This window comes from Rhodospirillales bacterium (assembly GCA_016712595.1).
GTDB lineage: Bacteria > Pseudomonadota > Alphaproteobacteria > Rhodospirillales > Defluviicoccaceae > Defluviicoccus.
In genome coordinates this window covers 1291826-1349318 of the sequence record JADJQT010000001.1, presented here as the reverse complement: position 1 = coordinate 1349318, position 57493 = coordinate 1291826, and the positions used below count along the sequence as shown (strand labels likewise).

Sequence of the window (57493 nt, the reverse complement as noted above, 5' to 3'; positions counted from 1 at the left end):
GCCTTGCTGATGTCCGTCGCATGGGCCACGAGAGTCTGCGACACGTTGGCGTTCTGCAGAACCCTCCCCAGATTGTTGGCGTCGTCGTACAGCGCCCGGATACCCGTGTCGCCGAACACCCGCGTCCCTTCATCGATGGCGGAGTAGGCGATGGTGGTTCGTACAATGCCCGAATAATCGTGTTTTTCTAACGCTGCACCGGGCGTCGTCGCATAGTTGCCGAATCCAGCAGCGAAGGTATCATCGTACATCACAGGCCAGAAGTATTGGGCAGCGGTCTTCCAGTCGGTTCCAACTCCTGCCGTTTTGTCGGCGTACACTCGCATGACGAGCGTCGCCATGCTGTGCGCTGCGATCCCGTCTGAACCTTCGACAAGATCGACAGTATCACCTAAAGACAGCTTCTCCTTGGGCGTAGCTTGCAGTAACCTGTTTGCCTCGAGACAATCGTCTTCGACATAAACCCTCCTCCACCCGGCAACGCTCTTTGCCCCCGGGGTAAGGTTGCCATAGACGAGTTGTTTAAGGTCCGCGTTATACCGTGCGTCACCGGGGTTTCGCGTATAGTCTTCGGTGTGGAGGGCCGCCGCTTCGAACGCCATATTGTCGAAAAGCAGGCCCGATTTGCCGTATACAGCGCCGACAAGTCCAGCGAGTCCGCCGCCAAGAGAATGTCCTGTGGTCGAAATGTTGACAGTACGCGGATCGACGGTCGCGCCCCCGTTCAAGGCTGAAGCGACCGAATTATAAAATTGAAACGCAAGAGCGGCCTGCGTGCCTTCCGGGCTTCCGAACCCCACCCCGTAACCGTTCCACAAGTCGATATTCGCATTGCCCCAAGCGATTTCCTCGTCCGTCCCGCGATAGGAAATCACCGTCTCGCCGTTGTAGCTGTAGGCGATGCCGTAGAAGCCCGCAGTTACGCCAGGATCGCCAGGACGAAACTCACTTTGTTGAGTTACGATGGCGTTTCCTATACGCGTCCCAACGACGGTATTGCCTTCACCAAACTTTATTCCTTCATTGTAGCCACGATTATAGGAATCCATTGCCAGAATGGCTTTGAATAGGGTGCTATCCATTATTCATCCCTCCGTGTTGAAAACGCGCCTGCGCTGAGGCTATTAGCTAGTGGAAGCGTAGAGTTTATGGTGTTGAATCGCTGGCCATCGAACATCTGGCCATAGTATTGAGACAGCCAAGGCAATTTGTTCTGGATTCCCCATGTCACGGGATCGTTAACCATTTCGATCGTGATTTCTTTAAGCTTAACGCCTCTTCCAAATAGTTCTTCGAAGTGATCCGCCTTCACGAAAAATTCTTCTTTAATACACGTGCCGTTCTCGTCCTTTTCGCGGCACCAATCCGTTTCGATGACGCGCTCGACCGTCTTGGGATCGCTGATGTCCTTGAAAGTAACCAACATTGGGTATTGCTTTGGTGTCAGCGTGGCCTTGGCGTCCTTCAGGTTGCTGAAGTATTTGATGCCATCGGGCGTCGTGCCGCCGCTGGTCCAGCCAAAGGCGCTGAACACGGTCAAATAGTCGTCATAGCTGATCAGCGCGAACAGCACTCCTCGCTGCCCCAGATCGACGGCGACCGCTTCGCCTTTCGACTGCACAGAAGGCAGGCTCTCCGGCGTCAGGGCGATCCCCCTGCGCACCGTGACCTCCCGCACCGCCGACCCTGTTTTGAGTCCTTCCGGCGTCTCCACTGCCACCGTCATCCGGTACCGCCAGGTCCCGGATGGAAACATTTGGCTGCAGGCCACGCTGGTTGCAGCTAAAATACCGGCAAACATGAGTGCAATCGTCAAAAACTTATGCGCCATGAAACGTACAACCTCGCAATGAATGCCTATAATCTCCCAATGATAAGGAGCATAAAACCATAAAACAGTATTTGCCGTAAATAAAAATCCACAGTCTCAGTGTATGTTCCGTGCGTAAACCGATTTATTTGGCTTCTGTTTCTGCTTCTGTCTTGTGCTACGACACGTTATAGAGGCTATGCTTATCGATCCGCATCTTGCGAGGTAAAAAGGCCAGGCCCGTGCCGGACCGGAGCGTATGTTTACTGATCGCTTCGGCGAGGCGGGCATCGTCGTCCGCACTCTTCTCTCCCTTTCCACGGGCTCCGGCCTCTCATGCCAGCCATGACTGAAGTCGTCCGGGCGTCCGGTCTGTCGCACAGCAATGGCCAGCCGCACCAGCCTCCACCTGCGGGCCGAACCTTTTGCAAGCGCCTATAATAAGCAAAATTTATGGTCGGTCAGAGGTCCCGATCAAAGTCTTTGTCGCGGTTCCTTCCCCGCGGCCTGCGGGGCCGGGGCGGTTTTGGCGTCGGGGTGATCGGCGGCTTCGGACCGTCGGATGAGGCGCTGTCCTCGCCGCCGTAATTCCCGCGGTGCGTGGCGGCGTGCTCGAAGTCGCCCTCTAAGTTCACGTCCGTGATGACCCGGCGTTTGGACGCCCGGTAGTCGGCGAGCGTCCGGTGCGGGTTTGGGGCCTTGTCCGCCTCTCCTGAACCCTCAACGCGTCCCCGCTCTGCCGCGTGTTCAAAATCACCCTGTAGATTGACGTCCGTCACCACGCGCCGCCCGGTGACGCGGCGCAAGCGGCGTTCCTTTTCCGCGCTTCCCGGAGCCTTCGAGGCTTCGCCCCCGGCGGCTGCCGGGCCTGCTGCGGCACGGGAAAACTCTGCCTTGAGATCGATCGCCTGGGCGGCCGATTTTCGCGCAGCGGCGCGCTCCGCCAGTTCGCGGGCAAGCGTTGAGGTGTAGGGGTTCGTCACCCGCCGCGCTTTCTTCGGCGTGTCCGTCTTCGCCTTCACAGGGGGCATCCGGTGGTCGTGACGGCGACGCTCCTCGATCCGCCGCTGTTTCAGCATGGCGGTTTCAAGCGAGCGGCATTCCCGCTGCTCGATCTGGTCGAGTGCCCGCAAGTTCCGGTTTACGTCCGCCGCCTGCACCTGTTGAGCGCGGCGCAGCGCGAGCCGCTCCTGACCCTGGCGGTCGAGGAGCTGCTTCCTTTCCGCCAGGAACGCCTCGAACCGCTTGCGGTCGCGGTACTTGTGCAGCTTCCTGGTCATCAGCGCGACGCCGGTGATACGCCCGAGAAACGCGGCAAGGCCTGTGGGCCGATGCTGCGCCCGCTCGATCTTCCGCCGTTTCATCTCGTCGAGATAAGCGGCACGCAGTGCGGAGCGCTGCTGCTTCTGCTGAGCCGAAAGCTCGACCCGCTCCCGCGCCTGCCGGACCTTCAGCTCGGCGGCGTCTTTTTCAACACCACGGAGGCGCTGCGCCTGCTGCGCTTTCAGCTTGTCCAGCTCGTCGGTTTTGGCCTTCGCCTTGTTGAAGTCCTCGATGGCCCGGCGGTGCTGCGCGATCATGGCCTGCGCCTCCTCGACCGACGGCAGGCTCTCCGGCGGGAATTCCGTTTCGAGGAAGGCACGGATGTCTTTCGTGCGGACGGTCTTGTCGTCGATCAGTTTGGGAAGGGCGTTCACTTCCCCGTACACATCGACCAGCACGTAAGGGCGCTTGCCGGTGGCCAGCACATAGCCCAACTCCTCCAGCGCCCGGACGAACGCCTTGGGACTATCGGACGCCCGCCAGGCCTGCGTCACGTGCAGCATCCGCTCTTCTTTGGAGAGGCCCGTCGCGGCTTCCTGCGCCCGCTCGTAGAGGCTCTGCTGCCCGCCCTTCTGCTTATCACCACGATCCCGGAAATATCCGTCCGGGAGCCGCAGGCCATGGTCGCGGGCGAACTCTCGCGTGACCATCATCAGCTTTTCATGGTCGAAGGCGAGGTGCCGGGCCGTGCCTTTTTCGGCGTCGATCCGCGACCAGACGACGTGGCAGTGCTGCCGCCCGTGCTTCTCGTGAAAGATCACGGCGCGCGGCTGCCCGGCGAGGCCAAGACGCTCCTCAACGCGGCCCACATAATCGAGATACTGCTCGCGGGTCAGGCGTCCCTGCGCCGGGTCCGGGTTGATGGACAGGCTGTAGAGGTAATTGCGGCAGCGCGTGAGGCCGTGCGCCACCGCCTCCCATTCGGCGAACGCGCCGTGCAGGTCGCGGGCGACGGACCCGCGCACCTGCGCCACCTCCAGCGTCTCGTTGTCGTGGGCGTTCAGGAGGTGGGTGGCGAGGTCCTGTCCCAAAGCGCGCTGGCTGCCGAAGGGGATCATGGACGCCGCCCCATCAGCGCAAGCAGCGCGGCGCGGATTTGCGCGAGGTCGTCCAAGGCCGATTTGAGATCGGGCGGGCATTCGCTTGCATCTGCAAGCGACATGTCGTGTAGCCGGTCGGCGATCCTGCCCGCGTCCTGGAGCAGCCGGGCAAGAATCAAGCGCTCGTCTTGTGCGCGGCGAGATTTGCTGCCCAGGACGCCTTTGGTGATGAACGCATTCATGCTCAGGCCGGAGTCTTCGAAGCGCCGATAGAACTCCTCCCGCAGCGCCTTGGGCGGGCGGTAGGAGATCGGCGCGTCGCGCCTATGGGCGGTCTTCTCCGGCATGACAGTGGTTATCGTTCATCGGCTTTGCCGCCTGCCTCGCCCGGTCCTCGCGGCGGGGCATAACGGGGGACCGGGGCCTCCCCGGTCGATGGGTTCCAAGGGAGAGCCGACATCTCCATTGGCCGAAGCCGGTGTCGGAACACCGGTCCGGGGTCCAGGGCGCGGACAGCAGCCCGGTCGATGGGGGTCCAGGGGGAGAGCGAAGTCTCCTCCCTGGCTGCATCGGCCATGCCGATGCAGGCGATGGGGGCGCGCCGCCCGCATCGCTCAGCCGGGCCTGCGGTCGATCCGCGGCACGGCTGATCAATCCCCCGGCGCAAAGCATCCATCAAGGATGGTTTCGCCCTGGGGATTGCCCGAGGGGGGTCCGCGGGGGAGTGGGAAACTCCCCCCGCAAGGTGCGCGTGGTACTACCCACGCACACCTTGTACAAAACTGTACCGCGGGCCTTAAGCCCATAGATTCATTATGGGGAAGCGATGGTAAACGCAGCCTGAATTTTACGCTGCATTTGTGTTGTATTGTTTGTAATGGAGATTTGAACGCCTGCCAAGAGGACGAGGCTGCCGCGAGGAATCCGGTGCGCAAGTCCTGTCACGATCCACGCCAGTTACACCCTTCATGGAAAGGATATGGACATGGCGCGGATCGGTGAGTTTGTGGCCACGGACAACGGCTACAAAGGACAGGTGCGGACGATGGAGATGCGATTCGACGTGCAGCTCGTTCGCATTGCGGACGCGAAAGCGGAAGGCCCTCATTACCAGGCGGTCTCGGCCAACGGCGCGGATATCGGCGCGGCGTGGGACCGCAAGAGTCAGAGCGGGGGCGAACCTTACCTCCGGGTCAATCTGGATGACCCCTCGATGCCCCGGAAAATCCAGGCCAACCTCGTCAATGAGGCCGAAGGTAAAATGGGCCTGATGTGGCAGCGCCCGAACCGGCAGGTAAGCCGGGACCGGGAGGACGCGTTAGAAAACGAAGCCTCCCGGTAAGGTATTTCGAGGTCCCAGACGGGACGTAAGGACGGCGGGAGCGGCGAAAGTCGCGCCCGCCGATCTTTTGTGCGCTACCGCTCCCGGTCCCGGTCGCGGTCCTTGGTCATCCGGGTGACGGCGCGAGGCTTCTTTCGGGCCGGTTCCTGTCCGCGGCGTTTCAGCTCCAGTCCCTGCGCTCTCGCCTGCTGCAGTTCCTTCCTCATCAACAGCCGGGCCATCGCCGGGTCGCGGCCATAAACTCCGGCGAGTTCCGACGCCAGCCGTCCCTGCCGGTCGCGGGCCAGATGATCGCATTTTCCTGAGGCAAAAAGGACGCGCATGGCGGGCCTTGCACCTTGCGCGGCCGTCAAGTGCAGCGCCGCGGCTCCGGTTTCCCGGTCCCTTGCATTGACGGATGCTCCGTCCTCGATCGCGCGCTTCATCGTTTCCGCATCGGCATTGCGTGCGGCGTGCAGGAGCGCGTCATCCTTGCTCCCGTCCTTGCTCGTGGGCTTGCCGGGGGGTGGCATCTCACACCCGCTCGAAGACGTGGATGCTGGCCGCCATCCGGGCGGCAATCGCGGCCCGCAGGTCGTTGACCTGCCAGCCGCTCTCGCCCAATTCGGGGGGATAATCGTGCCGCAGCAGGATCAGGCGGCCGGGCGGCGTGTCGCTCCACAAGTCTGCCTCTGCCGCCAGCACCCAGTAATGATTGCGCCCGTAGGGCAGGTCTTTCAGGAAAAACAGCAGGCTGTCCTCGGGCGTCAGGACCGACCACCCCACGGCCTCGCGGTGCGCCTTGTGGCGGCCGTGCGCCTCGTCCTCGTAGAGGTCGGCGCTCTCGCGGACGAGCACGGTCCCGTCCTCGGGGCGGAGCTGAAGCCGCAGAAGGGTGGCGAAGGTCGCGCCGTCGGTCGCGGTCACGGCCCGGTAGGTTCCCTCCAGCGAAGGCGGCGGGCGGACCGGCTCGGCGTCGAACTCCTGCCGCAGGAACTGCGATAGCCGGACGCAGGCCTGCCACGCGAAATCGTCCTCCTTCAGTTCTTTGCGCGACAACGCATCGATCTCGGGATGGGTGAGGAACGCGACGATCGCCTCCAGATTTTGCTCGGAGGGAATGCGGGTGCGGGCCGGGTCCTTCTTGCTCACGCCCTCGACGAACTGGCGCAGCACTTCCGCGCCCATGGCCACGTTCGTATAGGCCTCGATGTCGCCGGACAGCTCCAGCCAGGTGAGACTCGAACGGCTGCGCCCGCGCGTGAAGGCGCGGTAGGCGCGGAGAGCCGCCCGCAGCTTTTCGATGCGAAGATCGTCACCGGACAGGAAAGCCGCCGGGCTTACCGCCTCATTCATCAGGGCTCCCGGCCCTTGTCCTTTTCACGGTTGAAGGCGCGGGCAAGCTGCGTGACGCGGCGCGGCTTCTTGCCGTCCCGCTCGCCCCCTTCCTTGCGCTCTGCGACCCTGCGGGCCTCATCCTCGCTCTGCCCTTGGCGGACCTGATCGTCCACGGCTCTTCTGATCACGCCCCTGGGCCTGTAGTGCAGGCCTGGCGCTTCCGTCCTGCCTTGTTGCTTCTCCTGTTCCCGGGGCGGCGCAGCCGGAGGTGCCTTTCCATCGCGCGCGTCTTCAAAGGCGCGCTTCAGGTCCGGCGCGTTCCCGAACGGCTCGTCCTTGTCTGGCATGGCATCTTCCCTGCCGGTTGCCGCCACGGCCACGGCCGTTGCCTTGGCTCAGGTATAGATGGGCCTTCCGGCCGCGACGGTGATCCCGATCACGCGGGAAGAAATTGCGCGCTGATATACTTGTGGAACCTCCCAATCGGGTATCCACAGGGGTCGGAAGGGCGGCTTGGCAGGCGAGTTCGTCGAACACTTCCCGCGCGGCATCGGCGATCCGGACGGCGATATTCCGGCGCTGATGCGCTGGGCGCGGGCGAGCGACATCCCGGACAAATACGCCTACCGCGACGGGCACATCTTTCTGGGACGCGCCGCCGACGGGCGGCTCGTCGGCATCGACGACAACCGCCATCATGCGGTGATCGCCGGAAGCCGCGCCGGAAAGAACCTCACGGTCATCTGGCCGAACCTGTGCCTTTACCCCGGAAGCTGCATCTGCCTCGATCCCAAGGGCGAGAACGCGGCCCTCACGGCGGCGCGGCGTGGCAAGGGCTCGGCGTACTGCGAGGGAATGGGCCAGCGGGTCTACATCCTCGATCCGTTCGGCACCGTGCCCAATCACAGCACTGCCAGCTTCAATCCTCTCGACATTGTCGAGGTCGAAACGGAAGCCGGGCGCAGGCTGGCCACCGACAACGCCGCGATGCTCGCGGACGCCATCGTCATGCGCGGTAACGAAAAGGACCCGCATTGGGACGAGTCCGCCCGCCAGTTGATCTCCGCCCTCATCCTGCATGTGGCGACGACGGAGCCTCCGGCCCGTCGCAACCTCGTGCGGGTTTACGAGCTGCTGACGCAGGGCGATACCTGCGCCGCGGAAGAGCTGAGCAGCGAGGATGAAAAGCTCTCCGATCCGCTGCTCGCGCTGCTGGCCCGCATGGAAGACAACGAAGCGTTCGGCGGGGCGATCTCCGGCATGGCGGTGCGCCTGGCCAGCATGGGCGCGACCGAGCGCGGCAGTGTGCTCAGTACCGCCAGTCGCAACACGCGCTTTTTAGAGAGCCCGCCGATGCAGGACGTGCTGAAGAGTACGTCCGAAGGGCTGAAGCTCGAAGCGCTTAAATCCGCGCCGGAAGGCATGACGATTTACCTCTGCCTTCCCGCCTCGCGGATGGCCACGCACCAGCGCTGGATGCGGATCATGATCGCGCTCTCGCTCGCCGCGATGGAGCGCGAGCGGACACCCGCCCGCCACCCCGTGCTGTTCCTGTTAGACGAGATGCCCACGCTCGGGGCGATGGATGCGATTTCGACAGCCGCGGGGCTGATGGCCGGGTACGGGGTCAAGCTGCTGTTCGTGATGCAGGACCTCAGCCAGCTCCAGCATTTGTACGAGAAGACCTGGGAGACGTTTCTCGGGAACGCCGGGTGCCTGCAGTTTTTCGGCAACACGGACATAACGACGCTGGATCATATCGGCCGCAGGCTCGGGCAGACCAAGGTGATCGAGGTCAGCGAGTCCGAGACCACGGGGCAGCGCGGCTCCAGCGCGAGCTATTCTTCCAAGGTGGTCGAACTCCTGCAGCCAGCCGAAGCGCGCTACCTCTTCTCGCGCGAGAGGGGAAACCAGCTTGTCCTGATCGCCGACGAACTGCCGTGGGCGCTGGAGCGCGTCCCGCATCTCGATCCGTTTTTCCACGGCAAGCGCGACTGGGCGCAAGGTTACGGCGATGCCCCGCCAACGCTCGAAAACTTACGCCGCCGCACCGTCGAAGAGCCGAAGAAGCGGGGGTGGTTCCGGTGATCGTCAAGGCCTGGCGCGCCAGCAAGTTCGTCCTATTCTGCGCGGTCTTTATCGCTCCCGCGTTCCTGGGGTGCCTGTGGCTGCTGCTGAGCGATCTCGGCGGGCCGCTCGCGCCGCGCGGCGGCCTCTTCTGGATGTTCAGCGCGATCGCCGCGCCGTGGATATTGCTGGGCGCGAGCATCATCCTGCTCGTCAACGCCGGGGTTCGGTATGTCCTGCACCGGGCGGTGCGTGAGCACCGGCGGACCGAACGCGTTCTCGGGATCAGCCTGCCCGCTCCCGGATTCATCCGGGAGTATGTGCTGGTCGGCGGCGTCTCGCTGGTTCTTTCGCTGCTCATCATCGCCCCGCGCTACCTGCCCTCGGGGGTCTTGATCCACGAGTCCGAAGAGGTCGCCAACGTGCACGTCCCCGGCTCGGACCGCTGGGAAAACGGCAAGTTCGTCAGCGACACCGCGCCGGGGCGGGTCCTGCACTGCACTTACATCACCTTCAGGGGCCTGCGCTGGTACAACGGACCGGCAGACCGGCAATTTCCGGTCTGCTCGTATTTCTATCAGGAATAGGGGGTTTCATGCGCGCCGCCGTCTTTCTCGCCGTTCTCGCGCTGCTCGTGAGCCTTGGCGCTGGCCGCGAGGCGCACGCCTTGACCGCCGACTGTTTAGAGGCGGACCCGAAGAATTTCGACGAGGTCTATGCCTGCATGTCCTCGTTCCGCGGCTCGCGGGGCGAGAACATGTTCGTGAACAACATCGCCACGAACGACTGCATGTCGGTGCGCAAGCAGTACCGGACCGCGCTCTACGCCTCGATGCAGCAGGAGCCGATGCCGACGAACAAGGCCGAGGCGAACCGGCGGCTCGCGCGGCTGAATGCGATTATGAAGGATGAGAGCCTCGCACCGTCCTGCGAGATTCTCGCCCGCGCCTCGAAGGAAATGACGGGCGCGACGCCCTTCTGGGGCGGGTGCCTGGGGTTCGGCAGCGTGCCGCAGGAGCAGCACCTCAAATCCTGCCTTGAGACGTTTGTTCCCGGCTACTACGGGCGCGAGCGCAAAACCGAGAGCCTGCAGGGTTGCGGCGACGTGCTGAACAATTACGAGGCTGGCCTCAAGGCGGCGAGCCTCGATCAGAAGCTCCCCAAAGCTTACGTCCGTCCCGACTGCACGGTGGCGGCGGACTACCTTGCCTCGCTCAAGCCCAAGCCCGCAGCGGAAGCGCAAGCCCGGCCGAAGTGGGAGCCGTGCATGGATTACGATCCGGGCAATGCCCTCCCGCATGTCCGGAAGTGCCTTGGCCTCGCCGAAAAAATCCCTGCAGGCGCGTTCCTGTCGCTCACCAACTGCCAGAGCGTTCGCGCCGCGTATGAGAGCGGCCTGCAGAAGGCCTATGCGCGCCTGCCCGATACTTACGTGATCCTGCCGTGCTCGGTGGCGGACGTGATCGTTGCCGATGTGCAGGCGGAAAAGGCCCGCATCGAGGACGAGCGCCGCCGCGCCGACATCGAGCGAATGCGGGCAGAGGCCCTCCGCCAGGCCAACGTCCCCGCGCCGGACCGCGGCTTCTTCTCCGGCGCGACCATCACATGGGTGGTCCTCGGCGGAATCGTTCTCGCCCTCGTGCTGGCGGGGTGGATGCTGCTGAAACGCCGCGTCCGGCAGGGATGAACCGGATGCCGGACCCTGACAGCAAGCGCCACGTCTGCCTTCAGGTCAGCCTCTCGCAGGAGGAGGTCGAGGCCGTCTTGCGCTGGGCGAGCGAGGCCGGGTGCCCGGACATCGAAAGCTACTTTGCGCAGCTTCTGCAAGAGACCGTTGCCGGCAAGATCAGGTATGAGGCATGGGAGAAAGACCATCGTGACGGCAAAGTCGATTTTGACGACCAACTTCCATTTTAGACTGGAATAAAACGGGCGGGGATCAGGGGCGGACGCGTCCGCGCGTCCGGGGCTGAAAACGAAACGGACTCGCCCCGGCCCCGGCACCGGGGTGCCGGGGCCGCGAATTTCGCCCTTTCAGAACAAGGCAAGCTGCCGGTCGGCGGGGTCGCGGATGCGGTAGACTTCCCGCGCCTTGGCGATTGAATGCTTGCCTGCGAATACCGGCTTCGCCGTGTGGATGTTCTGCACGTCCCAGCTTGCCCATATCCGCAGGCCTGCCCCGTTCTGGCTGATCGACAGGCTATCGGGACCGCTGCTTCCGCCCTGCCCAAGCTCGAAAGCCAGCGCCTCGGCAAGCTCCTCGTCGGTCATCCCCTTGGCCGCGCGGTCCCGCCATCTTTGGGCCGCGCCCGACATGCCGCCGGTGGCTTTCAGGAACGCGTAAGTCTTTTCCTCTTCGGTGAGGACAAGGGGTTTCGGCGGGGGCGTGTTTTCCAGGTCGTCGGACCACACGCCCTGCGCCTTCATCATCTCCTTCAATTCGGGGTACTCGCGCACCGTTTCCATCAGCAGGGCCATCACCTGCGCTCCGTCGCCCATCTCGAAACAATCGTCGAACGCGCGGTTGTATTCACCGGAGCAGCGTCCGCCCCGGATCAGCAGGGCGGCGCGGTTCGCCCGCCCCCGTGTCGTCTTCGGGCGGCTCGCGTACAGGCGGTCGTATTCGGCTTCTGATATCATGGGGTTTCCTCCTTCTGGTTGTTGTTGGTGATCAGGGTAAACAGCGACGGCTCGGCATAGCGCCCGGCGGCGGTCTTCTCCGGGCGCGGCCTGCAATCCTCCTTGAGGGCGAACAGGGCGAGTTGTTCGGCCTTGCGGTCCGTCTCGATCTGCGCCTTGCGCAGGGCGAGGATGTCGCGCCACAGATAGCGCCTGCCCTCGATCATGATGGTTGCGGATTTCTTCATGGCGGCACCTGCCGGAGAAGGGGCCGCCCCCGCCTTCGCGGGGGCAGGCTCCTCACGCCGCGGCCTTCTCCTCCTCCTCCTCCGGCTGGCCCTCGATTTGTTCCGCCTTGGGCTGCAACGAATGCAGGAAGTCGGCGGCCTTCTGGGCATGGGCGGCGGCGCTGAATATCGCCCGCTTGTCCTCTTTCAGGACCTTGAGCCACCCGGCGATATAGGGCGCGTGGTCCTCCCGGATTTGGGGCCGTAATTCGAGGTCGGCGCACAAGAAAGCCGCGCCAAGCTCGGCGCATAGCTCCTCCATCGCGTAGCCTTCATCGCCCCACCGTTTCCGGCCAAAATCCCGGTCAAGGCGCTTCTCGTGCCTCGTCCAGTGGGTGCACTCGTGGGCCAGCGTGGCGTAATAGGCGGCGGCGTCGCGGAAGCTCTCGAAGTCCGGCATCTGCACGAAATCCGGACCGGGCGCAAAGTAAGCGGCGTTGCCCCCGTGCCGAACTTCCGCCCCCGTATTGGCGAAAAACTCCTCCGCGTGCGCGATCCGCTCATCCGGATTCCGGCGCGGTTCCTTCTTCGCGGTGAAGTGGGCGGGGAGTCCCTCGATCTGCTCCACGTTAAAAACCGTGTAGCCCTTCATGAACGGGATTTCGCGGGTCTCTTCCTGCCCGTTCTCGCCTTCCTCCTTGCGGGTGATGGTGTTGGCGTAAACGACCAGCGAACCTTTCTCGCCCTTCTTCACATGGGCCCCCAGTTCCTTCGCCTGCCGGAAGGTCATCCAGATGGGCGCGGAAAAACCTTTCTCCATCGAGGCGACCCAGAGCATCAGCACGTTGATTCCGCCGTACGGGATTCCGTTACCGCGCAAGGGCCGCGACACGGGACCGGCGACATGGGCGGCGTCCCATGGCTTCATCCACGGCAAAACGCCCTTTTCAAGCTCGGCCACGATCTGCCCGGTGATCCGGCTGTAAACATCTGCACTCATTGACTTTCTCCTTCCTAGAAAAGCGGGTTGCGCATGCAAACCGGCTAGGCGAGCGCCAATGAGCGGGGTACGGGCCGTCACAGGCCGGAGGCGGGGTCGAGGGGGATCACCCGATCTGCAGCGACCATCGGGAGTGAAGATCGGGGATACGCCCCGCCGCAGCCCGTCAGGGTTGCCTTGACGGCCCTGGGGCCGCAGGCCCGAAAAGGAGATGAACGTCAGCCGCAGGCTGGCCGTGTGCCTTCGCGCGAGGGATCGTCACCGGATGGCGGAGACCCGGCGAAGGCGGGGCTCCGGGAGCCTGACCACGCGGCAGTGGTCAGGGGAGTAGAGCCCGGTGTGGTGTCAGCCGCACGCGCCCCCAAAAAACTTGAGCGAATCGGTGCCGAGCCGCCGGATCAGGCGATCGGGATAGGACCGGCCACCTTGAGATATGAATTGCGGGTCATCCGCCCGTTCCGCGCCCGGCATGGTCGGTTCATCGTTCCGGCCAGCGAGCATTGACCGCAGTTCGAACAGGCGTCTGGACCTCGGCAGGCGCAGAGCGGATATAGCCCAGGGCGGGGTTAAGCTTCGGCGCACCGAGCGTTTCGAGATAGCGGATCGCGGCTTTCACCGAGAACGGCCCGGCTGCCTTGTCCGGCTCGCTGAAATTGCTGGCGAGCGCCGTCCATATGGCCGCATCAAACCCGTTCGCCCGCACCCAGGCCTCGATCGTGGCGACGGCCTTCGGGTGACGCTCCATCGCCCTGTCGCTTTGGTTCCCGGACGCGACATCGACAAATCCAACTCGTCCATGCGCTCGCACGTCCCTGGGCAGCTTTTCGTCCTGTGAACCCTCGCGTATCCAAAGGTTCTGAAGAGCGCCATTGAGATCGCCAATGGCGCTGAAGGCGGAATAGGTCAAGCAGGAAGCGCCGAAGGTTTCGTCGATCACCAGCGTGAGACGCCCGTCACCCGAAACGCGGCAAAATTCAACGGGAAGGTGCGGGCCGCATGGCCTGAAGTCTTCCGCGATCGCCAGCTCTCGACGGTCCCAGATCAGCGATCCCCACGCGAGAACGGCGATCTTCATTCCTCAGAAACCTCGCTGTCACTTCCGAGACGAAATTTCAGGTCGTAGCTGACTATAAAATCCAATTCCGCATCATTGATCCCATAGAAGGGTCCAATAAGTCTATCTATTTCATCAATTGTTTGTTTGCATTTTTGAATCTTGAACGACTGAGTTTCTGTGCGCCCCGTCGACTTTTGCTCCCGCACCAGCATGTTGCTATTTTGATTTAATTCTCTCAGATACTTCTCCCCCGCTTTCCTAACTTCAGGGCTGTCGAGGGCTGACAACGGAACTGGAAAAGACTGTATGTCTGCTGGGTTCAGATCACGCAGGTTCGACGAAATCGTATACCACCACCAAAATAGGCTACTGCTGAGGATGCCTATCATCGGTTTAATATGCTCGTGACGTGCCACGGAAAAATGGGTTTCGCGACTACTGCTGCCGGGTATGCCGTTTACGTTGAATGCCGGAGCGAAATCTGTAAAAACCTTCCAGTACAATCCACCTGTTGTCCGATAATATATCCAGTTGTCCGAACGAGAGACAAAATGGCTTATCTTTGTATTTATGCTTATGATTTTATCAAGAACAGATCGCTCGATATCGTGGCCCAACTTCGGCACCCAGAAAAACTTACGCTTGCGCGGAACGTCAACATAGGACATACGCTGAACCAGACCATCACGGTTTTCGCTGGTCCATTTCTGGTAGCTGGTAGAGGAAGTACTTCCAGCATTGCTCGGCGTGACAATGAATATTGTAAGAGCCCGATTAACTGCATCAAAAAGCTTTGCCGGTCTCCAAGCAAAATTCGCATACCAAGCATTTCGGCTTGATTCGAGCATGTCCTGAATACAGCGCATTCGTTGAGTTGACGTCAGCGAAAGTGGAACGATCATGCTCATCGCTCCCGTGGGCTTCATCAACTGAAGACTTCGCTCTATGCACATTGCATGGATCGCGTTTCCATCGAGCGATTTGAACTCTTGCGGGCGATAATCAACCTCACGAAGCTCCAAATACGGTGGGTTGCCGACTATGACATCAAACCCGCCGCTGTGCATGATGCCGTGAAATTCGATGAACCAGTGAAACGGCTCGTGCGACTTCAGCCACTTGGCATATATCGCACCATTCGTCGCGCTCACACCGTAACCGGCCGCCAGATGTCGGTTGAGCTCAGCTTCGAGATTTTTCAGGCGTTGGCGCAACGCTAACTTGTCCTCGGCAGGCACTGAACCGTCGCCTTCGATTTGCCGCGCCCGAAATGCATTGAAGGTCTGTTGAAGGTCCGCCGCGCTCTTTGTTATCGTCTCCAGAGAATTATCGAGATCGAGCTTGCTCGTAAGCGCCTTTTTCACATCAGCATAAGTCGCGTAGCCGACCAGTGTGTTGCCGGCGCGTATGTTGAAGTCGATATCCGGCAGCGGTTCAATGCCGAGGTTTTCGTGCTTCTGGTCAGGATCGACCTGCGCGGCAAGCTTCAGGAACAGGCGAAGCTTACATATCTCGACCGCCTCTTCCATGATATCAACGCCGTAGAGGTTGTTCAGAATGATGCTTTTTAGCGCGAAATAACGCGCGTTCGGGTGTGCGCCAACCTTCGCCAGCGTCGTCTTAAAGTCTTCGAACCTTTTTGGCGTATGGCCTTCGGATGACCTCTCAAGATCGGCGACAAAAGCCTCCATCCGGTCGAGGCAGGTCTCGTAGAGGGGTTCGAGAATGTTGAGCGCGGCGAACAGGAACGCGCCTGAGCCGCAAGTTGGATCAAGAACAGTCACACCCTCAATCGCCTTCCAGAACGCACGCAGCAGGTCCGGCCCTTCGCAGCGCTCGATCACATCCTGGGCGAATTGCCGGATATCGAGATTGAGCGTGATGAGATCGTTGATCTCACGGACTTCACCCGCGGCCAGTTTTGCGCGGATTTCCGTGTAGCGGGCGCGACGGGCCACGACCTCGCGCCAGATTTCCGTCGGCAAGCCGAATTCGCCCGATGCCGTGCGGTTCCATTGCGTGCGCGCCGAAACGTCCGATATGCCCGCCGCGATCTCGGACGGAAGCGGATGTTCGGCGCCATGCTTTACCGCGGTGTAGATGTACCGGTCGGGATCGTCGCAGAGATGATCCCAGATCGTCGGGCCGCCCGGATTCTCGAAGGCCACCTTGCATTTGGCCTTCGCGGCATCGAACAGGAAAGGGATCACCGTATTTTTCGAAATATATTCGGTGATGTCCTCCTTGGTGTAGTAGGCCCCCATCTGCTTCTGGTTGATATACTTCTCGAAGATGTAGCCGAGAACGTCCGGGTTGATCTCGTTGTCGTTGCGCAGCGGGCGTTCGTCGAGATGCCATTGATAACGGTCGAAATAGGCGAAGATGCGCGTAAAGGCCTCATCCGGTATCTTGATGTCGGGACAGCGCTCCTCAATCGTGTGCTTCTCGAACAGGCCTCCGTTCAGATAGGGAATGCGGCCGAGGAGCTTGTCGAGTTCCGGGTTCCGCTCCTTGCCGCCGAGCCCTTCATGGAACAGGCGCAGAAGGAAGTAGCGGTAGAAAGAATAAAACTTGTCCTGGCCATTTTCGCGCTGGCAGCGCGCCAGCCTGTCGCGCAGATAGTCCCGCTCGCCGTTGAGAAAGCCTTTTCGCTGCATGAAATAGATGAACATCAGGCGGTTGAGCATCAGCGAGGCATACCATTCGCGGTCGGCCACATCGGTGATACCGCTGATGAAGTCGAGGAAGGCTTTGTGTTCGGCCTTGAACTGGTCATAGAAGCGCTTGGTGACGCGCTCGACATCGAAGGCGGCGCGGGCGCGCGCCGTGACATCGACAAGCGTCAGGGTGCTCTCCTCAGCGAGCGAGAAAGCGATGGCTTGGAGCTTCTGCAAGAAGCCGCGATTGCCGGATGATGCGTACCAGAAGTGCTCGGGAACCGAAGCGGGCTTGCCCGCCTCGCGCCGTGCCCAGCACCATATCTGCTCGGCACGTTTGGCGTCGATGAAGATGACCAGGTGCTCAAGCGTCGTCTTTGCGACTTGGGTCTCGATCTTCTTTCGTGTGGCCCGATCAGGAATTTGCTGACCAGCAGGCACCTGGCAAACCCAGGCAACCATCCCGCGCTTTTCCGCAACTGCTTTCAGGCCGAACGTCGCGCCCGAGATTGCAACGGACAGGCCGGCGTTATGCCGATCCCATCCCAATTCCTCGACAAAGAGCTTCGCGAACTCAAATTGCTCCAGTAGTTTCTTGGCATTCCCGGCGTTGAAGTCCATCGCTGTCCCCTTCATCACGCCGTCAGACGCGCAAGCCCCAACGAGCAGATGATCTGCGGTTCGCCGGAGTGTTCCTCATCGTGGATCAAGCAAAGCCGATCCTCCTCGCGTAGCGCCAAGACCAACTCGGCCAATTTGTCATCGCTGATCCCGGACTTCATCTGCCGGTTTAAGGTGTCGGTCGCAGACTGGCGCAGCGGGAAGCGGTAAATTTCTTCGATGGCTTTGCCGAGCGCCGGAAGGTCGAACAGCGTTCCTTTCACCTTGTCGGCATGGCGCTTGAGCCGTTCATAGGTTCGGAAGCGGGCACCGGAGGGACGCCCCAGTTGCCCACCCACCTGTTTTTCCTCGGCGGCGATGTGCTCGACGCCTTTGGCCACCATCGCATGGTGTTCTTCCTGTCGAGGCAATGCGGGCGTATTTGGCTCGCAAGCAGCGGCTTTCAGAATCTCGAACTGCGATTGGGTGACGTTCACGCCGTCCTTGTCCACCCAGGCCAAGGCGTCGTTGCTCTGTGCCGTGCGCAGATAGACGAGCGCGCCGTTGGGTCGTCCGTCCTGAGGCGTAAATGCCTTAGTTGAGTAGACGACCGATGGAAGCTCCGGGATAGCCTTCTGTAAAGCCGGATTTGCGTCGATCGCGTTCTTCCATATCTGATAGGCGTAGGACGCGAGATCGACCTCGGTATCCGCTTCACCATCCAAAATACCGGCGTTCTCGTTGTAGAGATCGACAAGTTCTTGGCGTTCGCCTTCGTCCTCGAAGAACGCTTCGTCAGTCCCAACAACTTCGGCGTTTTCCTTCAACCGCTGGCGGACGCGCGAACGCAACTGGATCAAGCGCTCCACACCGTCAGCAGGAAGAAAGGAATAGCATAGGATTTTCTCGGCCTTCTGCCCGATGCGATCAACACGGCCCGCGCGCTGAATGAGCCTGATGATCGCCCAAGGCAGATCGTAGTTCACGAGTATCGCGCCGTCCTGAAGGTTTTGGCCTTCGCTGAGCACATCGGTGGCCACCAAGACGCGGAGTTCTTCGTCGGGCTTGATCTTATCGCGCTTATTGTTGCTGCTCGGGCTGAAGCGCCATGCAAAAGTCGTAGGGTCCGACGTTTCGCCCGACACGGCGGCGATAGACGTGAGGCCGCTGCCCTTTAACTGCCGCTCAAGGTAGCGAACTGTATCTGCGAACTGGGAGAAGATGATAATCTTCTCGTTGGGATGTTTGTTGGTGAGCAGGTCGATTAGTGAAGCGAGCTTGGTGTCCTTCTCCGGCTCCCATTGACCACATTCGTCAAGAATCTTGAGAAGCTTAGCGCTGTCGGTCGTCAAATCTTTCTTCAGTTGCGCCACGAAAAGGTCGGCACGGAGCCATTTGAAGCGCTTCTTGTATTGCCCCGCGTAGAGCCGATACGTCTCAGCCGCCCGCGCTTGGAAGGCCGCTTCGTCGCCCAGATCGAGCGCCTCGGCGTCCTGAGTAGGTTCATCCTCGTCGTCTACGAACAGTTCAGCGGCGGCGTTCTGATCGTCGATATCCTCGTCATAGTTCGCGGCGTCCAAGAGCGCGGCATCCTGAGTGCCGAGCGGCAAAGGCAGGTCGTTCTCGATAGCGTGCAGGAAGATGTAGTTCCTGAGAATGTGGCGCTCTAACGACTGTTGGAATGCCTCACCGCTGCTTTCGAGCCGCTTGAACAGGTTAGTGCGGCAAAATCCCATCAGGCGTTTTCCAGCGCGCGATAGGTCGTCGAGTTGCTTTGCCTCATTCGGCGTCGGCGGTTTGTGCGGCTTCGCCGCGACGTAATTCCCGAGGCCATAGCGCGGTAAGTGCATGAGGTTGATCGCATCTACGACCGGCGCTGCGTACAGCCTAGCGTACTGATCAGCGACATCTTTGTCGTTGATCTCGAACCGAAGTGTTCGCGGCACGCGTTCTGGGAAATAGGAACGCGAACCATCCTCGAACGTCAGGAACTTGCGACCATTGGCAGGGTCGCTCTGGGCATAGTTATCCTGAATGAATGTGCGGGTTCGACGGACCATGTAGAGGCGCATCAGTTCGCGCCAATCATCTGTATATGTGCTCTTCTCAAAGGCGGCGAGAGACCGGACTGGGCATTGGTGGCGTCTGATGAACTCGGTTTCGCCGATATCCTGAAGCAACCGCTCTGGCCGAACAGCAATGTCGCGATCTTCGGGAACGAAAAGTCGCAATTGGCTGGAAAGGTCAACGTAGGACTTGTTGTATGGTGTAGCGGAAAGCAGGATGCAGCGGCTTTCGTTCTCCGTGAGATATTCCTGAATAGCGCGATACCTGCGCCCTTCTCGGTTTCGGAGGTTGTGGCTTTCGTCAATGAGCACCACGCGATAGCGGCGAAGCTCGGGAAGCTCGCGTGTAGCCCGCGTGACTGAAAGAACTTTCGCGATCAGCCGGTACTCGGAAACATAGTCCTCCCACATCTTCACGAGGTTCTTCGGGCATATGATCAACGTCTCGGTGAAGTGATCGTCCTGGAAGATCTTCGCGAGAGCCGTGGCCATCAGCGTCTTGCCAAGGCCAACCACATCGCCGATCAGAACGCCACCGCGCTTGTTTAGGTGGTGAGCCGCAATTTTGACCGCGGCCTCTTGATAGGCAAATAGCCGCTTACCGAACTCCGGCGGGATTCGAAATTCGTTCAGGCCCGCACGTGCTTCCTGGGCAAGATGATAGGCCATCTTCACATAAATGATGTAGGGATCGAGCGTTTGCTCCCGCGCCCAACTTTCCTCGATGACAGCGATTAATTCCTCTGTAATGTCGATGCACCAGCGATCTGACCACCGGTCGTCAAACCACTTCGCGAGCTTCGTCGTCGCGTCGTGATCAAGGACATCGACATTCAACTCACCCTGCTTTGAAAGCCCGGACAAGGTCAGATTGCTACTACCTAGAAAGCCTGTGATTGGGTTATTTGGATCTCTCCTGAAAAGCAGGTAGAGCTTTGCATGAAGTGGGTGCTTTAAAAAAAGCCGAACCGTGACTTGCTGCGATTTTAACTGGCCTGCAAGGCGGCGAAGGCCGGCCTCATCGGCATTGTTTGGCATTCCGAGCGTCAGTTGGACGCGGAAATCTTCTGCAAGCTTCTTTTTAAGGCGAAGCGCAGTTTGGTTATCGAGCGCTTGCTCTTCTTTTCCAGTGCCAAGTCCAATCCGCAATTCCTCTTGCGGGAGACGTTGCATCCCAACAAGGAGACGACACTGGCCTTCTTCACCGCCCGGCCAAGCAGAAATTAGGTCATCTACCGATTTCCACCCACGCATATTGAAGTATCCAACACAGAAATCTCCTCGTTCGGAAATCGCGAGGGTTTCCCGAAGTGCCGGAAGGAGGCCTGTTTCAATGTTGTCAAATATGCGCGGCATCGGCGAATATCCGTTCTTTCTCGTCCTGGCTCATTTTCGCCCAAAGGACCGGAAGTATCTCTCTGTTGAATTACCAATGAGCATGCCATATTTTCTCCATGTATTCTACATGTTGGCTTTTCTTTTTCTCAGCCTTCTGGCTTTTTGCGCGAGAGGGCCACGTTCGGACGGCGATTCCCCAAAAATTGACAGTGAGCGCGTCCGGCTGTGGGAGATCGACGCGCCGGAGACTGGGGCGACGCTGCGAATGGAGCAGCCAGCCCTTTGACTGGGGGCGGACTGCCAGGGACCAACTTGGTGGGCCAGACAGGACTCAAGGTGGCGGATCATGCCGCCACCTTCCTCCCGAGCACTTGCTCGAACCAGAGGATGGCGGCCTCGCCTTCCTTGCGCGTGATTTCGTCCACGGTCCGGCTGTGGCGGATGCCGTTGCGCAGCTCGGCGAGCTGGCCGAACCGGGCGAGAAGGGTTTCCTTGTTGACGAAGCTCGGCTCGAACCGCGGCCACGAGGCTTTGCCGGTTAGGATGTCTCTGATTTCGCCAAGGTCGCAATATTCCAGCTTGCCTGCGGCGGTCTGGTAGAAGTCGGTATCGAAGGCGGCGTTCTTCTTGGCAGCGCGCTGGATGCGCTCCTCCACCTTTTGCAGGACATGCGGAGGCAATTGCGCCGGGTCACCATCGACGGCAGCCACAATAGCCTGTCGGAGCGCCAGTTCCGTGCGTTCGATAGCCTCATCCAGCTCTCGAACCTGCGGCGGCAGGTCGAGACGTTCCTTGATTAGGAGATTCTCGATCGCTTCCTGCAGGGTGCGCTGGCGCTCGGCGATGAACGCCTCGAAATCGTCCGGCGTGAACGGACTGCGCAGCAAGATGGCAAGAGCCGCCGGCGAGATGAAGTGCGACTCCAGGATGGCGCGCACCGCGCCCTCGCCGTTGTTGGCAATCAATTCCGGCAGGTAGGCGTTGGGGAGCCTCTCGCGGATCACCTTCCGGTTGGTATCGCCGGTCAGGGGCGTCCGGTTCAGGATCGTGTGGACCGCACCGCCCTTTAGGTGCTTAGCGCCCCAAGACGCCGGAACGATGTGGTGGTCGTCGAGGTCGTCGTGCTGGGGGGCATTGCCGCTCATCCAGTCCCGCGCACCCTGAAGCACCAGCAGGTTGAAAATGCCGTTATAGACCGACGTGCCGCTCTTGGTTTCCTTGCGCAGCTCCAGGTTCCGAAAGCGGAATTTGAACTCCTCGATGAGAGTGGGCTCGGCGGCATCGTCATCGAGCCAGGCCTTCACATCCAGGAAATCGCGGGCGCTGGTCGACTCCACGGAGCCGGAGTAGCGGTTGGTGAAGACCGACGCCCAATACCAATGCCGGACCTTGCGCTGCGCGTCGAGCTGGCGATTCGCGGGCAGCGCCTTTACCTGCATCCGCAAGGCGCAAAAAACGGGAAGAATGGAGACGTAGGGCAGGTACTTGGACGAGATCGCCCCGAATTCCTGCGGGTGGCGCAGGCGCTTGATCGCATCGGCGAGGCCATCGACGGCCTCGCTCCAGCGCCTCTCAAAGTCCTTTGTATCGGGAATCAGGACTTCCTTGCGGCGGGTGCCGTCCGGGTCCCGCACCGGCTTTTCCTGGCCCGGTAGCAGGAAGTAAAGGTACTTGGGCGAGCAGTAGGCCTGGCGCAGGATGGACATAACCTGCAGGATGTATACGTCCATCTTGTCGGTATCGACAAAGTTCAGGCGCGGTTCGGCATCCCGCCAGAGCTGCTTCAGGCGCAACCCCTTGGGCTTGAGAAGCGCATTAATCAGGTCGAATACGTCGAGGCGGACGCCCCGACTGTTGATCTGTGTGAAAATATCGCAGACCTTGTCTACCTCAAGGTCCTTATCAAGCTCGATGTAAGATATCTGATACTGCTCGGTTATACCTTTCAAGTGCTCGCCGAAGACTTGTGCATTCTCGGCATGTTGTTTCGCCTCCGGCTGTTCAGCGGCTTTCTTTCTCCAGAACTCTGCGTAGCCTTGCACCCAGTTTGGCAGCTCCCATCCGCCAGCACCGATAATCGAGAGGGGAAAGATGTGGTCGGCGTATTGCGTTTCGCGGTTTTTCAGAAGCTTCGCGCATGGACGGGTCAGCCGGTCGTAGTGGAAGGCCTCGTCATCTTGCTCGGCCATAAAGCGGTCAACCCGCACGAAATAGAAAAATCGGTTGGAGCGGTTGGGAAGCGGAACGTCCGGTGCGAGAAACGCATAGTGCAACGCGGTTAGGCGCTGCTGGCCGTCCAGAACAATGTACTCCGGCCTGCCTTGACCATTGAAGCCGTAAATGTCCTCACAGGACAAAGCCTCGAAACTCTCTTTCTTACCCTTCCATAACAGCAGGCTGCCGATGTAGTAGTCGAGAAAGATCGAGCGCATCAGCTCCCGGATATCCCAGGGCCTCCACTCGAATTCCCGCTGGAAGTCTGGAATGACGAACCGCCCCTCACGGAGCCTGCTCACGAGGGTGTTCAGGCTGACATGGTCAGGCTTTTGTGCGTCCTTCATTCAAGCTTCCCCCCGATAATCTCGGCCGTCAGACGCTGCCTGCGCCGTGTCCGCGGCTCGGCCGGTCTCGGCACGCCTCTATCTACGAGGGCAATTAAGTTGAATTCGCTGTCGGCCATGCCCCCTCTCAAGCAAATCCTGGATAGCCGGTCGGGCCTAAAAAAGCCATCCCAGCGCGTCTCGGCAAAGTTGAATTACCTAAGCACGTATGCAACTTAGTTGTAAAGCCAGCCGTAGCCTGATTGGGGAGGTATCTTAGCGTAATGGTCCAGAGGGTGAGATGGCTTAGCTCCTGGCTCAAAGCAGCAAAGGCCCCCGGCGCACAAGCGCCGGGGGCCGGTCGTCCGGCTCAGCCGTCAAGGACCGAAAGCTCGGCTTCTTCCGCGCACCGGATGCGCCACGACTCGTAGCGCTCCTCGCTACCGTCGGCGTTCCGGAAAACCCTCGGCTCAGCGACGTACTCGACGCCCAGTTCGGCCGCCAGCACGGGACGAACCAGGGCGCTGATCTCCCGGTAGCGGCCCTCGTAGCAGAGGTCGTAAATCGCCGATACGGGATCGTGAAGCGGAGCCTTGATGTCGTAGTTTTCCGCGTAGTCGCCGACGACGGCGATGCGGTCTCCGGCCCAGCGGCCGATGATGCGCTCGCCGAAGCCGCGGGTTTCGGTCAGGTCACCGCCGCCCCGGCCGTTCGAGCAGACCAGCAGGACGAAGAGCGCCTGCGGGGTGCTCGGAAAGCTGCCAAGCTGTTCGCAGGCCTTGAGGCCGACGGCAAGCCTGTGCGGATTGATGAACTCCCGCTTGTCGAGGTTCACGAGATAATGGTACTGGCCCATGATGGTCTCCTTTCGTTCGAGGGTTTTCTCAAGCACGGAGACCGCAGGGCCGGACCGCTCAGGGGGCGGGTCATGACCAACACGGGCCTTCGCCAAGGGCTTCGGCCCGCAGGCGGGGGCTGGCGCGGGCCGGACATTGACCCGCCGCCGCGGTCGGCTACGACGTGAAGCTTGAGAAGACAGGGACGGAAGGAGCCGGGCCAGTCGCTGTCGGAATGAGAAGCGGGCAGAAGCGGCAGCGAGAGAGCGTCACCAGGCCATACGGATCAGCTTTCCGAATCAGCAGGAGGGCGAAAGTACAAGACGGCGCTTTTGCCACAAGCTCGCCACAGGCCGAGACGGGCTGGAAAAGACAATGGCGGGTTTCTGCGGGTTACGGAGGGATGGCATTTTGTGGCAAAAAAGGCCCCGAAAGGCCTTTATTTACCGTAACTTTCAGCTAAGTGCTTGATTATAAAATGGCGACCCCGGCAGGAATCGAACCTGCAACCCCCTGCTTAGAAGGCAGCATAATTTCATTTGATAGCAACAAGTTAGAAAGATATCGCCACAGACTCGCCACAAGGCCTCTGGTTCACCCGCTCAATAAGTCCAGATTTTTTCTCGTCATTTGCTTCTGCGCGCTCGATCAGATGTCCGTAAATGTTCAGTGTTGTCGCTATGTTGGTATGGCCCATAAGTTTCTGAATACGCTTAAGGCTAACGCGCTGTTCGATCAGCATCGACGCATAGAAGTGCCTCAGGTCGTAGGGAGAGAATTTTCGTCTTTCGATCATTTTACCATCCCTCTCAACCTGTTCAATTAACCCAGCCTCATGGCATACGGCGTCAAATCCAAGTTTTCGCCAGTTACTGACGGATTGCCAAGCTCCCGTAGCGGTTGGGAAAACCAGGTCGTACTTGTTTGTTATCCCGTGCTTGTTGGCATAGTGCAGAACCATATCAGCCGTGTCGCGGCTCAGATTGATCCACCGCCATCCTGCGGGCGTCTTGGTAACCGAAATCTTGTCGCCATTTCTCTCGATGGCTCGATCAACCTTCACCTCGGTTCGGCTAATATTGAAGTCAGGCAGCGCGAGATACTCGCCGGGACGCATGCCGGTATCTCCCGCAAGGTAGAGCATCGGCCTGTACCTCTCCCAAGCCCTGGCGATCTGGCGGTTCTTAGAGTTGGCAAGCCTGTCGGCGGCTTCCAGCAGGGCACGAAACTCCTCAACCGTTGGCGGCGTGACAGGTTGCTCGTACCGGGAGGCCATACTTATACTGATTCCAGACGCAACGTTGCCGGAGAGATGGCCACGAAGTGCCATTTCATTTAGAACGGTGTGAAAGTATGTGAGCGTCTTTCGGGCTAGGTAACGCGAAGGGCAATTGGTCAAGAGCCACGATCTGAACTCGACGATATCTGGCGGCTCTAGCTCCAGCAGTCTTTTTTGCCAATCATATGCCTTCATAAATTTCGAATAATACTGGTAGTTTACCAGCGTATAGGTGGTGACTGGATCATTCCCATCTGTCCCTTCTTTCTCACAAATTTCTAGCCACTTATTGATCGCTTGAGGAACGGTGACGATGGTTTTATCGCTGATCCGGCTTGATTTTTGCGCTCTCCCGCTTTCGACAAAATCCTTTGCCTCCTTCAAAGTGTCGAAGGTGGCATAGGCATAACCTGACTCGCTTGCCTTGTTCGGGTAACGGACCTGATAGGTGACGCCCTTCGCGCCTTTTCTCTTTCGAATGTCTGCCATAAACCAAGTTGTGCACAAATACTTGCCAGAATCAACCGTTTCTGTACGGTTTTATAACTTCAAGCTTCTCTCCGCCTCGACTTGTCGGCGTACGTATACGCCGATAAGTGTCTGTTTCTCTATCTTCAACTTGCCTTCAATTGGGTCTACGAAGAAGGGCAGTTTGCGCCGCCCGTGGGCGTTCGCCTCTGCCGCTCGTTTTATTTGACGGGCGGTCAGTTCGACACCCATCTCGGCGAGAACCTTCCTCGCCTGTTCAAGGTCGATGTAACAGGGCTTCGTCATTGCGGCACCTTCACAGCTTGAAGTCGTCGGCCGCGCTGCGGTACGGCCCCCGGCTCAGGACCTCCTGAACCTCTTCCCCTGACTTCTTGCGCGGGATCACGTCCTTTCCCTTGCCGTCGGTCGGGTTGATGTAAAGCGTCACGCCGCGGGAATACTGCACGGCATGATCGTGCTCAATCTTCATTAAGGCTTCGTAGATGGCCTGCATAATGTGGCGAAAGTGCATTTCGCCGGGAATCCTGATCTTCATCTTACTTCATCTTTCCGGGCATAAAAATCCCTAAATATTGGTTAGCCTATATCCAATTATATTTTATGGTTATTAAAGCATTATTAGTATTTCCTAAAATGCCGTGCATTTCCGCCGGTCTCCGCGGGCTCTCCTGACGCGGCGCAGCATGGCGCGGTCCTCTCGCGCGCCTTCGCGTCCTGCCGTGCCTGAACGTTCCTCTTCCGTGTTCTCGGCCTTCAACCTCCGGTGTCTCCGCTTCTTCGGCGGGTGATGCCTGGCCCTCTGGCGTCTTCCTTTTCCGTTTCCTTCGCCTCCTGCCCGGTGGCGTGCCTTTCCGTGGGCGAGTGTGTCCGGGGATCGCAGGAAAGGCCCTGACGGTCAGGGTCTCGTAACCGAAAGGAGACACTGCAATGTCCCAGATCATCACCGCAGCAGAGCTGCAAAACCGCACGCTTTCCGACCTGCAAACCCTCTATCGCAAGGCTCAGGAGGAGCTGACGCGCAGCCCGCGCGGCTCGGCGGACCGGCGCAACGCGCTGGCCAGCCTGGAGAACATCTCCCGCGCGATCGCGCGGGCCAGGGCAAGGCATCTCGCCTGCCAGCCTCGGCCCCGCTTCTGACCTCCGCTCTTCGGTCCCGTGGGTTCCTCACGGGATCGATTTTTATCTCATCCCGTGATTCACCCCGCGAGGACCGCGCGAGGCGGCAAGAGCGGGGCCGCTGGCATCCTCTGGTGCATGGCAAAGTCTCGCGCAAATCCCCGAAAGAAACCGGCGTCTCCGGACGGCCTCGATCCGCGCCTCGTCGAACTCGCGCGCTATCTTGCGCGCCGGGCGGCGGAGCGGGATTATGAGGCTCTACGGAAACTGCACGATCAGCCGGAGCATCTTCCGGCCGGGCGCAAGGAAGCGACATGACCGCGGTGGCCATCTACGCGCGCTATTCCTCGGACAATCAGCGCGACGCCTCCATCGAAGACCAGATACGCCTCTGCCAGGAACGCGCCGCGAAGGAAGGCTGGCGCATCCATAACTGCTACACGGACCACGCGCTCTCCGGCGCGAGCCTGATGCGCCCCGGCATCCAGATGCTGATGCAGGACGCCCTCGGGGGACGGTTCGAGGTCATCATCGCCGAAGCGCTCGACCGGCTCTCGCGCGACCAGGAAGACATCGCCGGGATTTACAAGCGCCTGCGCTTTGCCGGGGTGCGCATCGTTACGCTCTCGGAAGGGGATGTTTCCGACCTGCATATCGGCCTCAAAGGCACGATGAACGCCCTTTACCTCAAGGACCTCGCCGACAAGACCCGGCGCGGCCTGCGCGGCCGGGTCGAGGCGGGCAAGTCCGGGGGCGGGCTCACCTACGGCTATGACGTCGTGAAGAAGTTCGACGCCAGCGGCGAGGCGATCCGCGGCGAGCGGACGATTAACGCCGCGCAGGCCGCAATCGTTGTTCGCATATTCAACGACTATGCAAGCGGGCGCTCGCCGAAGGCGATCGTCCACCAGCTCAACAAAGAGGGCGTGCCGTGCCCGTGCGGGCAGGCCTGGGGGGCCAGCACCATTCACGGCCACCGGCGGCGGGGCACCGGCATCCTGAACAATGAACTCTACATCGGCCGGATGATCTGGAACCGGCTGCGCTACATCAAGGACCCGGAGACGGGCAAGCGCGTCTCTCGGCTCAACCCCGAGAGCGAATGGATCGTCAAGGACGTTCCATCCCTTCGCATCGTGGATCAGGAGCTGTGGGAGCGGGTCAAAGCCCGGCAACGTGCGCTGGAAGCCACTGAAGAGAACAGCGAGAGTGCGGGGTTCTGGGATCGCCGCCGCCCGCAGTACCTGTTCTCCGGCCTCTTGAAGTGCGGGCAGTGCGGCGGCGGCTTCGTCAAATACTCCCATGACCGGCTGGGCTGCGCCACGGCCCGGAACAAGGGCACCTGCTCGAACCTGCTGACCATCAAGCGGTCAGAGGTTGAGGCCGCAGTGCTCAACGGCCTTAAATCTCACCTGATGGACGAACGCCTGTGCGCCGTGTTCTGTGAGGAATACACGGCGCACATGAACCGCCTGCGGATCGAGGCCAACGCCTCGCTGGAAGGCTACAAGGCGGAGCTGGGGAAGATCGGCCGCGAGGTTGATCGGTATCTGGATGCCATCGGCGGCGGCCTCCCGGTCGCGCAGGTCAAGGACCGGATGATCGCCCTCGAAGAGCGCAAGACGGTGTTGAAGGGCCTGATCGAGCGCAGCCGCGAGCAACCCGTGCTGCTGCACCCGAACATGAGCCAGCACTACCGCCAGCACGTCGCGGAGTTGATCGAAGCTCTGAACGACGAAGACCGGCGCAACCAGGCCACGTCGCTGATCCGCTCGCTGGTGGACCGGATCGTCCTGCGGCCTGAAGACAGTGACGGCGGGCGCAGCCTCGCCATCGACCTCGAAGGCCACCTCGCGGGCATTCTTTCGCTCGCCGCCAAGGGCGGCAAGGGCCAGCCCGAGAGCGGCTCGGGCCGGGAAACAAAGCTGGTTGCGGGGACTGGCCTTGGACACGGTTACCGGGGCGGCGCGAAGGGCGCCTCTACCGGCAAAACCGATCTCATTGATTCCATTGAGGAAATAAAGTTGGTTGCGGGGGCAGGATTTGAACCTGCGACCTTCAGGTTATGAGTTAGTTCGATGCGAATACGATCCTCTACGCGCGATTGCGCATAAATACGCTAACTGCCTGATATTGTTGACTTTTTATCGCAGTCGCGGCATTCTCCTGTGCGATCGGCTACGACGAATTTCCTTCCCTCTTGCTGACATAGTGCTGACTGAAGGACGCGCCGCAGCCTGATCGGGTAGCAGATTGTCGATCAGGAACCGCCGCATGGGCAAGCTTACCAAACGCACGATCGAGGCGCTGGCGCCGCGAGAATTCGACTACATCGCCTGGGACAACGACGTCCCCGGTTTCGGCGTCAGGGTGATGCCTTCAGGCCGCAAGAGCTTCGTTCTTCAGTATCGCGCCGGCCGCCGGTCGCGGCGAATGGCGCTGGGCTACGTCAACGTTGTGACGCCGGAGCAGGCGCGCGCGATGGCCATCCAGCATCTGGCCGCTCTGCGACAAGGAATCGATCCGCTGGCCGAACGCAATTCCGGCCGTGACGCGGTAACCATGAAGGATCTCACCGCCCGGTTCGATGCCGAGCACATCACGGTGCACCTGAAGCCCTCGACGCAGAAGGAGTACCGCCGCAGCCTCAAGAAGTTCATCCTCCCCGTCTTCGGCAACCGGCCGATCGCCGACGTGAGCCGCGAGGAGGTCGCTCGCTTCCACCACAAGTACCGGCATGTCCCCTACCAGGCTAACAGATGCCTGGAGATCCTCTCCAAGATGTTCAATCTCGCCGAGTTGTGGGGGCTCAGGCCCAACGGCTCCAACCCGCGCAAGCACATCAAGAAGTATCGAGAGGAGAAGCGCGAGCGGTTCCTCTCCGCAGCCGAGTTGCGCCGCGTCGGTGAGGTCCTCGACGACATGGAAGCCGAAGGGCTGGAGATGACGTCGGCGATCGCCGCGGTGCGCCTGCTCATCTTCACCGGCTGCCGGCTGAACGAAATCATGGCGCTAAAGTGGGCGTACATTGATCTCCGCGCCGGCACGCTGGACCTTCCCGACTCCAAAACTGGCGCCAAGGTGGTGCACATCGGCAAGCCGGCAGCGGATGTGCTACGCCGCATCCCTCCCCTGCCCGGTAATCCCTGGGTCATTACCGGCAAGTTGCCCGGCGCCCGACTGTCCGATCTGCAGCCGTTCTGGCAGCGGCTCCGCGCCAGGGCCGGCCTGAAGGACGCTCGCATCCACGATTTGCGCCACACCTTCGCGTCCGCGGCCGTCGCCGCCGGCCAAGGCCTGCCGATGATCGGCAAGCTACTCGGCCACACCCAGGTGCAGACGACGGCGCGCTACGCTCATCTCGCCGCCGATCCGGTGAAGGCGGCGGCGGAGCAGGTGTCGGCGGTGATCGCGAGGTCGGTGCTCGGCGAGGAAAGGGGCAACGCTGCGGACAACGAGTGAAGTTCAGCTGACAGTATCGCCGGCGATTGCCGGCGGTAATCCAGGCGAACTGCATTTGAGAAAATGAGGTTGCGCGGGAGGCGGTAGAGGGATTCTGCGGAGTGGCACCGATGGGTAGGGAGGCAGTGTCATGCAGGATTTCGCGGGCTGTTCGAGGATCTGGACGACCCGCGGACGGGGAATGCCAAGCGCGTCACGCTCTCGACGAGATGGTGCTGATCGCACTGTACTCGGCGCTGAGCGGCGGCGAAAGGTGTTCCGACATGGCGCTGTTCGGGCGGCTGAAGCGGAGCTTTCTGGAGGTTCCTGACGTTGGAGCACGGCATCCCGAGGATCTCAAGGAGCGTAAAGATTATAAGAAGAGATTGTTCTTAATTAGTTGACGCGTTCCTCCGGCGGGCGCAGCTCCGCCAGGGGCGGCGCTGCGGCCGCGCCTTCAACGCCCGGTTCAGAGGGTGATGACGCTGCCGTCGCGGTGGTGGCCTCGGGTTCCGTTACCGCGGCGGTGGCCAGCGCCCAGGCGGAGGAAACGAAGCGCACCGGCGAGCTGATCAGCGCGCGCACCGCCCTCGGCAGCATTCCCCAGATCACGCCGGAATAGCTGAAGGCGGGAGACAGGATGTCGCCGCTGACTGGCAGCCGGATGGCGATGGAACCGTCGTTGTCTTCCAGCAGGCGGATCATCGTGCTGAGCGGCACGGCGATCGGCGGGGAGAACTGCATGCCGGCGCCGTCAGCCCGGTCGGCCAGGCGCACGTCCGTCAGCCGCGCTTGCAGCTCGCCCTCCAGCTGCCCTGCGGTCACCGTGGCGGCGGCGCCAGCCGTCAGGTTGCCGCGGAAGATGTGCAGTCCGATGGCCGGGCCGAAGTACGGCGACAGCGTCGGCAGGTGCAGCTCGTCGATGCTGGCCTGCAGCGCCAGGCTGGGCTTCGGCTGAAACGCCTCCGCCCACCCCCGAACGCTGATGGCGCTGTCGTCCAGCCGCGCCTGCAGCCGCAGCTCGCTGCGCGCCTGCGGATCGGTGGTATCGACGTTCTCCAGCAGCAGCGAGTCGACGGCGAGCCGCGCGGTGACCGGCGGCGAGACGCCGGGGTCGCGCAGCGTGATCTGCCCGCCATCCACCAGTGCTATGCGTCCGATCCGCACCGTCGGCAGGTCGGCGGGGGGCCAGCTACCGGCGCCATCGCGCGCAGCGGCAGCCGGCGCGGGCCCCGGCGATGCCGGGGCTGCAGGGCGCGCGGGCGGGCTGAGCGCCGCGTCGAACCGGCCGACGGTCAGCGAGTCCAGCGCGAACCGCCGGTCGGACGAAGCCGCCAGCCGGCTCAGGGAAATGTCGGCGACGGTGCCGCTAACCGGCATCGGGCGAGCAGTGGCCGCCGCCAGCGTCTTCAGGGCCAGCGCCACGTCCGCCCGCCACGTCGGGCGTTCGCTGCCGCTTGCGAATTCCAGATCCGCCACGTCCAGCTTCAGCCCGGATAGTGTCACGCGGTCGGCCCCGCCGCGCGCCTGCGCCGCCGGCAGCTCCGCCTGCAGCGTGTTGACGCCGATGTGCCCCTGCATCCCGAAGCCCTTGCTCTCGCCGACCTCCCGATAGGAGAACCGCTGCAGGTTCAGGTCGAGCCCGCCGATCTGCCCCTGCGGCGCCGCGCCGGAATTTGACTTCGACGCCATCGCCACCGCCATGTCCGGCGCGGCCACATCGCCGCGCCCGGAGACTTCCAGGATGTCGGCGTCGATCACGTCCACATCCACCCGCCGCAGCGACAGCGCCGGCGCGGCAACTTGCACCGTCGACTCCGGCCGCACCGGCGCTTCCATGCGGAACCGGTCCAGCGTCAGCAGCGGCGTCGCGACCTCCACCTTGGTGCCGGTGGCGCGGCTGTCGTCCACCACCAGGCGCGGCACCTGCCCGGCAAAGCGCGCGGCGAAGATGCGGATCGGTGGCGGTGCGGGGGCACCGCCCTGCGGCACCCGGTAGATCGACACCACCAGCGCCTTGGTGTCCAGCGCCACGCCGCCCTCGATCAGCACGCGGCCGGACGGAAAGGCAAAGCGGGTGCCGATCAGGTCGGCGTCCAGCGTGTCCGCGACGATGCCGATCGGCTCGACAGGGTCCGGCACCAGCAGGTCGAGGCGCTGCGCAACCACCGTGCCGGTGGCGACGAACGGCGCGCCCGGCTGCGCCGCCTCCACGTCCACCTCCGACAGCCGGATCACCGCGTTTCCGACCGTTCCCTGGATGTCCGGACCGCCCATGCGCAGCCGGTCGAGGGTCACCTGCGGCTTCGCCGCGCGCACGGTTGCGACGGCGGTGCCATCCTGCTCGGCCGTTACCTTCGGCACCTGAATCCCGACGGTCGCTGCCTCGATGCGGGTGGGTGGCGGTGTCGGCCCGCCGCGCCGCGCCTGCTCCTGGATCGACACCAGCAGGTCCCCGACGCCCACGGAGAAGCCGCCGGCCAGCCGCGCCGTGCCCGGCGCCAGCGCCACGCGCGTCTCCGCCAGCTCCGCCCGCAGGCTCGCCAGCCCAAGCGCTACCGGCTCGACGCCCGGCAGCCGAAGATCGACCCGGTCCACCACGACCGAACCTGTGGCCACCAGCGGCGCGCCCGCCTCGGCGCCGGTCATGGCGAAGCTGGACAGCCGAAACGCTGCGTTGCCGATGCTTCCCTGCACCTCCGGCCCGCCGAGGCGCAGCTCCTCCACGAACAGCAGCGGTTCGCGCGCCCTCACCGTCAGCCCGGCGGCTGTCGGATCGTCATCGTACCCCAGCATCGGGATGTGGAAATTCAGGCGGCTGGCTTCGATGCGCGCCGGCGCCGGCGCCGGCCGGCCCCCGGTCGCGGGGGGCTGGATCGACACCAGCAGCTTGCGCGTGTCCAGCGCCAGTCCGCCTTGCACCCGCGCCCCGCGGCCGGGCGGGAACGCCAGCCGGGTCTCCGCCAGATCGACGTTCACCCGCTCGGCGGTGACGCTGACCGGCTCCGCCTGTGGCAGCAGCAGGTTGATCCGCTCGACCGCCAGCGCGCCGGTGGCGAGGAACGGCGCGCCCGGGTCGGTCCCAGCGATGCTGAAGCCGCTCAGCCGCGCGGCGGCGCGGCCGATGCTCCCTCGGACCTCGGGACCGCCGAGCCGCACGTCGGCCACCTCAAGCTGCGGTGCCACGTTCACGTCCGGCTGCTGCCCTGGCGCCGTCCGCACCGTCGTGCCCGGCAGCCCGAAGCTGGCTCGGGAGAAGCCGACCTCGGTGCCATTCTCGAAGCGCAGCGCGCTGGCCTGCAGATCGATGCCCAGGTCGCCCTGCAGCGTCGTCTGCCGGCTCGCATCGTACGATCCGGCGACATTGTCGAGCCGCAGCGTCCCCGTTGCCAGCTGGCCGCCGCCGAACAGCGGGTGCGCCAGATCGACGCCGGTCAGCGATCCGGTGGCGGCGAGACGGCCGTCGATGCGGCCGGCAGTGAACACGCCGATGCTGGCCGTCTGCACCGCCAGATCAATCGTCCCGGCGCGCGAGGTGAAGCCGAGCGGCCCCAGGAAGCGCTCGATCTTCGCCATCTCGATGCCGGTAACCGCGGCCTGCGCCTCGATCTCGATCTTGTCGGCGAACGGCTTGGCGACCCCCGAGGCCGCCAGGCCGATCTCGTTCAGCTCGGCATCCAGCCGGTAGCGCCCCGGCTTGTCCGGCGCCCAGGTGCGGAATTCGGCCAGCTCCAGCTGGTTGACGTGCATCACCGCTTCGCCGCCGCGCGCGTCGATGAACACGACGCGGCTGTCGCGAATCTCCAGCAGGTCGAGCCCGGCGCCCCACCCAAGCTGCTCCTGCAGGTCGCGCGGCGTGGTGGGGCGTGGTGGGGTCACCGGCGCCGCCTCGGGCGCCGGCGGCTGGGCGCCGCCGCTCTTCGTCTGCTCCGCCAGGATCTGGTTCAGCGGGATGCCGTTGAGGCTGAAGCCGCCGTCCGCCGCCTGCCGAACCTCGAATCGGACTCCCTCGATGACGATCGCTTCGACCAGCGCCTGCCGGTGCAGCAGCCGGGTGACGTCGATCTTGACGCCGATCTGCCCCACCTGCCCGTGCTGCGCATCGGCGCCGCGAAAGGTGACCGGCCCGAACGACAACTCGCCGCGCAACGGCCGCAGCCGCAGCGTCTCGACGCCGCTGGTATCGATGTTCAGCCCGTCCAGGTATGTGGCAACCACCTGGCGCGCCACCAGTTGCGGCCCATAGCGGATCGTCACCCCCGCGGCCACCAGTAGCACGGCAACAGTGCCGAGGATCGCGACCCAGGCGCGGTTGCGCCGCAGCCAGGGCCGGGGCGGCGGCGGCGGTGCAGCGGAAGCGGGGCCAGGGTCCAAGGCGTACACCTGAAGCCAGGGGCGAGATCAACGCTGACGTTAGCCCCCGCCCCGCACCGCTCACAAGCCAGATGCAGCGGCACGCGGTTGAGCTGGGGAAACGGTCTAAGCAGGATTCCCTTGGGCGGTGCACATATGGCAGAATCTGGTGGAGGGGCCACTGGATTTTGGTGTTGTCATGGCGGGTCGTCCTCGTGTCGTCGCAACGGTGGAGCAGTGCCGGGAATTGCGTGCGCTGGCCGGGTCGTCGGATCGGGAGGAGGCGGATCGGGCGCGGGGGATTTTGCTGTCGCTGGAAGGCTGGTCGAGCCTTCGCATTGCCGAGGCATTCTCGGTCAAGCCGGACAGCGTGCGCCATTGGCGCTGGACGTTCGGCCGCGAGGGGGTTTCGGGGCTGCGCGCCCGCAAGGCGCCGGGGCCGGAGCCGGTGAAGGCGCTGGCGGCGCTGTCGGTGGTCTCGGAGGTGCTGGCGGACGAGGTTTCCGATCGGCCGAACTGGACGTTGCCGCGGTTGCAGGACGAGATCGAGACGCGACGCGGCCTGCGGATCTCCAAGTCACGGCTGAGCGTGGTGATGCGCAAAAAGGCTTTCGCTGGCGGCGGCCCCGGCACACGCTGAACGGGCGGCAGGATGCCCAAGCCGTCGACCGCTCGGGCCTGCGCCTTCGGCTGTTCAAGCAACAGGCGCAGGCCGGCGACATCGTGCTGCTGTTCCAGGACGAGTCGGAAGCGCTCACCCACCCTTATCTCGCCCATGCCTGGGCCAGGCGCGGCGCCGACCTGCGCGTCGAAGCGCCCGGCCAGGCGCGCAAGGTGGCGATGATCGGCGTGCTCGACGTCGTTGCCGGCACCCTCCTCGTCGAGACCAGCCGGACCAAGAGAAGCAGCGACTTCATCGCCTTGCTGGCGCGGCTCGACGAACTCTACGGTCCACGCCCCGGACAACAGACGAAGCCGGTCGTGATCGTCCTCGACAACGGACCCATCCACACCAGCAAGGCGTCGCGGGCCGCGCTCGCCACCCGGCCCTGGCTGAGCGTCGAATGGCTGCCGAAGTACGCTCCCGAACTGAACGACATCGAACACGTCTGGCGCGACCTGAAGCGGCACTTCCTCGCCCATCAAACCTTCCGCGACCCGGACCATCTCGACCAAGCCATCCACACCGCCGTCGAAAATCTCAACAAGGAGCGCAAAACCAAACCGTGTGCGAACCTACGAATCGCTGCTTAGCGTTTCTCTACGAGCGACTGCGGCGGGCGGACCAGGGCGATGCGTTGTCCGCACCTCCGTCGTCCTGCCCAAGAATCCGTGGGTAATCTACGGCATCAAGCCGGGCGGCAGGCTCATCGACCTGCAACCGTTCTGGCAGCGGCTGCGCGCCCGCGCCGGGCTCAAGGACGCCCGCATCCACGATTCTGCGCCACACCTTCGCGTCCGCCGCCGTCGCCGTCCGCCAGGGCCTGCCGATGATCGGCAAGCTACTCGGCCACACCCAGGTACAGACGACGGCACGCTACGCCCATCTCGCCGCCGATCCGGTGAAGGCGGCGGCGGATCACGTGTCGTCGGCGATCGCCAGATCGATTCTCGGCGCAAAGAAAAGGAAGCGGTTAACGGTTGACCGTTACCTCGTGCGACAAGTTCGGAGAAATTCGTCTCGAACATCGCTCGCACCTCATTGTCCTCGCCCTTCTTCAGTCCGGTACCTTGCTGTGCTCCACTCTTGGAGTCGAGTTGAATGAACGACGTAAGCGTGCGATACGGAAGAAAAGCGAACATCCTGCGGGGCAACAATTGCCACTTTCGGCTGCCCACCGCCGCATCCGTATCGATTGTGGTATCGTATATGCGGTCATGCAGGGATATTCGGATTGCCGCTCCCGATGAGACGACTGTTCGCCGCCCTCCACTTCGCTGTCCTGGTCTGCCTCCTGATCGTGCCCGTGCCGGCGTCCGCCGCCGGGGGCGGCACCCCCGCGGTGCAGCAGGCCGACCCCACCTACCGCATTCGTTTCCCCGAGGACGAGGGCAGCCATCCCGCCTTCGGCAAGGAATGGTGGTATATATCCGGTTGGCTGGACGTTCCCGACGGCGATGCCCTCGGCTTCCAGATCACCTTTTTCCGCCTACGCCAGGACCATGGTGAAGACGGCCGCAGTCTCTCCGAGCCCAGGCAGATCTTCGTCGGCCATGCAGCTTTGAGCGATCCGGCTCAGGGCGCGGTTTTGCACGATCAGAGGGTGGCGCCTGCCGATTCGGGACAGGCGGGGGCGCGGGAGGGGGCCATGGACGTGCGGATGGGCGACTGGTCGCTCGCCAGGGAGGCGGGCGGTGCCTACGTCATCGCCTTCCCGGCGCGCGGCTTTACCCTCGCGCTGCGCCTCGAGCCTACTCAGCCGCCGATGCTCAACGGCGATCACGGCTACAGCCAGAAGACTCCCGACCCGACGGTGGCGAGCCACTACTACAGCGTGCCGCAGCTCGCAGTGAATGGCACTGTAACCCGCGGCGACCGGGCGCTGCCGGTCACCGGCACCGCGTGGCTCGACCGGGAATGGTTCACCGCGCCAGAGTGGATCGCCCAGCCACGATGGGACTGGATCGGCATCAACATGGCCGACGGCGGGGCGTTTATGGCGAGCCGGGTGCGAGACCATGACGGCAACCCCTTGTGGGCCTTCGGCAGCATTCGCGACGCCTTGGGCACTCTCACTGTGCTCGGGCCGACGGAAGTGGCCTTCACGCCGCTGCGGCAGTGGCGCTCGTCGAGCACCGGGATCGTCTTTCCGGTAGCGTGGCGAGTAAGGGTGGGTGAACGCGAGGTAACCATTGAGCCGATGATGGACGACCAGGAATACGATGCGCGAGAAACGTCGCGCCTCGTCTACTGGGAAGGGGCGGCCCGGGCTCTCGAAGATGGCAGGCCGGTTGGCCGCGGCTACCTGGAGCTCACCGGCTATGGCCCGGCGCAACCCTAACGCCTCGCTGTCGGGACATTGAGGAAAATACCGCGGTACAGGATTAGCGCGCGCCTCAGCGAAGCGAACGCGCCGGGCGGAGCACGAGATCGCCCGGCCATTAATCACTGCTGCGGTGGGTAGGACAAATCGATCTGCTGCAGGCAATTGAACGCTTCGAGCGAGGGTTCTGTGGAGCGCGTCCCTGCGCCCGAATTTCCGAGATCGTCTGCTCGTATAGCCGCTGCCAGCCGAGAAGGCACAGCCGCGCCTGGATTAGCGTTTCAATCGCCTCGGTGTCTGTCGGACCGCCTTCGATAAGCCGATGTCATCGACCAGAAAGCGGCCCGCATGGCTGTCCAGGAAGGCCCGGACTTCGATCGGCGTCAACGCGAATATCGTCGCCAGAGCGTCGCTGGCCATTGCCCAGATCGATTGAACCTCGTAGCCGTTGCGTTCGCTGGCGGCCCAAAAGCCGGATGATGGATCCATGGTCGGTAGAATCGTTCTGATCGCCATTGCCGTCGTGGCCCGTGAGTGCACCCCCAAAAAGGTAGCCTTGCTAACAGCGGACAACGCCCGCAACGGTCCGGAACCAGGATCGTGCGCTCAATAACAGCTGAGCGCGCCCTTTCTAGTGCGCGCGCCCACCGGCATTACATTCGAGAAGGGCTGCACAGCGACCAGCCCGATAGAGGATGCCCGAACCAAAGAACATACGTCTACAGCGATGTGCTAAATTTCTGCCTCTTGAACCAGCGCCCATACCGCGTCAACGCTCAGATGTTCGCACACTTCTTTCTCGATGACCTGGTCCATTACCTCGCCAAGTCTTCGAACTTTTGCCATGTAGTCTTCTACGTCCGCGCGTGTCACGGTCGAGTCCATTTGTCCGTGTGCAATTTGGTTCCGTCTGTGGACAAGGGCATTCAGAGCGTTCTTGATGACTCTGTCAGCCTCGATAGCGGCGAAGCGTTCCCATATTTTCTGAAGACCGATCGTCTTGAAGAGGCATTCTATTTCGTCGCTCCCTGGATTGGCAAAGCCCTTTGTATGCAGCTCGGGATCAAGACCCGCGAGAAGGCGCAGCTTGTCCCCCGACACGAACGGGTGACCTGTGCACTCCATGATAATCTCGAGGCGCTTAACGATATCGCAGTTGTCCCACCTTTCTGGCCGTCCGACGACCTGGTGCGCTACGATCGCCCTGGGAATTTCGTTACAGGTCGGCGCGATTTTCGCATACGCGACTATAGCATCCCCGATGAGGTCCTCGAAAAAGCCTTCCACGTGCGAACACAGCAAATACCAGTGCTCCTCTTAGGATAGCATTATCTTTTGCTGCGGCGGCGCTCTGTTCGGTGATATTCGCCTCAGGAGGTGAACACATTTCCAGCAGAAGCTGCACTTCCTGCAGTCTCTCGTTGAATTTGCTCATGGCCGCGGACGAGGCCACTGCATTATGCTCCGACTATCCGAATACAATGTCAGGGCAGTGTATGCCGAGCTGCCTCAAATTATAAATCCATTGGGCCAACCGATTGTTGATGCGCGTTTTGTCTCGCGTGGCCTGTATGATGGCATCAAAAAATACTTTGTCATTGTTACACATTTCGCAAAATGTGCGGACAAGTTCGCTTTTGCTGCCCTCAAGAGCGCCTTTATCAATTCTAGCAAATGTAAGCATAATAACGTCGTAGATCGCGCGATTGATCTGGTTTTCCGCGTTTCCGTTTTTGTCGAAACGGCGGAACGCCTTGTCTCCAAATACGTCCTCCACTTTTTGTATTGTCTCAAGAAAAAGCGTTCTGTGACGCTCAATATCAACGTCCGACATGCGAATACCGCTCGCCAGATAGTTGTCCAGAAAGGGAGCAAAATATCCTTTGTATGCGGAGGGCGCATAATGGAATGCAAAGAAGCGTAGAATAAGCTCGGCATCCCGCATCCGCTTGTCCAACCCGCTTGCTCCTCTGAGCTTTTGGAATAACTTATCTTCGCAGAGTTCCCGGATCAGAGCGTTAAGCCGTCCCCGATAGGTGGAGTTTCGAAGCTCCTGGGCCGTCAGCTTCACCGATCCAGAATTAAGGCGCTCAAAGACGTCGAACCTGATGTCAGGATTTGACTCCTTTTGAAGTGCGATACACCGTATTGTACGAGTTCTTATCAGGCGCTGATCCGAAGGGTCCAGTTCGACGAAGCGCTTCCGGTTTATTTCCGGGCGAACTCGCAGCCCTCTTAAGGAAAATTGATTCGTAAGATAGCGGTAAATGGAGGTCAGGCGCTGTTGGCCATCAATAACGCTGTACGCGCCATCTTCACTTTCGGCGAAGTAGCAAACGGGTATGGGAACATTTAAAAGAAGTGATTCGATCAAACGGCTGGCCTTTGTATCGTCCCAGACACGGCGGCGCTGAAAATGATCCTGAAGCACTAGAGAGCCATCTTTTATCTGCTGTTCAATAGAGCTGACGATGAAATCAAAGGGCTGCGTGACAAGCTTTCTCTCACGAAGCGGAATCTGAAGTTCCGGCCTGCTCTCGCCTCCATCGGCGTCGTCGTCTTTGTCCTCGAAAGTCTCTTCGGAATAAGGCGGCTCGTCCGTCTCCTCATCTTTTGGAAGAGAATCATCCGCGCTCTTAGACATGTATCCTCCGACTCATTCGTTCAGACGTGCTGACGATGCCGCGACGTGTCCGGCAAAGCTTGTAACAAACGTTTTCAAGCCGGTTAGAGTGCTCATCTCGCCATACTCGCCAGTCTCTCTTGCTGTGCGGGGCGACGTCAAAATCGTCGCCACTGTGTACAGCTCTTCCTGAACCAGCTTTCTGCAGAGAATGTTGTAACGTTCGGCGTAGGAAGCCCCCTGGAACTCCGGAAGAACCGGAAAGTGCGGCGAGGAGTCGCGGACCGGCGATCGGGATTCTGGGGCGTCTTCAAGAAGCATGAGCCAACCGGTGAATGGCCCCGGGGATTCTCCGAACGCGCCTTCGCGGAAAGCCGTTCGGAAGTCCACGGCCGTCCCAAGGGCCTCTTCGGTGCGGTTGTTGAAGTTGTTGCCGAAGGACGGACCGACCTGGGATTTCAGCTCGACGGCGGCGACGAGGTCACCCTGGTGCGTAACGATAAGATCCCAGAGCTTGGTGGGACGGAAGTAGCCGGGAAGCGTGACCACGCGGCGCTTAAGGTGGACGCTCGAGAGAGGAAGGCCGTTGGCCTCTATGAGGTCGATGATCAGGGTGAGAAACCCGTTCATGTTCTTCCCGGCTGTCACGCCGGAGCGCTCACCCTGGTCCACCCTACCGGCCTCGATCTGCTTCTGGCGCCTCCTCGCGGTTGCCCCAGAAAGCTTTCACGGCCTCACAGGCCTTGCGTTCGTAGTCGGCAAGATCGATCGCCATGCCTACGCCCCGCTGCCGCCAAGGGCGGCGCACTCCTCGGGCGAGAGGCCGTAGAGCCTGAATACCGCGTCGTTGCAGGCAGAAAGGTCGCCTTTCCTAGCCGCCTCAATCAGGGAGTTCCTGACGCGCTCCGGCACGTCCTGCCACCTCGGAAGGCGGATACGACGCAGGTACTGTGCCTGAAAGCGCAAATACCCGCCGCGCATTTTTGTGGAATAGATGGCTACAAAGAGACGGGCTATGCCTGACAAAAGAACGGCCTGCAAGGCTTTGAGGTCCCACTCATCCGACGTAATGAAATAGAGATTGTGATGAGGATACAGCAGACCCTCCTCATAGACGATGTGAGCTTTACCCTTGATGTCCGGAATGAGAAGTTTCGGCTTGCGCGCTATGGCCGGATAGATGCGGTCGATGGTCCGGTACCAGTTATGCGGCTGCTTTTGAAATGTGCCGTCCTGCTATCTTTCCGGCGGGCCTCCAAGTAGCGAGCAAGTTTGGGGTACTTGCCGAGTTCGACGAGTCCCCCATCATCCTTGAAAGGATTGATCACGCCGTAACCGCGCCATTTCACATGGCCGCTCATAATATCGCGGGTCAAGACCAGCGGCAGCTTGCGGTCCGCCTCCACGTCCAACTCGTCGAACAAGCCGATGAACTCCTTGTCGGCTCCGGTCGCAACGCCAATGCCCACCATGCAACCGGCCGCTTCGATGGCGGGAATGCGCTCCTCAAGGCGGCGGACCAGCGCGAGCTGGTCGGTCGACTCCAGAATCCAGGGTTCACATCCGCTCGCGACGACGGGCATTTCCTCGACGGGGCCGCGCGTCTCCGGCGGCGCGCTGCAAGCAAGCTGGTGGGCCAACGCGGAAAGAGTCTTCGCTTCGATAACGGGACGGTGCGCGATGCGGGTAGGTCCGGGTTTGCCGCGTGCAATGACCGTGATTGCGGGATAGGCAATCACGTCGGCCAGGAAGGCCGGGGTATCGACCATGTCCACGTAAACTTTGAGGTGGAAGTTCTCGGCCACCATGCGGCGGAGCGGACCCCCATAGCGGTTCTTCATCCACCTGTCGGCACAGATGAAGCCGAGATGCCCCCCTTCCGCCAGGTGCGAAAGCGACTTCTCTATAAAGGGAATGTAGATGTCGGCTCGGTCGAAGATCGTCTGGAAGCGGCTGCGGTACTCGGCGATTAGAGCGTCCGGTATCAGCTCCTGCCGCACGTAGGGGGGATTGCCGACGACGTGGGTGAAGGTGTCCAGGAAATCGGTCAGCAAGAAATCCTTCTGGCTCAGCCATGCCTGGGCAAGCTCCTCGCTTTGCCGGTCGGACAGGCCTTCCTTCCTGAGTAGCGCAAGAAGCTTTGCGCGGGTTGCATCGAAGGAGGCGCGGTGCAGCTCCACGGCGCGCATGGAATCCCGCAGCGACGCTACGGGATCGTCTGACTTGCGGGAGCCGTGCTCGCGCCAAGCGGCTAGAAGTCGGGAGACTGCGGGCAGCAGAAAATCGCCCTCACCGAAGGACGGCTCAAGGAGGCGCAGCTCCTGCAAAGGCTTGTCGGCCGTATAACCAGCAAGGTCAAGAATGAAATCGACCACTTCACGGCGCGTGAAGATTGCGCCGCGCTCTTCGATCCCTGCCTCGGCGAGGCGCTCAAGAGCGGCATCGACCGGGCAGAACCCGGGCAGCGACGCTTGCGTCACCGATGGACTTAAGCAGTGAGCAAGGATCTGTGCCATAGAATCCTAATGGATGTGATGCAGATTGCGTTAGCCAGCTCCTTGCACCATACATTGAGATGTCCGCGTGTGGGAATACTAAATATGGCCAATTGAGGTTCTACGGGCACGCTGCTCCTTCCATTGCTCGGCATGGTGCGCATCAGCCCATTTAAAAGCATCTCTTGGCTGCCGTCCGTCGAGAATTCGCCTGTTGTATCTCCGGCGCCAGCAGCGTCAGCCGGAGCAAGCGGTTGACGAAGCTGCGTGTGATGCCCTCCGCTTCGGCAATCTCGTGTGCCGAGCAATACCTCCCATCCTCCAGCAACCGCTTCCAGCGATGGGCACGGGCGTGCGCGCGGATCAGCGCCTCGTCGGGGCGTGGCCGCGCCAACGCCTAAGCAGAAATCGCCGGGTTGACCAACGGATGGCGGGCTGGTTCCCTGATCGCCTCGATTTGCGGGCGGCAGGCATGAGCGGAAAAAAATCCCCTCTCTCGGTAACTAAGGAACAGCGAGCGGCATTGGCGGCGTTGGCGGCGTTGGCCGGTTCGCGTGATCGCGGCGAGGCGGACCGATCCCGGGCGGTGCTGCTGACCGTCTCGGGCTGGACGAGCGGACGGATTGCCGAAGCCTTTGGCGTGCGGGAAGACACGGTTCGGCTCTGGCGAAGCGATTTCATGAGAGGCGGCGTCGACGCGCTGACGGCCACCGTCGCCCCCGGCCCCGCGCCAGTCAAAAGCGAGGCGCCGCTGCGCGTGGCCATGCCGTTGCTGGCCGAGCCCGTCGCCGACCGGCCCAACTGGACCATTCCGCGCCTGCGCGCCGAGATCGAGGCACGCGAGGGCGTGAGCATCAGTCGTTCGCAACTGTGCAAGGCGCTGCGAAAAAAAAGTTCCGTTGGCGGCGTCCCCGGCACACGCTGAAGGGGCGCCAGGTCGCCGCCGAAGTCGACCGGGTTGGTCTGCGCCTGCACCTTCTCAAACAGCAGGCCGACGCCGGCGACGTCGTTCTGCTCTACGGTGACGAGAGCGAGGCACTGACGCATCCCTACCTCGCCCGCGCCTGGGCGATGACGGGAGCGGACCTGCGCGTTCCCGCGCCCGGGCAGGCGAAGAAAGTCGCGATGCTGGGTTCTCTCGATTACAAGACCCGTCAGCTCATCGTGCACACGAGCAAGACCAAGCGAAGCAGCGACTTCGTCGCCCATCTCGAACAACTGGACCGGCTCTACGGTCCCAAGCCGGGTCAGCCCGTCAAGCCAGTGGTGCTGGTCGAGGACAACGGTCCAATCCATACCAGCAAACTCTCGCAGGCAGCACTCGCTGCCCGCGCCCATTGGCTCACCGTCGAGTGGCTGCCCAAATACGCCGGAGTTGAACGACATCGAAACCGTCTGGCGCGATCTCAAGGCGCATCACCTCGCCCACCAGACCTTCGCCGACGCCAACGCGCTTGACCAAGCCATCCATAAAGCCGTCGAGGCCCTCAATGAGGAGCGCAAGTCCGTTCCGTTGGACGAGATACGAATCTCTGCTTAGCCGTCGCCACCGTCGAGTCATCACCTTGCGGCCGCTGCGGCGCACGAACGTCATTGGAGTGCGGACGCTGGTCATAGTGCCGTCGAACTGCCAAGCGGGCTTTCCCGATCCTGCCATTCGCTCTCATGCCGCGTTTGCCTTCGCATCGGTTGTGGGGAGCTGCTCGACCAGCGTCTGCAGCCCCTCCGCCCGCAGCGCGCGGCGATGTGTTCTGGCGTGACGTCGGGCCCGCTCGACCAGTAGGCGGACGGTGCGCGCCTGTTCGGCCGGGCAACAGCTCACCCCACAGCGGCGCGAAGTCGGTGATAGCGACCTGAGATTGCATCACCGACACACCCTCGCCTGATCCCGCATCACCTGATAGTCCGCGAGCATCTGCTCGATAACCGAGCCGGCAGGCAACGAGGCGAGTTCGTCGGCCGCGCGGGCCAGGAACTCCCTGCTGTAGGCGATAACCGGCGGACAGGGTGCGCCGTCAGAGCGTTCCGTCCCGCATCCGGCGAGCGAGCTCACCGCGATCGCGAGGACGACGGCTCGCAGCCTCGAGCTGGTCACGTTGCACCTCCACAGTCCGCCGCATATTCTCGACACGCTCGGCATTGCGGCCGGCCTGGCGGGCGCCGAAGAGAACTGCGGCGACGCCGGCCGCGGCGGCGAGCCATCCCAGGATCGTGAGCACATTGCGAAGCAGGCAGCCCTGGAGGAGCAGCCACATCAGCGCAAGCCTTGGCGCCGATCATCGATGCGCGCCCACAACATGACGCCGATGCCGATCAGCGTGACCGCAAGCAGCCCCCACTTGGCCGCATCGAGGTACGGCACGATACTGGCGAGCGCGTCGTGCGCTTGGCCGACCGTTTCCTGAATGACACCGATCGCGCCGGCGCCGATGGTGCCAGCCGCTGCGACCTGCCCGGCCTTTACCGTCCGCGTCTGCTGCAGCGAGCGCTCGGGCGGCATCACGCCGGCGCGGACCAGTGCTGCGTCGATCTGAGCGCCGGTGTAGGGCTGCCGGCCGTTCTCCACCCGGATCATCGCCACCAGGATGGGCTTCAGGCAGGCGTGGTCGTGCAGATCGAGCGGCTCGCCGATGTCGAAGCCGCTCGCCTTGGCAACTGTCCGAGCGTACGCCTCGGTGTCGTTCTCGTTCGGCGGCGCCCACACCTCCACCAGCTTGCGGATTGTGTCGAGATGCCGGCGGTCGTAGTGAGCGATCAGCAGCACCGCCGCCGCCCGCAGTCCCATGATCGGGTCTTCGAACTGCTCGAAGGCGCCATCGCTGTTGTGCTTCGGTGGCACCCGGCCCTGCCAGCGGTTCTCGGCAACGAGGCGGATGTTCAGCGGATTGTTGTTGCGGATGCCGCGCGGCAGCATGGTTTGAATCGTCATGATCACCTCCGGACATGAAAAGGCCGCCCGAAGGCGGCCGTGGGGCGTCAAGTGATGGCCGGCTCAGTGCAAGCCGACCGGGTTGGTCAGCAGGTAGCCGATGATCGAGAGCAGCAGCGCGATCAATGCGCCGGTAATGGTGACGCCGGTGTTCATCACCCGCTTGAAGATTTCGTAGACGACGTCTTCCTTGGCGACGTGGCTGGTCAGCGCGTCACGGATCTGCTGGATGTCTTCCTTAACCGTCGCCAGCTCCGTTCGCTGGTCCTGGACCATCGCCCGCAGGCCGTTGTTGAGGGTGCCCTTGATGTCGGCGACATCGCTTTGCAGCGCACGGATGGCGGCGGTGTGCTCGTCGGGGGTCATGGCTGGGGAGTCCGCTTGAGGCGAGCTTTAAGGAGCAGAACGAGTTGCGGGCTACGCGGCAACCGCCATGTACCGCCGGCGCGGCGCCGTCGGCGTCGCCTCCAGCTGCAGCACGGCGATGGCGAGATTGCCGACGTTGACGGTGGTGCCGGCAGTCTCAGCGCGGGCTCGCCATTTCCAGGTTGTCGCGACGGCGGCGAGCGTCTGCCGCTGCGCCAGTCCGGCGCACTGCCACCCGGCGGCGTTCGGCGCCTCGCGGTTCCACTCCTCGACGGCGCTGCCGTCCCTGGCGATGTTGAGATAGCCGGAAACGGTGGTCGACGCGGTGTTGCAGCCGCCCACCGCAATGATCGCGTGCTGCAGCGCCAGCGGCGTCGCGGACAGTGTCAGGAAGTCCTGGTTGCTGGCGCTCGTGGTGTTCTGCGTCGCCTGGTTCGAGGCGAAGTAGGCGCCATCAATCGCATCGAGCCGCAGCGCCAGGATGCGGGCGCCCTGGAGGTAGCAGAGCGTGCCGCTTTCGGAGCGGTACTGCAGCTGCAAGGTGCGCGCGGCGGCGGTGAGGCCGAGCTTCTCCATCACCGCGAACGCCTGGTTGTCCCAGTTGTCCTTGCAGTACCAAGCTCTGTCGCCGTAGGTGGCACCGCCGGTGACATCGTTCAGCCGGCAGCGCATGGCGCCAAGATTGGCGTTGCTGGCGCGCGTTGCCGACGCGATCACCAGATAATCGCCGGCCGAGGCGGGCGTGAACGCCAGCGTCGCCGCGGTCTGCCAGCTGGTGCTGCTGGTGTTCACCTGCGCCAGGCTCTCGGCGTAGGCGTCGGCAGCATCAGCCTTGATCAGCAGCAGGTGGACATCCTTGATCTTGGTGGTGTCGCCGGCATGCGAGGAGTTGATGTTGACGTCGAGCTGCTGTTCGCCTGGCGCCACGCCGAAGCTGAGCCTGGCGATGCCGAAGACGCCGACCCAGTCCTGCGGGCTCGTCGGCTCCTGGCGCTGCACCGACTGCTCGAGGAGCACCGTCGCCGCCTGGACGTGATAGACCGACACCCAGCCGACGTGGTCGTTGGTGCCGCTGGAGTTGGTGAAAGCGGCGGATGCAAACAGCCAGTAGTCGGCATTGGGGTCCGGGGTGAAGGTGAGCGAGAGAGCGTTCGTCCAGTCGGCGCTGATGGTGCTGTTTTCGGCTAGGCTTTCGGCATAGAAGCTCTGGCGCGTGGGCATGGTCAGTCTCCACGCAGGCCGGGATAGCGCATCACAGCAGCGTCGCCGCCAGGGTCACGGCAATGTCGGCGAGCGTCGCATCGGCGGTGGCGGGTGCGACGATGCGCAGTACATCGCCGGCGGCGAAGTCGGTCTGGCTGCTGGCGAAAGTGGCGGTTGTGGCCGAGACGGCGACGGTCGCTGTCAGGAACTGGATGCCGTTCTTCTGGATCGCGAACAGCGACGTGCCGGTTGCAGCCGTGCCGGCCTTGAGGCGCGAGCCCGCGGCGTTGGCCGGGATGCGGAACGGCCGGGAGGCGACAAACAGCAGCACCGCCTCGCCGTTCGAGGGCTTGCCCGCGATGCCGCAGAGGATGTCGTAGGGCGGCCCCGACCAAGCCCCCGTGCCGTCGAGGAAGTGTGCAGCATTGTTGTCGAGCTTCGGCAGCAGGCCGTGCGCCGAAGCCGACGCGTTGAGCGTGGTCACGTCGCTTGGCGCCGCCAGCTCGTCGAGCCTGATCGCGTCGCCGCCGCCGGCCTTGTGACTCGCGGCGTGCGACGTGGGCGTGCGCGCGTCGGACAAGCGGGCATCGTTGCCGGCGCAGGCGGTGGTGCCGGTGGCGCCATAGGCGACGGCGATGCTGCCGCCGGTGTCCGTCAGGCCGGTGCCGCGCGTCCTGGCGTAGAAGTCTCCTTCGTCGGTCAGGTCCGCCGCACCGTGGGTGTGTGCCGTCGGCGTCCGCGGTTCGGACAGCCTCGGGTCGTCGCCCTCGCAAACGGTATCGGGGCCCGAGCCGTAGGTGGGCGCAAAGGTCAGCGTGTCGGTTGCGGGATCGGTAGTGACGGCAATGCCGTTGACGCCGGCGAGCGTCAGCGTGTCCGCGGCCGCATCGGCGACGACAGCCGACTGACCAGCAACCGAGATCGTCCCGAACGCTGGCGTCGAACCGGCAGGACCGACACCGGCGATCGCCGCAACGTCTGCCGGCGAGAAGCTGCGCAACTCGGTCTCGATCGGATCGACGATCTCGGCGGGCGTGATCTTCGACGGCAGCAGCCGCGCCGCTGAGGTCTGATCGACGCCGCGGATATCCAGCGCAAACTCGAGGAGGCGCACCTGCTCGCTGCCGTTGCCGCCTTGTCCGAACAGCGCCAGCCCGGCGTCGATCGTCTGCCGCAGCGCCGCCGGCATCGGCTGCCACGGCCCCCACAGCGTCTGGTTGGCCTCGTCCAGCGTGACGGTCGCCAGGGTCTCGGTCCAGCTGGCACCGCCGTCGAGCGAGAAGGACCACAGCAGCTGCGCTTCCATGGGGCCGCCCGGCGATCCGACGGTGACCACGAGGCGCATGTCCTGGTAGCCGCGCAGGTCGAGGCCGGTGAGCCGCCCCGCCGCACCGGCCGGAAACTCGCCGGCCGAGACCGGCACCGTCCACAGCTGATCGCCCGCCCACGCCGGCTGCGAGCGCAGGAAGGCGTCGTCGGAGAAGCCCTCGATGCGGTTGTCGTCGATGTCGTAGGTCAGCCGGTCGAGCCCGTTCAGCGCCTCGACACGGACCGCCTTGCCCCGGCCGACGAAAATCTCCTCGGTCAGCGTCGGGTCGTACCACAGCATGCTGCCGGTCGGGCCGTCCTGCCGCCATTGCCGGTTCTCGCCCTCGATGCCGCGCAGCTTCAATTGCGACCAGGTCAGCCCGGCCGTCGCCGTCCGCTGCGCCAGGATGTTGCCGCGGATGACGACGTTGTGCGGCACGGCGCTGAACTGGCTGACGATGATCGCGGTGTCGACGACGTTGTCGTTGCCGTACTGGTCGGCGGTGACCAGGTCGGTGACGGTGTTGGCGTAGACCAGCACGTCCTCGATCGGCCGCGCCCCTTCGCCGTAGCTCTGGTCTGCGCCCAGGAACACCGCGTAGTTGAGCGGCGCTCGGAAGCTGTTGCCGAGGATGGTGATGTGCTTGCCGCCCAGCACCTTGACGCCTTGCGCGTTGTAGACGCGGTTGCCGATGAAGCGGAACGCGCGCTGCTGGCCCGGGTCGTCCGCCACCACCGCCGAGAGATTGGCGGCGCAGCAGTCGTCGATGATCCAATGGAAGTCGGAATCGCTGACCGCCACGTCGGCGCAGTTCGACGCGTTCAGGCCGTCGCGGGCGATGCGGTTGAGATGGATGCGGCTGGCGCGGACCTGGTTGCAGTAGCCGAAGGTGAACGCCATCTGCGAGGCCCATCGGCCTTCGACATCGATGAGCTCGGCCCGGTCGTAGTGGTCGAGGGCGATCAGCCGGCTGCCATCGCCCAGCTGCTTCATCGTCGCCTGGAGGTCGCCCTCGAACAGGATGTCGCGGATGACGATCGTCTTGCCCGGACCGTCGTCGACATCCCGCCCCAGCAGCCGGTAGGCGGTGCCGTCGCCGGGGTCTTCGCCACCGGTGAGACCCGCCGTCGTCGCGGCAACGCCCTTGTACCATCGGCAAGAGCCGCGTCCCGTCAGCTTCAGATCGGGGCAGCTGTCGGGATCAATACCGCTCAGGTCCCCGGCGTGGCCGATCATAAAGTCGCCCGACATCAGCAGCTCGCCCGGCTGGCCAGACGCCTTGATCGCGGCGATCGCAGCCCGAATGTTCGCGTTATCCGCGCTGGAGCTGGTGCCGATGAGCGGGATCACCTTGGCCGGGAAGCTGATCGCCGCCAGCGTGCTGCGCTCGGCCGCGGTCATCACCACCTTGCCGCCGCCGTCTGTGATCTGGTCGGCGGTGTAATCGCCCGCCTGTGCTCCGACCGCGCCGGTGCGGCCGAAGACCGAGGCGACGCCGCCACCCCCGCCGCCGGCCTGCACCCAGACAGCGGCGCCGGTGGTCGCGTCGGTGCAGAAGAACAGCCGGCCGGCGGCGACGTTGATCCACACCGCCGCGCGGATGTAGCCGTCGGCAGCGTCGTCGTTTACCGTTGGGTCGGTGACGGCGCCGTAGTTCTCGATGATCTCCCAGGCCGTGTTGCCGGCGTTGCGGCGCCGGAGCAGCTTGCCGGCATCGTTGCGCCAGCGCATGAACGGATAGGTGACCGACGGCGCGAACGCGCCCTCGTGCTCGGTCGCGGCCGCCTGGTCGGCGAGGTTGAAGTCCTGGCGGACCTGCGCGCCGAGCCCGGTCGGCACCGCCCCAAAGGTTGCAGACTGGGTCATGATTCAGATGCCAGATGTCAGAGGACAGATGTCAGAAAGGAAAAAGAACTTCAGCCCGCCCGCAGGGCCGCCCCAAGGGCGGGCTGTCCTTCGAACTCGGCGGAAGTACACCGAGCGGAGCGAGGGACTTCCGCCGACACTCGTCATAGCTTGATCATCACGTTGAGGTAGGTGGTCGGCTGGATGTTGAAGTGCGCCTCGCCGCCGCCGGCCGAGCCGGTGTTGCCGGAGAAACCGCCGCCGGCGCCGGTCTGCACGCCGCCGCCCCAGGTCGGATAGGTGCGGTCGCCACCCGATGCACCTGCGGCGCCACCGCTCATCCCCGGAACGGTATGCGTGTGCGCGGGAACGCCGAAGCTGTGGGCGTGCGGCGGCAGGTTGTTGAGGCCGAGCCCGACGTACTCGGCGCCGTGCCAGGTCGCCAGGCCGAAGTTGGAGAGCCCGGCACCCCAGCCGGCGATCGCCAGCACCCGGCCCAGCACCTTCGGCAGCAGGATGTGGCGATGTGCCGCCCAGTCGGCAGAAGCGGAGGCGCCGCGGCCGGTGGCGGTCCAGCTCCCCGCCGCGTAGAGCTTGCACCAGGCGTCGCTGGTGTTGGTCCACAGCAGACTGAACAGCGCCTCGGTATCGGGGTTGGCGCGGGTGGTGGCCCCCGAGCTGCCGTCGCCGATCGAGCCGTCGTTCATCATCACCCAGCCGGGATCGGCGATGGTCTTGAACGTCTGCTTGACGTCGCCGGTGGTGAACGCCGTCTGTGGAATGTTGACGTTGGTCCACTTCATCGGCGGGCCGATGGTGCCGACGGTCCACCAGCTGGTGTTGGTCGGATCACGCAGCTTGACGTAGCCGGTGCCGCTGTCGAACCAGAGCAGGTTCGGGTAGATCACCGGCGGCTCGGTGGCGCCGTAGTGTTGGGTGGCCAGCGCCTGGATATTGGCGTTGACGCGGGCGCGATAGAGCGCCGCCAGCTGGTTGGCGATCGCGCCGAGATCGGCAGACTGGCTCATTCGTCGTCCCCGCCCCCGGGCTCTTCGACCCGGGGGTCGTGGGCATCCGAGCGTAGCGGGACGATACGCCGGTAGGCCCGCAGCGCCCGCTTGCTGCGCTTCGGCAGCGGCACGTTGAGCGCCTCTTCGAGGTGCTCGACCGCCTGCACCAGCGCCTCGACCAGCTCGGGCGAATCGCGCTCGGCCACCTCGATCGGCTCGGTGGTGAGCGGCAGGAAGCAATGGCGGCGGAAGTCCCAGCGGTAGCCCTTCAGCCGCTGGCGCATGTCGTGACCGTCCGGCAGAGCCACCATACCCGCCTGGGGATCGGTCCGGTGCGCGTCGGCGGTGACGGTCTCGACGGCGATCAGCATGCCGTCCTCATCGAGCTTGGCGATATCCGGCATCAAAGCACCTCGTCGGCAGCGACGCGCAGCTGCGTGATCCACAGGTTGAACAGCCGGTCATCGGAGCGCATCCGGCATTCCAGCTGACCGATCGCGCGCGCGTCGATCTCGGCGGAGTCGATGCGCATCAGCGTGCCCCAGCTTGGGCTCACGGCCGGATCGTCGTCGGTCAGCCGGCCCCAGACGCTGGCATCGACCGAGGCGCCGAGCGTGCCGTCGACGTCCGGCCAGTCGTCGATTGCGCCGATTTTGGCATCCCAGAACGCGAATTGGTTGACCGCGTCGAGCTTCAGCCGGCTGGTCAGCCGCAGCCGCCGCACCGACCCGGCATCGATGCCGGCGGCGAACTGGTAGAGACCGCTGCTGGCGACGCCGCCGGTGTCGTCCCAGTTGCTCAGCGCGTCGACGTCGGGCACCGCGTCGAAGTCCTCGGCATCGAGCATCAGCCCGCCGTCGACCACCGTGCACTTCGTCTTCACGCCAGCGAACAACGGGTCCTCCTCGACGGCGCCGACCGGCGAGAACGCCAGCAGGCTCGCCTGCTTGGTCGAGACGGAAGCGACGCCCTCGGACGGACGGCCGTCGGCGTCGTAGACCCGGGCGAAGTAGGTGCCGGGCTTGAGCGGCAGCCAGACGTGCGTCTGATCGCCGGTGACGGCGCGCGCCAGCGACGTCGAGTTCGGCCACAGCGTCGCATCCATGTCCGGCGAGTGGCGGAAGCTGATCCAGCCGCCGAACTGCACATCCAGGTCGGCCGCCAGGTCCCAGCGCAGCAGAGCACCTCCGCCAACGACGGCGAGCGTGAGGTTCTGCAGGTCGGCGGGTGGCGACCGGCGGCCGGTCACATAGTGGCTGTTGACCTGCGTCGCCGGCGAGGCGAGGTAGTTCGGGTGCGTGTACTGCAGGCGGAAGTCGTAGGTCTCGCCGGACTGCGGGCCGGCGATGACGACGCCGGTCGCCGTCTCCTCCTGCACCGTCGCGTCCTGCCAGGCGCCGTGCGTGCCGGAGACCCGGTAGAGCACGTGGATCGTTGCCCCCTCGATCGCGATCGGCTGCAGCTGGAAGACCATCCGTTCGATCAGCGTGCGCGACGGCGTCACCAGCATCACTCGTTCGTCGGAGCGGATGTCGAGCACCACCGGCGCCGGCACCGAAGGCGGCGGCGTCACCACCGGATCGTAGGGCGAAATTGGCCCCTGCTCGGCGACATGCACGCCCGGCGCCTCGGCGATCAGCGTCAGCTTGGCCGACAGGTTCTCGCCGGGCTCGATGTCGCGGACGAGCACGCGCAGCGTCTCGCGGCCGAGCTCGCCGAAGGCGCAAAGATCGCCCGTGGCGGGTGCATCGATCAGCGCCGGCGGGTTGCTGAACCACAGCCGCGGTGAATATCCCGCGATGGTGCGCAGCGGGTAGAGGTCGGTGCGCATCATGCCGGCTGCGACGCGGCGGACACGCAGGCCGTAGCTCTTATTCGTCTGCATCGTCACCGGCGCATCCAGCGTGACGTCGGTGATGTTGCCTGAGGCATCCTCGTTAACTGCGGCAATGCGCGCCGAGGTGAGGCCTGTGGCGATGACGTCGTGCTGCAGCGCCACCAGGTCGCCGCGCTCGCAGGCGAGTTGCTCGAAGTCGCAGTTGATGCGGTGGATCTCGCGCCGCAGCCGCTGCTGCGCCAGATGGTAGCGGCCCTCCTTCCACGCCTGGTCGCGGCTGGTGAGCCCGACAATCTCCACCCGACCGATCAGCGTGGCGTTGGTGGCAGAGTAGCCATCGTCGTAGACGACCACCTCCTCGGTCTTCCAGGAGGCCTGCTCGTTGACGAAGCCGATCCGGTAGCCGTCCGGTACCGGCTCGTGCGTCATCTCGCCCTCGTAGTTCCAGCTGTTGCGCGGCGTGAACATCCGCACCGGCACGCTTCGAGGCTCGTCGATGACCACCGAGAACTTCAGGTCGCGCAAGCTGACCATCGCCCGGCCGAGGCGGGCGATGCGGGCCAGCGCGTCGTAGAGCGAGGTCTTGGCATCGAACACGCCGTTGAACTCTCGGCGTGCCGGCCGCGTCACCCCGTCCCAGTACGCCAGCCGCTCCAGGTCGATCTGCGCGTCGGTCGCCGGCTTCCGTCGGCTCGGGTGCTGCAGGATGTGCCGGAACAGCGCCGCAGGCGATGACGTCGGCCGCCAGATCCAGCTGTTGGTGCTGGCATCCCAGTCGCGGGCGATGGTCCGCGCGGTGACGTTGAACTCGTCGATCGTCCCCTGCAGCTGGCCGGTGGCGCGGATGCGCACGGCGATCAGCGTGATGCCGGGGACCGGCACCGGATCGCCGGCGGTGATCGTCCGCAGCGCCGTCCAGAAGCACTTGGAGAAGTTCCGCTCCTCGTCGGTGTCGCCGGACAGCCGGGTGATCCGCACGTCGAAGGTCTGGTTGGCGTCGACGATGCCATACTCCGCCGGCCGCCAGCGGTGCCCCCAGTAGAGCGGCGTCTGCTGCCGGCCGGTGACGGTGCGCACCAGCACCGTGCTCCAGTGGTTCTCGCCGGCCGGCGATTGCTCGATTTTGAAGGTAACCGACTGGTCCGACTTCTTGCCGGCCGGCTGGTTCTGGATGTGGACCAGCCGCTCGAAGGCGATCTCGATCGCGATCTCGTCGGCCCCCGGCGGCGTCGTCCGCACCTGGCCGCCGGCGGCATAGGTCAGCGCCACCGACAGCGGGTCCTCGTAGACGTCCAACGGATAGAGCGAGAACGGCTTGCCCTGATCGAGATCCCACGCCGCTGCGCTGCTGGGGTCGGCAAGACGGTTGAAGGTGAGGGTCTGGCCGGCGACGATCGCAAGCCCGTTGACCGTCGCCGATGAGGTTGCCGTCCAGGTATCGCCGAAGCTCGGGCTCGCCGGAAAGACGCCCGCGGCCGGATCCCATCCGCTTTTGTCCGGCATCGTCCAGTAGCCGCGGCGCATCTGCCACTCGACCTCGGCGTAGTTGCCGATCGGCGTCTCGCCGATGCGCATGGACTCGACATGCACCGGTCCGTGACTGACCGCGAAGATAGCCCGCCAGTAGGTATTGGAGCCCACCACCTCGCGGTAGGGTAAGGCGGCATAGGGCGGCGTCAGCCGGAAGCGGCCGCAAAGGAACGGCACCTTGCCCCAGATGTCGATGCGGTTGCGCGCGCCGAGGATCTGATACGTCTGGCTCTCGGTGCCCTTGTCCTTCGACAGCTCCGGCACCGGCGGCGGCAGGAAGGTGTTGACCAGCAGCGTGCCGCCAAGAGTCACGGCGGCACCGGCGAGGCCGCCGGCGATCGCGGCGGCGGTCGTTCCCCACACCGGCGCCAGGGCGCCGTAGGTGAGCGCCGTAGTGACTACCGCAATGATCGCGATGCCGACCATCGCCGCGATCCGCCAGCCACCGCCTCCTGCCGGCAGCAGCCGGATCGAGAGATACTTGCCCGGCCTCGGCCGGACGCGATGCCAGTGGGCCCGCTCGATCAACTGCTCGCCGAGGAAGGCGACGCCGTGCGCACGCAGCAGCGGGTCCGGCTGGATCAGCTCGACGATCTCGGCGATGGTCAACCCCTGAGGCACCGCGTAGTCGATGCGCCGCTGCTCGAACGGGTGCGGGCAGCAGGAGACGACGAAGGTTGGCTGCAGGGGCGGCATGTACACCGATGGCTGCGGCGACGCAGGCGATGCGCTGTCAAGCAGCATCGGCGGCCAGCCTCCTATAGCGCCAAAACCCGAGGACGCGCCTTCGGATGGCCTGATCCTCCCAATAGCGGGCGAGCACGGCGGCGGTGCCGCGCTCGACATGCAGCAGCCAGCCGGAGGTCACGACGACGCCGACGTGCAGCGGGCCGAACACCCAGCCGGAGCCGGCAACCCGCGCCGCGCCCGACATCTCGACGACGTCGAATGGCCCCTCCTCGCCAACATTAACCCGACGCCATGCGCCGGAACGGCGTTCCGTCTCGACCGCTTCGCGCACGCCGGCGGGATTGGCCTCGCTGGCGTAGCAGGTCGCCAGCGAAGGCAGTTGGACGCCGGCCTGTTCAACGATCACCAGACGCACCAGCCCCCAGCAGTCGCACCCCGCCCGGTCGCGGCCCAGATCGCGGAACGGGATGCCGACGTAGCCGGCAACCCACGAAGGTAGCTGGGTCATCAGATGCCAGTGGTCAGATGTTACAAGGGCAAGAGGTGACGTCTGCGCTCGATCGTCTGACAGCCGTCATCTGAGTAGTGTCTCAGGTCGAGTACGGTCACTCTCGCCAAGAGCGATGGTTCGGCGGTACCGAAAACCGGACGCGACCGCGTCTGCCTTGGCGCGCTCTGAGGCACGCAGCCCGGACGGAGCACTGGATCGCGACCGCATAATCGGAAGCAGGTCCGATACCGACACACTGCCGACGCAAGCACATGTTTGCGCCGGGCGCGGAGCGGTGCAATCATTCGCATCCGAACTGCGCGGGGAGAGGCGAAAGTGATCGAGCGGTCGATCGGGTACGTCAGCATCGCCGCCGCCGTCCTGCTGCTGGGCCTTTCCGGCTGCGCCAGTCCCGGCGACGGTGGGTCCTCCGCCCACGACCCGACCCACGCGGCAGGGATGTCGGTCGGGGGCTCGGATCTTCCTCTTTGTTCAATGATCGCCGACCCCAATGCCCGGTGCATCCAGGACGACCACGCCGCCGACCGCGCGCGCGCGTACGCCTCGGCTTCTGCCGGCACGGCGGCGGCGGCCTCCGGGCTGAGCGTGGAAGACCGGGAGGCGATGGGCCGAATCGCCTACGCGGAAGCCGGCAACCAGGGCGAGGAAGGAATCGCCGCAGTCATCTTCTGCGTCCTCAACCGGGTGAACTCCGGGCTGTTCCAGGGCAGTGTGCAGGCGGTGATTGACGCGCCCAACCAGTTTGAGCCGGCGACCAGGGTCGGCGGCTGGCGCCGCCTGCCGCCGCTCGACTACAGCCAGAGCATCCAGTTCGATACCATCCTCAATCTCATCCTCGCCGGCCGGCTTCCCGATCTCACCAACGGCGCCCTGTTCTTCCAGAACGCCGCAATCGTCGCAGCCCGGGCGGCACGGGGATCCGTCTCGTCTTATCTCGTTGACTTCGGCGGCACGCCGCCGGTCGCGGAGATCGGCGATCACCGCTTTTACGACTGGCGAGCGGCGACTAATCTCGCCTCCGCCCGCGACAGCCGCCGCGACGAGGCGACGGCCGCCGCCTACGAGACCGCCTACGCGGACCCGGGGAACGGCGCGTACGCGGGGGAAGGCGCGTACGCCGGTGAGAGCTCGTACGCCGACGACGGCGCCCACGACCTTGTGGCGGGGGATGCTTATCCGCTTGCGGCAGCCGCGGAAGCCTGGCCGGGCAGCGACGATGGCGAGGCCAGCCCGGCAGTGGATGCGCAGTAGTTGGACCAAGCTCGGAGCGGCCTTATTCCACCGGCGCACCGGGCAAGGGAGCAGGGGCGCGCCGGGGTGGCGGCCCTGCCGACGACGCCATTTCCGACCCAGGTCGTCCTAACTTGAAACGGTGTCGACTTCCCGCCGGCGCGGACGCGCGGACGCGCGGACGCGCGGGCAGCGCGGCGGAGCGCAGCAAGCGTGCCGCATGGAGCGAGAAGCGGAATACGCGCTTGCCTGCCAGCGAGATTTCCGCAGGCCGCTCCGTTCCATACGGGCTACGCGTCGCGACGGACGCTGGGCACCGGTCACGACGTCCACACGTGGGATAATCGGTCTCTCCCCTTGGCGGCTCAGGGTCAAGCTGAGACGCCGGCATCAGAAAACTGACATCTGTCACGG

48 protein-coding genes, 1 tRNA gene and 3 pseudogenes (2 of these 52 cut by a window edge) are annotated in these 57493 nt (G+C 63.3%); 17 read left to right on the top strand and 35 right to left on the bottom strand.

Going from position 1 to position 57493, the window contains the following annotated elements:
* The 4 genes from IPK66_06195 to IPK66_06180 all read right to left on the bottom strand — a co-directional run.
* On the bottom strand, positions 1-1082 hold the beginning of the coding sequence (locus IPK66_06195) for a type I secretion C-terminal target domain-containing protein (GenBank protein MBK8174860.1). 4375 nt of this gene lie to the left of the window's left edge; 1082 of the gene's 5457 nt are visible here — the first part of the coding sequence; the start codon lies at positions 1080-1082; its stop codon lies off the left edge, out of view.
* On the bottom strand, positions 1082-1831 hold the full coding sequence (locus tag IPK66_06190) for a hypothetical protein (GenBank protein MBK8174859.1): 750 nt from the start codon (positions 1829-1831) through the stop codon (positions 1082-1084). Before IPK66_06190 ends, IPK66_06195 begins: the two co-directional genes overlap by 1 nt.
* Positions 1832-2271: 440 nt before the next feature.
* Positions 2272-4191 carry a relaxase/mobilization nuclease domain-containing protein gene (locus IPK66_06185; protein MBK8174858.1) on the bottom strand — a complete coding sequence of 640 codons (1920 nt, stop codon included), beginning with the start codon at positions 4189-4191 and terminating at the stop codon, positions 2272-2274.
* The gene (locus IPK66_06180) at positions 4188-4520 is read right to left on the bottom strand and encodes a hypothetical protein (protein MBK8174857.1); all 333 of its coding nucleotides are present in this window, start codon (positions 4518-4520) and stop codon (positions 4188-4190) included. The genes IPK66_06185 and IPK66_06180 overlap by 4 nt, the downstream gene beginning before the upstream one ends.
* A gap of 638 nt (positions 4521-5158) precedes the next feature.
* On the opposite strand from IPK66_06180, the gene IPK66_06175 reads away from it, so the two are divergent.
* The gene (locus IPK66_06175) at positions 5159-5515 is read left to right on the top strand and encodes a DUF736 domain-containing protein (protein MBK8174856.1); all 357 of its coding nucleotides are present in this window, start codon (positions 5159-5161) and stop codon (positions 5513-5515) included.
* A 74-nt stretch (positions 5516-5589) separates the two neighbouring features.
* On the opposite strand, the gene IPK66_06170 is transcribed toward IPK66_06175, so the two are convergent.
* From IPK66_06170 to IPK66_06160, 3 genes are all read right to left on the bottom strand, one after another.
* Positions 5590-5940 (bottom strand): hypothetical protein, encoded by a 351-nt coding sequence (locus IPK66_06170; protein MBK8174855.1) that lies wholly within the window; start codon positions 5938-5940, stop codon positions 5590-5592.
* A gap of 88 nt (positions 5941-6028) precedes the next feature.
* Positions 6029-6850 (bottom strand): hypothetical protein, encoded by an 822-nt coding sequence (locus tag IPK66_06165; GenBank protein MBK8174854.1) that lies wholly within the window; start codon positions 6848-6850, stop codon positions 6029-6031.
* Positions 6850-7179, bottom strand: coding sequence for a hypothetical protein (locus IPK66_06160; protein ID MBK8174853.1), 330 nt, complete (start codon positions 7177-7179; stop codon positions 6850-6852). The genes IPK66_06165 and IPK66_06160 overlap by 1 nt, the downstream gene beginning before the upstream one ends.
* 166 nt (positions 7180-7345) lie before the next feature.
* Between IPK66_06160 and IPK66_06155 the strand changes: the two genes are divergently transcribed.
* The 4 genes from IPK66_06155 to IPK66_06140 are packed head-to-tail and all read left to right on the top strand — an operon-like array spanning position 7346 to position 10816.
* Positions 7346-8920 carry a type IV secretory system conjugative DNA transfer family protein gene (locus tag IPK66_06155; GenBank protein MBK8174852.1) on the top strand — a complete coding sequence of 525 codons (1575 nt, stop codon included), beginning with the start codon at positions 7346-7348 and terminating at the stop codon, positions 8918-8920.
* Positions 8917-9486: a hypothetical protein gene (locus tag IPK66_06150; GenBank protein ID MBK8174851.1), complete on the top strand. Its 570-nt coding sequence runs from the start codon at positions 8917-8919 to the stop codon at positions 9484-9486. Before IPK66_06155 ends, IPK66_06150 begins: the two co-directional genes overlap by 4 nt.
* Positions 9487-9494: 8 nt before the next feature.
* Positions 9495-10586: a hypothetical protein gene (locus IPK66_06145; protein ID MBK8174850.1), complete on the top strand. Its 1092-nt coding sequence runs from the start codon at positions 9495-9497 to the stop codon at positions 10584-10586.
* Between the two features lie 5 nt (positions 10587-10591).
* Positions 10592-10816: a hypothetical protein gene (locus IPK66_06140; protein MBK8174849.1), complete on the top strand. Its 225-nt coding sequence runs from the start codon at positions 10592-10594 to the stop codon at positions 10814-10816.
* A gap of 117 nt (positions 10817-10933) precedes the next feature.
* On the opposite strand, the gene IPK66_06135 is transcribed toward IPK66_06140, so the two are convergent.
* The 6 genes from IPK66_06135 to IPK66_06110 all read right to left on the bottom strand — a co-directional run bounded on the left by IPK66_06135 (position 10934) and on the right by IPK66_06110 (position 20481).
* Positions 10934-11539, bottom strand: coding sequence for a hypothetical protein (locus tag IPK66_06135; GenBank protein ID MBK8174848.1), 606 nt, complete (start codon positions 11537-11539; stop codon positions 10934-10936).
* The gene (locus IPK66_06130) at positions 11536-11766 is read right to left on the bottom strand and encodes a hypothetical protein (GenBank protein ID MBK8174847.1); all 231 of its coding nucleotides are present in this window, start codon (positions 11764-11766) and stop codon (positions 11536-11538) included. Before IPK66_06130 ends, IPK66_06135 begins: the two co-directional genes overlap by 4 nt.
* A gap of 52 nt (positions 11767-11818) precedes the next feature.
* Complete coding sequence (locus IPK66_06125; GenBank protein MBK8174846.1) at positions 11819-12745, bottom strand: DUF1738 domain-containing protein; 927 nt, start codon at positions 12743-12745, stop codon at positions 11819-11821.
* Positions 12746-13223: 478 nt separating this feature from the next.
* Positions 13224-13820 carry a hypothetical protein gene (locus tag IPK66_06120; GenBank protein ID MBK8174845.1) on the bottom strand — a complete coding sequence of 199 codons (597 nt, stop codon included), beginning with the start codon at positions 13818-13820 and terminating at the stop codon, positions 13224-13226.
* The gene (locus IPK66_06115) at positions 13817-17080 is read right to left on the bottom strand and encodes an Eco57I restriction-modification methylase domain-containing protein (GenBank protein MBK8174844.1); all 3264 of its coding nucleotides are present in this window, start codon (positions 17078-17080) and stop codon (positions 13817-13819) included. Before IPK66_06115 ends, IPK66_06120 begins: the two co-directional genes overlap by 4 nt.
* A 14-nt stretch (positions 17081-17094) precedes the next feature.
* Positions 17095-20481, bottom strand: coding sequence for an NgoFVII family restriction endonuclease (locus IPK66_06110; protein MBK8174843.1), 3387 nt, complete (start codon positions 20479-20481; stop codon positions 17095-17097).
* Between IPK66_06110 and IPK66_06105 the strand changes: the two genes are divergently transcribed.
* On the top strand, positions 20471-20749 hold the full coding sequence (locus tag IPK66_06105) for a hypothetical protein (GenBank protein MBK8174842.1): 279 nt from the start codon (positions 20471-20473) through the stop codon (positions 20747-20749). The genes IPK66_06110 and IPK66_06105 overlap by 11 nt on opposite strands.
* 58 nt (positions 20750-20807) lie before the next feature.
* Here the strand turns inward: IPK66_06105 and IPK66_06100 are convergent, their stop codons facing one another.
* From IPK66_06100 to IPK66_06075, 6 genes are all read right to left on the bottom strand, one after another.
* Positions 20808-23024 (bottom strand): DUF262 domain-containing protein, encoded by a 2217-nt coding sequence (locus IPK66_06100; protein MBK8174841.1) that lies wholly within the window; start codon positions 23022-23024, stop codon positions 20808-20810.
* A 349-nt stretch (positions 23025-23373) separates the two neighbouring features.
* Positions 23374-23859: a hypothetical protein gene (locus IPK66_06095; protein ID MBK8174840.1), complete on the bottom strand. Its 486-nt coding sequence runs from the start codon at positions 23857-23859 to the stop codon at positions 23374-23376.
* A gap of 459 nt (positions 23860-24318) precedes the next feature.
* Positions 24319-24427 (bottom strand) — tRNA-OTHER (locus IPK66_06090).
* Complete coding sequence (locus IPK66_06085; protein MBK8174839.1) at positions 24393-25607, bottom strand: site-specific integrase; 1215 nt, start codon at positions 25605-25607, stop codon at positions 24393-24395. The genes IPK66_06090 and IPK66_06085 overlap by 35 nt, the downstream gene beginning before the upstream one ends.
* A 51-nt stretch (positions 25608-25658) precedes the next feature.
* A complete protein-coding gene (locus IPK66_06080) occupies positions 25659-25892 on the bottom strand; it encodes a hypothetical protein (GenBank protein ID MBK8174838.1) in 234 nt (77 codons plus the stop codon).
* A 10-nt stretch (positions 25893-25902) separates the two neighbouring features.
* A complete protein-coding gene (locus tag IPK66_06075) occupies positions 25903-26142 on the bottom strand; it encodes a hypothetical protein (GenBank protein MBK8174837.1) in 240 nt (79 codons plus the stop codon).
* A 392-nt stretch (positions 26143-26534) separates the two neighbouring features.
* Here IPK66_06075 and IPK66_06070 point away from each other — a divergent pair, with 392 nt between their 5' ends.
* From IPK66_06070 to IPK66_06050, 5 genes are all read left to right on the top strand, one after another.
* Positions 26535-26744, top strand: coding sequence for a hypothetical protein (locus tag IPK66_06070; GenBank protein ID MBK8174836.1), 210 nt, complete (start codon positions 26535-26537; stop codon positions 26742-26744).
* A gap of 117 nt (positions 26745-26861) precedes the next feature.
* Complete coding sequence (locus IPK66_06065) at positions 26862-27041, top strand: hypothetical protein (GenBank protein MBK8174835.1); 180 nt, start codon at positions 26862-26864, stop codon at positions 27039-27041.
* Complete coding sequence (locus IPK66_06060) at positions 27038-28792, top strand: recombinase family protein (GenBank protein ID MBK8174834.1); 1755 nt, start codon at positions 27038-27040, stop codon at positions 28790-28792. Before IPK66_06065 ends, IPK66_06060 begins: the two co-directional genes overlap by 4 nt.
* Positions 28793-28997: 205 nt before the next feature.
* Positions 28998-30185 carry a tyrosine-type recombinase/integrase gene (locus IPK66_06055; protein MBK8174833.1) on the top strand — a complete coding sequence of 396 codons (1188 nt, stop codon included), beginning with the start codon at positions 28998-29000 and terminating at the stop codon, positions 30183-30185.
* Between the two features lie 209 nt (positions 30186-30394).
* Positions 30395-30568 (top strand): hypothetical protein, encoded by a 174-nt coding sequence (locus tag IPK66_06050; protein MBK8174832.1) that lies wholly within the window; start codon positions 30395-30397, stop codon positions 30566-30568.
* On the opposite strand, the gene IPK66_06045 is transcribed toward IPK66_06050, so the two are convergent.
* Positions 30561-34538 carry a DUF748 domain-containing protein gene (locus IPK66_06045; protein ID MBK8174831.1) on the bottom strand — a complete coding sequence of 1326 codons (3978 nt, stop codon included), beginning with the start codon at positions 34536-34538 and terminating at the stop codon, positions 30561-30563. The genes IPK66_06050 and IPK66_06045 overlap by 8 nt on opposite strands.
* Positions 34539-34716: 178 nt before the next feature.
* Between IPK66_06045 and IPK66_06040 the strand changes: the two genes are divergently transcribed.
* From IPK66_06040 to IPK66_06030, 3 genes and pseudogenes are all read left to right on the top strand, one after another.
* Positions 34717-35157 carry a helix-turn-helix domain-containing protein gene (locus IPK66_06040; protein ID MBK8174830.1) on the top strand — a complete coding sequence of 147 codons (441 nt, stop codon included), beginning with the start codon at positions 34717-34719 and terminating at the stop codon, positions 35155-35157.
* Positions 35106-35771: pseudogene (locus IPK66_06035) on the top strand (IS630 family transposase). The gene IPK66_06040 and the pseudogene IPK66_06035 overlap by 52 nt, the downstream one beginning before the upstream one ends.
* Before the next feature lie 653 nt (positions 35772-36424).
* On the top strand, positions 36425-37519 hold the full coding sequence (locus IPK66_06030; GenBank protein MBK8174829.1) for a carotenoid 1,2-hydratase: 1095 nt from the start codon (positions 36425-36427) through the stop codon (positions 37517-37519).
* 255 nt (positions 37520-37774) lie between these two features.
* Here the strand turns inward: IPK66_06030 and IPK66_06025 are convergent, their stop codons facing one another.
* The 5 genes and pseudogenes from IPK66_06025 to IPK66_06005 all read right to left on the bottom strand — a co-directional run bounded on the left by IPK66_06025 (position 37775) and on the right by IPK66_06005 (position 42640).
* A complete protein-coding gene (locus IPK66_06025; GenBank protein MBK8174828.1) occupies positions 37775-37990 on the bottom strand; it encodes a hypothetical protein in 216 nt (71 codons plus the stop codon).
* A gap of 243 nt (positions 37991-38233) precedes the next feature.
* Positions 38234-38788, bottom strand: a complete 555-nt coding sequence (locus tag IPK66_06020) for a hypothetical protein (protein MBK8174827.1) — start codon at positions 38786-38788, stop codon at positions 38234-38236.
* Between the two features lie 181 nt (positions 38789-38969).
* The gene (locus tag IPK66_06015) at positions 38970-40145 is read right to left on the bottom strand and encodes a DUF262 domain-containing protein (protein ID MBK8174826.1); all 1176 of its coding nucleotides are present in this window, start codon (positions 40143-40145) and stop codon (positions 38970-38972) included.
* A 12-nt stretch (positions 40146-40157) separates the two neighbouring features.
* A pseudogene (locus IPK66_06010) lies at positions 40158-40899 on the bottom strand (PaeR7I family type II restriction endonuclease).
* 2 nt (positions 40900-40901) lie between these two features.
* Positions 40902-42640 (bottom strand): annotated as a pseudogene (locus IPK66_06005) (Eco57I restriction-modification methylase domain-containing protein).
* Between the two features lie 502 nt (positions 42641-43142).
* Between IPK66_06005 and IPK66_06000 the strand changes: the two are divergent.
* The gene (locus IPK66_06000) at positions 43143-43544 is read left to right on the top strand and encodes a helix-turn-helix domain-containing protein (protein MBK8174825.1); all 402 of its coding nucleotides are present in this window, start codon (positions 43143-43145) and stop codon (positions 43542-43544) included.
* Entirely contained in the window at positions 43490-44077 is a 588-nt protein-coding gene (locus IPK66_05995; GenBank protein ID MBK8174824.1) for a transposase, read from the top strand. Before IPK66_06000 ends, IPK66_05995 begins: the two co-directional genes overlap by 55 nt.
* Positions 44078-44483: 406 nt before the next feature.
* Here IPK66_05995 and IPK66_05990 read toward each other — a convergent pair whose 3' ends face one another.
* From IPK66_05990 to IPK66_05950, 9 genes are all read right to left on the bottom strand, one after another.
* Positions 44484-44672 carry a hypothetical protein gene (locus IPK66_05990; protein ID MBK8174823.1) on the bottom strand — a complete coding sequence of 63 codons (189 nt, stop codon included), beginning with the start codon at positions 44670-44672 and terminating at the stop codon, positions 44484-44486.
* A 201-nt stretch (positions 44673-44873) separates the two neighbouring features.
* Positions 44874-45542: a structural protein P5 gene (locus IPK66_05985; GenBank protein MBK8174822.1), complete on the bottom strand. Its 669-nt coding sequence runs from the start codon at positions 45540-45542 to the stop codon at positions 44874-44876.
* A 69-nt stretch (positions 45543-45611) separates the two neighbouring features.
* The gene (locus IPK66_05980) at positions 45612-45914 is read right to left on the bottom strand and encodes a hypothetical protein (protein ID MBK8174821.1); all 303 of its coding nucleotides are present in this window, start codon (positions 45912-45914) and stop codon (positions 45612-45614) included.
* A 51-nt stretch (positions 45915-45965) separates the two neighbouring features.
* The gene (locus IPK66_05975; protein MBK8174820.1) at positions 45966-47135 is read right to left on the bottom strand and encodes a hypothetical protein; all 1170 of its coding nucleotides are present in this window, start codon (positions 47133-47135) and stop codon (positions 45966-45968) included.
* A gap of 31 nt (positions 47136-47166) precedes the next feature.
* Positions 47167-50292 carry a hypothetical protein gene (locus IPK66_05970; protein MBK8174819.1) on the bottom strand — a complete coding sequence of 1042 codons (3126 nt, stop codon included), beginning with the start codon at positions 50290-50292 and terminating at the stop codon, positions 47167-47169.
* A gap of 143 nt (positions 50293-50435) precedes the next feature.
* Complete coding sequence (locus IPK66_05965; protein ID MBK8174818.1) at positions 50436-51299, bottom strand: hypothetical protein; 864 nt, start codon at positions 51297-51299, stop codon at positions 50436-50438.
* The gene (locus tag IPK66_05960) at positions 51296-51685 is read right to left on the bottom strand and encodes a hypothetical protein (protein ID MBK8174817.1); all 390 of its coding nucleotides are present in this window, start codon (positions 51683-51685) and stop codon (positions 51296-51298) included. Before IPK66_05960 ends, IPK66_05965 begins: the two co-directional genes overlap by 4 nt.
* Entirely contained in the window at positions 51685-55392 is a 3708-nt protein-coding gene (locus tag IPK66_05955; GenBank protein ID MBK8174816.1) for a hypothetical protein, read from the bottom strand. Before IPK66_05955 ends, IPK66_05960 begins: the two co-directional genes overlap by 1 nt.
* Positions 55382-55846 (bottom strand): hypothetical protein, encoded by a 465-nt coding sequence (locus tag IPK66_05950; protein MBK8174815.1) that lies wholly within the window; start codon positions 55844-55846, stop codon positions 55382-55384. The genes IPK66_05955 and IPK66_05950 overlap by 11 nt, the downstream gene beginning before the upstream one ends.
* Positions 55847-56287: 441 nt before the next feature.
* Between IPK66_05950 and IPK66_05945 the strand changes: the two genes are divergently transcribed.
* The gene (locus tag IPK66_05945; GenBank protein ID MBK8174814.1) at positions 56288-57100 is read left to right on the top strand and encodes a cell wall hydrolase; all 813 of its coding nucleotides are present in this window, start codon (positions 56288-56290) and stop codon (positions 57098-57100) included.
* 387 nt (positions 57101-57487) lie between these two features.
* Here IPK66_05945 and IPK66_05940 read toward each other — a convergent pair whose 3' ends face one another.
* A protein-coding gene (locus tag IPK66_05940) for a DUF1833 family protein (protein ID MBK8174813.1) crosses the window boundary here: on the bottom strand, positions 57488-57493 show its final stretch. The gene runs 462 nt beyond the window's last position; only the last 6 of its 468 coding nucleotides appear in the window; its start codon lies beyond the right edge, outside the window; it ends in the stop codon at positions 57488-57490.

What these genes read in the sequence shown, in the direction of transcription:
- IPK66_05980 (MBK8174821.1), bottom strand. Translation starts at nt 45,914, where the DNA reads ATGACCCCCGACGAGCACACCGCCGCCATCCGTGCGCTGCAAAGCGAT.
- IPK66_06060 (MBK8174834.1), top strand. Translation starts at nt 27,038, where the DNA reads ATGACCGCGGTGGCCATCTACGCGCGCTATTCCTCGGACAATCAGCGC.
- IPK66_06140 (MBK8174849.1), top strand. Translation starts at nt 10,592, where the DNA reads ATGCCGGACCCTGACAGCAAGCGCCACGTCTGCCTTCAGGTCAGCCTC.
- IPK66_06115 (MBK8174844.1), bottom strand. Translation starts at nt 17,080, where the DNA reads ATGGACTTCAACGCCGGGAATGCCAAGAAACTACTGGAGCAATTTGAG.
- IPK66_06065 (MBK8174835.1), top strand. Translation starts at nt 26,862, where the DNA reads ATGGCAAAGTCTCGCGCAAATCCCCGAAAGAAACCGGCGTCTCCGGAC.
- IPK66_06030 (MBK8174829.1), top strand. Translation starts at nt 36,425, where the DNA reads ATGAGACGACTGTTCGCCGCCCTCCACTTCGCTGTCCTGGTCTGCCTC.
- IPK66_06080 (MBK8174838.1), bottom strand. Translation starts at nt 25,892, where the DNA reads ATGACGAAGCCCTGTTACATCGACCTTGAACAGGCGAGGAAGGTTCTC.
- IPK66_06095 (MBK8174840.1), bottom strand. Translation starts at nt 23,859, where the DNA reads ATGGGCCAGTACCATTATCTCGTGAACCTCGACAAGCGGGAGTTCATC.
- IPK66_06105 (MBK8174842.1), top strand. Translation starts at nt 20,471, where the DNA reads ATGCGCGGCATCGGCGAATATCCGTTCTTTCTCGTCCTGGCTCATTTT.
- IPK66_06055 (MBK8174833.1), top strand. Translation starts at nt 28,998, where the DNA reads ATGGGCAAGCTTACCAAACGCACGATCGAGGCGCTGGCGCCGCGAGAA.
- IPK66_06165 (MBK8174854.1), bottom strand. Translation starts at nt 6,850, where the DNA reads ATGAATGAGGCGGTAAGCCCGGCGGCTTTCCTGTCCGGTGACGATCTT.
- IPK66_06075 (MBK8174837.1), bottom strand. Translation starts at nt 26,142, where the DNA reads ATGAAGATCAGGATTCCCGGCGAAATGCACTTTCGCCACATTATGCAG.
- IPK66_06145 (MBK8174850.1), top strand. Translation starts at nt 9,495, where the DNA reads ATGCGCGCCGCCGTCTTTCTCGCCGTTCTCGCGCTGCTCGTGAGCCTT.
- IPK66_05950 (MBK8174815.1), bottom strand. Translation starts at nt 55,846, where the DNA reads ATGACCCAGCTACCTTCGTGGGTTGCCGGCTACGTCGGCATCCCGTTC.
- IPK66_06160 (MBK8174853.1), bottom strand. Translation starts at nt 7,179, where the DNA reads ATGCCAGACAAGGACGAGCCGTTCGGGAACGCGCCGGACCTGAAGCGC.
- IPK66_05975 (MBK8174820.1), bottom strand. Translation starts at nt 47,135, where the DNA reads ATGCCCACGCGCCAGAGCTTCTATGCCGAAAGCCTAGCCGAAAACAGC.
- IPK66_05955 (MBK8174816.1), bottom strand. Translation starts at nt 55,392, where the DNA reads ATGCTGCTTGACAGCGCATCGCCTGCGTCGCCGCAGCCATCGGTGTAC.
- IPK66_06180 (MBK8174857.1), bottom strand. Translation starts at nt 4,520, where the DNA reads ATGCCGGAGAAGACCGCCCATAGGCGCGACGCGCCGATCTCCTACCGC.
- IPK66_05965 (MBK8174818.1), bottom strand. Translation starts at nt 51,299, where the DNA reads ATGAGCCAGTCTGCCGATCTCGGCGCGATCGCCAACCAGCTGGCGGCG.
- IPK66_06040 (MBK8174830.1), top strand. Translation starts at nt 34,717, where the DNA reads ATGGCGGGTCGTCCTCGTGTCGTCGCAACGGTGGAGCAGTGCCGGGAA.
- IPK66_06190 (MBK8174859.1), bottom strand. Translation starts at nt 1,831, where the DNA reads ATGGCGCATAAGTTTTTGACGATTGCACTCATGTTTGCCGGTATTTTA.
- IPK66_06025 (MBK8174828.1), bottom strand. Translation starts at nt 37,990, where the DNA reads ATGGATCCATCATCCGGCTTTTGGGCCGCCAGCGAACGCAACGGCTAC.
- IPK66_06130 (MBK8174847.1), bottom strand. Translation starts at nt 11,766, where the DNA reads ATGAAGAAATCCGCAACCATCATGATCGAGGGCAGGCGCTATCTGTGG.
- IPK66_06125 (MBK8174846.1), bottom strand. Translation starts at nt 12,745, where the DNA reads ATGAGTGCAGATGTTTACAGCCGGATCACCGGGCAGATCGTGGCCGAG.
- IPK66_06085 (MBK8174839.1), bottom strand. Translation starts at nt 25,607, where the DNA reads ATGGCAGACATTCGAAAGAGAAAAGGCGCGAAGGGCGTCACCTATCAG.
- IPK66_06170 (MBK8174855.1), bottom strand. Translation starts at nt 5,940, where the DNA reads ATGAAGCGCGCGATCGAGGACGGAGCATCCGTCAATGCAAGGGACCGG.
- IPK66_06185 (MBK8174858.1), bottom strand. Translation starts at nt 4,191, where the DNA reads ATGATCCCCTTCGGCAGCCAGCGCGCTTTGGGACAGGACCTCGCCACC.
- IPK66_06050 (MBK8174832.1), top strand. Translation starts at nt 30,395, where the DNA reads ATGGTGCTGATCGCACTGTACTCGGCGCTGAGCGGCGGCGAAAGGTGT.
- IPK66_05970 (MBK8174819.1), bottom strand. Translation starts at nt 50,292, where the DNA reads ATGACCCAGTCTGCAACCTTTGGGGCGGTGCCGACCGGGCTCGGCGCG.
- IPK66_05945 (MBK8174814.1), top strand. Translation starts at nt 56,288, where the DNA reads ATGTCGGTCGGGGGCTCGGATCTTCCTCTTTGTTCAATGATCGCCGAC.
- IPK66_06015 (MBK8174826.1), bottom strand. Translation starts at nt 40,145, where the DNA reads ATGTCTAAGAGCGCGGATGATTCTCTTCCAAAAGATGAGGAGACGGAC.
- IPK66_06110 (MBK8174843.1), bottom strand. Translation starts at nt 20,481, where the DNA reads ATGCCGCGCATATTTGACAACATTGAAACAGGCCTCCTTCCGGCACTT.
- IPK66_05960 (MBK8174817.1), bottom strand. Translation starts at nt 51,685, where the DNA reads ATGCCGGATATCGCCAAGCTCGATGAGGACGGCATGCTGATCGCCGTC.
- IPK66_06120 (MBK8174845.1), bottom strand. Translation starts at nt 13,820, where the DNA reads ATGAAGATCGCCGTTCTCGCGTGGGGATCGCTGATCTGGGACCGTCGA.
- IPK66_06175 (MBK8174856.1), top strand. Translation starts at nt 5,159, where the DNA reads ATGGCGCGGATCGGTGAGTTTGTGGCCACGGACAACGGCTACAAAGGA.
- IPK66_06135 (MBK8174848.1), bottom strand. Translation starts at nt 11,539, where the DNA reads ATGATATCAGAAGCCGAATACGACCGCCTGTACGCGAGCCGCCCGAAG.
- IPK66_06070 (MBK8174836.1), top strand. Translation starts at nt 26,535, where the DNA reads ATGTCCCAGATCATCACCGCAGCAGAGCTGCAAAACCGCACGCTTTCC.
- IPK66_06100 (MBK8174841.1), bottom strand. Translation starts at nt 23,024, where the DNA reads ATGAAGGACGCACAAAAGCCTGACCATGTCAGCCTGAACACCCTCGTG.